The sequence below is a fragment of the Streptomyces sp. NPDC127117 genome, assembly GCF_042677325.1.
Taxonomy (GTDB): Bacteria; Actinomycetota; Actinomycetes; order Streptomycetales; family Streptomycetaceae; genus Streptomyces.
In genome coordinates this window covers 1-54838 of the sequence record NZ_JBHXTM010000051.1, presented here as the reverse complement: position 1 = coordinate 54838, position 54838 = coordinate 1, and the positions used below count along the sequence as shown (strand labels likewise).

60 protein-coding genes and 5 pseudogenes are annotated in these 54838 nt (G+C 67.9%); 40 read left to right on the top strand and 25 right to left on the bottom strand.

What is annotated here, in order from left to right; genetic code table 11:
• The first annotated feature begins 49 nt into the window (after window positions 1-49).
• The 3 genes from ACFVH0_RS32560 (at window position 50) to dacB (ending at window position 3237) form a co-directional block, all read left to right on the top strand.
• Window positions 50-661 (top strand): tetratricopeptide repeat protein, encoded by a 612-nt coding sequence (locus ACFVH0_RS32560; RefSeq protein ID WP_385826120.1) that lies wholly within the window; start codon window positions 50-52, stop codon window positions 659-661.
• 26 nt (window positions 662-687) lie between these two features.
• Entirely contained in the window at window positions 688-1050 is a 363-nt protein-coding gene (locus ACFVH0_RS32555; RefSeq protein ID WP_385826144.1) for a hypothetical protein, read from the top strand.
• A 690-nt stretch (window positions 1051-1740) separates the two neighbouring features.
• Window positions 1741-3237: a D-alanyl-D-alanine carboxypeptidase/D-alanyl-D-alanine-endopeptidase gene (dacB, locus tag ACFVH0_RS32550; protein ID WP_385826118.1), complete on the top strand. Its 1497-nt coding sequence runs from the start codon at window positions 1741-1743 to the stop codon at window positions 3235-3237.
• A gap of 48 nt (window positions 3238-3285) precedes the next feature.
• Here dacB and ACFVH0_RS32545 read toward each other — a convergent pair whose 3' ends face one another.
• Window positions 3286-3789: an NUDIX hydrolase gene (locus ACFVH0_RS32545; protein ID WP_385826117.1), complete on the bottom strand. Its 504-nt coding sequence runs from the start codon at window positions 3787-3789 to the stop codon at window positions 3286-3288.
• A 163-nt stretch (window positions 3790-3952) separates the two neighbouring features.
• Here ACFVH0_RS32545 and ACFVH0_RS32540 point away from each other — a divergent pair, with 163 nt between their 5' ends.
• Together ACFVH0_RS32540 and ACFVH0_RS32535 are read left to right on the top strand one after the other, a co-directional pair.
• The gene (locus ACFVH0_RS32540; RefSeq protein WP_385826142.1) at window positions 3953-5191 is read left to right on the top strand and encodes an IS701 family transposase; all 1239 of its coding nucleotides are present in this window, start codon (window positions 3953-3955) and stop codon (window positions 5189-5191) included.
• A 272-nt stretch (window positions 5192-5463) separates the two neighbouring features.
• On the top strand, window positions 5464-6036 hold the full coding sequence (locus ACFVH0_RS32535; protein WP_385826115.1) for a GNAT family N-acetyltransferase: 573 nt from the start codon (window positions 5464-5466) through the stop codon (window positions 6034-6036).
• 57 nt (window positions 6037-6093) lie between these two features.
• Here the strand turns inward: ACFVH0_RS32535 and ACFVH0_RS32530 are convergent, their stop codons facing one another.
• The 3 genes from ACFVH0_RS32530 to ACFVH0_RS32520 all read right to left on the bottom strand — a co-directional run bounded on the left by ACFVH0_RS32530 (window position 6094) and on the right by ACFVH0_RS32520 (window position 7670).
• The gene (locus tag ACFVH0_RS32530; RefSeq protein WP_385826113.1) at window positions 6094-6411 is read right to left on the bottom strand and encodes a transposase; all 318 of its coding nucleotides are present in this window, start codon (window positions 6409-6411) and stop codon (window positions 6094-6096) included.
• Window positions 6412-6465: 54 nt separating this feature from the next.
• Window positions 6466-6936, bottom strand: a complete 471-nt coding sequence (locus tag ACFVH0_RS32525; RefSeq protein WP_385826112.1) for a hypothetical protein — start codon at window positions 6934-6936, stop codon at window positions 6466-6468.
• 173 nt (window positions 6937-7109) lie between these two features.
• Window positions 7110-7670, bottom strand: a complete 561-nt coding sequence (locus tag ACFVH0_RS32520; protein ID WP_385826141.1) for a TetR/AcrR family transcriptional regulator C-terminal domain-containing protein — start codon at window positions 7668-7670, stop codon at window positions 7110-7112.
• 79 nt (window positions 7671-7749) lie between these two features.
• Here ACFVH0_RS32520 and ACFVH0_RS32515 point away from each other — a divergent pair, with 79 nt between their 5' ends.
• The 3 genes from ACFVH0_RS32515 to ACFVH0_RS32505 all read left to right on the top strand — a co-directional run bounded on the left by ACFVH0_RS32515 (window position 7750) and on the right by ACFVH0_RS32505 (window position 9843).
• Window positions 7750-9000, top strand: a complete 1251-nt coding sequence (locus ACFVH0_RS32515; protein WP_385826110.1) for an FAD-dependent monooxygenase — start codon at window positions 7750-7752, stop codon at window positions 8998-9000.
• 258 nt (window positions 9001-9258) lie between these two features.
• Entirely contained in the window at window positions 9259-9447 is a 189-nt protein-coding gene (locus ACFVH0_RS32510) for a hypothetical protein (RefSeq protein ID WP_385826108.1), read from the top strand.
• A 30-nt stretch (window positions 9448-9477) separates the two neighbouring features.
• Window positions 9478-9843 (top strand): DUF4440 domain-containing protein, encoded by a 366-nt coding sequence (locus ACFVH0_RS32505; RefSeq protein ID WP_376471525.1) that lies wholly within the window; start codon window positions 9478-9480, stop codon window positions 9841-9843.
• A gap of 291 nt (window positions 9844-10134) precedes the next feature.
• Here the strand turns inward: ACFVH0_RS32505 and ACFVH0_RS32500 are convergent, their stop codons facing one another.
• Complete coding sequence (locus ACFVH0_RS32500; protein ID WP_385826106.1) at window positions 10135-10431, bottom strand: hypothetical protein; 297 nt, start codon at window positions 10429-10431, stop codon at window positions 10135-10137.
• A gap of 184 nt (window positions 10432-10615) precedes the next feature.
• Here ACFVH0_RS32500 and ACFVH0_RS32495 point away from each other — a divergent pair, with 184 nt between their 5' ends.
• Complete coding sequence (locus ACFVH0_RS32495) at window positions 10616-10804, top strand: hypothetical protein (RefSeq protein ID WP_385826104.1); 189 nt, start codon at window positions 10616-10618, stop codon at window positions 10802-10804.
• Here the strand turns inward: ACFVH0_RS32495 and ACFVH0_RS32490 are convergent.
• The 4 genes from ACFVH0_RS32490 to ACFVH0_RS32475 form a co-directional block, all read right to left on the bottom strand.
• Window positions 10797-10979, bottom strand: a complete 183-nt coding sequence (locus tag ACFVH0_RS32490) for a hypothetical protein (protein ID WP_385826101.1) — start codon at window positions 10977-10979, stop codon at window positions 10797-10799. The two genes, ACFVH0_RS32495 and ACFVH0_RS32490, sit on opposite strands and share 8 nt — an antisense overlap.
• Window positions 10976-12112: a sigma-70 family RNA polymerase sigma factor gene (locus ACFVH0_RS32485; RefSeq protein ID WP_385826100.1), complete on the bottom strand. Its 1137-nt coding sequence runs from the start codon at window positions 12110-12112 to the stop codon at window positions 10976-10978. Before ACFVH0_RS32485 ends, ACFVH0_RS32490 begins: the two co-directional genes overlap by 4 nt.
• A gap of 3 nt (window positions 12113-12115) precedes the next feature.
• The gene (locus ACFVH0_RS32480; protein WP_385826098.1) at window positions 12116-12463 is read right to left on the bottom strand and encodes a hypothetical protein; all 348 of its coding nucleotides are present in this window, start codon (window positions 12461-12463) and stop codon (window positions 12116-12118) included.
• A gap of 184 nt (window positions 12464-12647) precedes the next feature.
• Window positions 12648-13474 (bottom strand): IS5 family transposase gene (locus ACFVH0_RS32475; RefSeq protein WP_385826139.1). Its coding sequence is split into 2 segments (ribosomal slippage): window positions 12648-13126 and window positions 13126-13474, totalling 828 coding nucleotides; the frame shifts between segments, so codons are not numbered across the junction.
• Window positions 13475-14627: 1153 nt separating this feature from the next.
• Between ACFVH0_RS32475 and ACFVH0_RS32470 the strand changes: the two genes are divergently transcribed.
• Window positions 14628-15713: a PP2C family protein-serine/threonine phosphatase gene (locus ACFVH0_RS32470; RefSeq protein WP_385826096.1), complete on the top strand. Its 1086-nt coding sequence runs from the start codon at window positions 14628-14630 to the stop codon at window positions 15711-15713.
• Between the two features lie 388 nt (window positions 15714-16101).
• Complete coding sequence (locus ACFVH0_RS32465) at window positions 16102-16842, top strand: carbonic anhydrase (protein ID WP_385826094.1); 741 nt, start codon at window positions 16102-16104, stop codon at window positions 16840-16842.
• Between the two features lie 578 nt (window positions 16843-17420).
• Here the strand turns inward: ACFVH0_RS32465 and ACFVH0_RS32460 are convergent.
• The 4 genes from ACFVH0_RS32460 to ACFVH0_RS32445 all read right to left on the bottom strand — a co-directional run bounded on the left by ACFVH0_RS32460 (window position 17421) and on the right by ACFVH0_RS32445 (window position 22271).
• On the bottom strand, window positions 17421-18203 hold the full coding sequence (locus ACFVH0_RS32460) for a GntR family transcriptional regulator (RefSeq protein WP_385826092.1): 783 nt from the start codon (window positions 18201-18203) through the stop codon (window positions 17421-17423).
• 270 nt (window positions 18204-18473) lie between these two features.
• The gene (locus ACFVH0_RS32455; RefSeq protein ID WP_385826090.1) at window positions 18474-19433 is read right to left on the bottom strand and encodes a sulfite exporter TauE/SafE family protein; all 960 of its coding nucleotides are present in this window, start codon (window positions 19431-19433) and stop codon (window positions 18474-18476) included.
• Window positions 19430-20857 (bottom strand): rhodanese-like domain-containing protein, encoded by a 1428-nt coding sequence (locus ACFVH0_RS32450; RefSeq protein WP_385826088.1) that lies wholly within the window; start codon window positions 20855-20857, stop codon window positions 19430-19432. The genes ACFVH0_RS32455 and ACFVH0_RS32450 overlap by 4 nt, the downstream gene beginning before the upstream one ends.
• A 211-nt stretch (window positions 20858-21068) precedes the next feature.
• Window positions 21069-22271, bottom strand: a complete 1203-nt coding sequence (locus ACFVH0_RS32445) for an FAD-dependent oxidoreductase (RefSeq protein ID WP_385826086.1) — start codon at window positions 22269-22271, stop codon at window positions 21069-21071.
• 659 nt (window positions 22272-22930) lie between these two features.
• Here ACFVH0_RS32445 and ACFVH0_RS32440 point away from each other — a divergent pair.
• On the top strand, window positions 22931-23218 hold the full coding sequence (locus ACFVH0_RS32440) for an NUDIX domain-containing protein (protein WP_385826084.1): 288 nt from the start codon (window positions 22931-22933) through the stop codon (window positions 23216-23218).
• 615 nt (window positions 23219-23833) lie between these two features.
• Here the strand turns inward: ACFVH0_RS32440 and ACFVH0_RS32435 are convergent.
• The 4 genes and pseudogenes from ACFVH0_RS32435 to ACFVH0_RS32420 all read right to left on the bottom strand — a co-directional run bounded on the left by ACFVH0_RS32435 (window position 23834) and on the right by ACFVH0_RS32420 (window position 27030).
• Window positions 23834-25033, bottom strand: coding sequence for a damage-control phosphatase ARMT1 family protein (locus tag ACFVH0_RS32435; RefSeq protein ID WP_385826137.1), 1200 nt, complete (start codon window positions 25031-25033; stop codon window positions 23834-23836).
• 317 nt (window positions 25034-25350) lie between these two features.
• Window positions 25351-25728: pseudogene (locus ACFVH0_RS32430) on the bottom strand (FAD-dependent oxidoreductase); the annotation flags it as partial.
• A gap of 4 nt (window positions 25729-25732) precedes the next feature.
• Entirely contained in the window at window positions 25733-26302 is a 570-nt protein-coding gene (locus ACFVH0_RS32425) for an isochorismatase family cysteine hydrolase (protein WP_385826083.1), read from the bottom strand.
• Window positions 26303-26568: 266 nt separating this feature from the next.
• The gene (locus ACFVH0_RS32420; protein ID WP_385826081.1) at window positions 26569-27030 is read right to left on the bottom strand and encodes a hypothetical protein; all 462 of its coding nucleotides are present in this window, start codon (window positions 27028-27030) and stop codon (window positions 26569-26571) included.
• A 135-nt stretch (window positions 27031-27165) separates the two neighbouring features.
• Here ACFVH0_RS32420 and ACFVH0_RS32415 point away from each other — a divergent pair, with 135 nt between their 5' ends.
• The 13 genes and pseudogenes from ACFVH0_RS32415 to ACFVH0_RS32355 all read left to right on the top strand — a co-directional run bounded on the left by ACFVH0_RS32415 (window position 27166) and on the right by ACFVH0_RS32355 (window position 34940).
• Window positions 27166-27495 (top strand): hypothetical protein, encoded by a 330-nt coding sequence (locus ACFVH0_RS32415; protein ID WP_385826079.1) that lies wholly within the window; start codon window positions 27166-27168, stop codon window positions 27493-27495.
• Between the two features lie 255 nt (window positions 27496-27750).
• A pseudogene (locus ACFVH0_RS32410) lies at window positions 27751-27957 on the top strand (Scr1 family TA system antitoxin-like transcriptional regulator); the annotation flags it as partial.
• Window positions 27958-28159: 202 nt separating this feature from the next.
• Window positions 28160-28672: a methylated-DNA--[protein]-cysteine S-methyltransferase gene (locus tag ACFVH0_RS32405; RefSeq protein WP_385826077.1), complete on the top strand. Its 513-nt coding sequence runs from the start codon at window positions 28160-28162 to the stop codon at window positions 28670-28672.
• Window positions 28673-28742: 70 nt separating this feature from the next.
• A complete protein-coding gene (locus ACFVH0_RS32400) occupies window positions 28743-29213 on the top strand; it encodes an RNA polymerase sigma factor (protein WP_385826075.1) in 471 nt (156 codons plus the stop codon).
• 5 nt (window positions 29214-29218) lie between these two features.
• Window positions 29219-29827: a methylated-DNA--[protein]-cysteine S-methyltransferase gene (locus ACFVH0_RS32395; RefSeq protein WP_385826135.1), complete on the top strand. Its 609-nt coding sequence runs from the start codon at window positions 29219-29221 to the stop codon at window positions 29825-29827.
• Entirely contained in the window at window positions 29824-30567 is a 744-nt protein-coding gene (locus ACFVH0_RS32390; protein WP_385826073.1) for a 2OG-Fe(II) oxygenase, read from the top strand. The genes ACFVH0_RS32395 and ACFVH0_RS32390 overlap by 4 nt, the downstream gene beginning before the upstream one ends.
• The gene (locus ACFVH0_RS32385) at window positions 30564-30854 is read left to right on the top strand and encodes an Ada metal-binding domain-containing protein (RefSeq protein ID WP_385826071.1); all 291 of its coding nucleotides are present in this window, start codon (window positions 30564-30566) and stop codon (window positions 30852-30854) included. Before ACFVH0_RS32390 ends, ACFVH0_RS32385 begins: the two co-directional genes overlap by 4 nt.
• Window positions 30842-31366 carry a hypothetical protein gene (locus ACFVH0_RS32380; RefSeq protein WP_385826070.1) on the top strand — a complete coding sequence of 175 codons (525 nt, stop codon included), beginning with the start codon at window positions 30842-30844 and terminating at the stop codon, window positions 31364-31366. Before ACFVH0_RS32385 ends, ACFVH0_RS32380 begins: the two co-directional genes overlap by 13 nt.
• Window positions 31363-32034, top strand: a complete 672-nt coding sequence (locus ACFVH0_RS32375; protein WP_385826068.1) for an alpha-ketoglutarate-dependent dioxygenase AlkB family protein — start codon at window positions 31363-31365, stop codon at window positions 32032-32034. Before ACFVH0_RS32380 ends, ACFVH0_RS32375 begins: the two co-directional genes overlap by 4 nt.
• Window positions 32035-32038: 4 nt before the next feature.
• The gene (locus ACFVH0_RS32370) at window positions 32039-32662 is read left to right on the top strand and encodes a DNA-3-methyladenine glycosylase I (protein ID WP_385826066.1); all 624 of its coding nucleotides are present in this window, start codon (window positions 32039-32041) and stop codon (window positions 32660-32662) included.
• On the top strand, window positions 32659-33543 hold the full coding sequence (locus ACFVH0_RS32365; RefSeq protein ID WP_385826064.1) for a DNA-3-methyladenine glycosylase family protein: 885 nt from the start codon (window positions 32659-32661) through the stop codon (window positions 33541-33543). The genes ACFVH0_RS32370 and ACFVH0_RS32365 overlap by 4 nt, the downstream gene beginning before the upstream one ends.
• Window positions 33544-33708: 165 nt before the next feature.
• Complete coding sequence (locus ACFVH0_RS32360) at window positions 33709-34182, top strand: hypothetical protein (protein ID WP_385826062.1); 474 nt, start codon at window positions 33709-33711, stop codon at window positions 34180-34182.
• A gap of 308 nt (window positions 34183-34490) precedes the next feature.
• Entirely contained in the window at window positions 34491-34940 is a 450-nt protein-coding gene (locus tag ACFVH0_RS32355; protein WP_385826060.1) for an ester cyclase, read from the top strand.
• Window positions 34941-35482: 542 nt separating this feature from the next.
• On the opposite strand, the pseudogene ACFVH0_RS32350 reads toward ACFVH0_RS32355, so the two are convergent.
• Window positions 35483-35650, bottom strand: a pseudogene (locus ACFVH0_RS32350) (RNA-directed DNA polymerase); the annotation flags it as partial.
• A 456-nt stretch (window positions 35651-36106) separates the two neighbouring features.
• On the opposite strand from ACFVH0_RS32350, the gene ACFVH0_RS32345 reads away from it, so the two are divergent.
• The 3 genes from ACFVH0_RS32345 (at window position 36107) to ACFVH0_RS32335 (ending at window position 37339) form a co-directional block, all read left to right on the top strand.
• Window positions 36107-36352: a hypothetical protein gene (locus ACFVH0_RS32345; RefSeq protein ID WP_385826058.1), complete on the top strand. Its 246-nt coding sequence runs from the start codon at window positions 36107-36109 to the stop codon at window positions 36350-36352.
• 629 nt (window positions 36353-36981) lie between these two features.
• The gene (locus ACFVH0_RS32340; RefSeq protein WP_385826056.1) at window positions 36982-37236 is read left to right on the top strand and encodes a reverse transcriptase N-terminal domain-containing protein; all 255 of its coding nucleotides are present in this window, start codon (window positions 36982-36984) and stop codon (window positions 37234-37236) included.
• Window positions 37190-37339 (top strand): HNH endonuclease, encoded by a 150-nt coding sequence (locus tag ACFVH0_RS32335; RefSeq protein WP_385826133.1) that lies wholly within the window; start codon window positions 37190-37192, stop codon window positions 37337-37339. The genes ACFVH0_RS32340 and ACFVH0_RS32335 overlap by 47 nt, the downstream gene beginning before the upstream one ends.
• Before the next feature lie 176 nt (window positions 37340-37515).
• Here the strand turns inward: ACFVH0_RS32335 and ACFVH0_RS32330 are convergent, their stop codons facing one another.
• Complete coding sequence (locus ACFVH0_RS32330) at window positions 37516-37761, bottom strand: hypothetical protein (protein ID WP_385826054.1); 246 nt, start codon at window positions 37759-37761, stop codon at window positions 37516-37518.
• Window positions 37762-38297: 536 nt separating this feature from the next.
• Between ACFVH0_RS32330 and ACFVH0_RS32325 the strand changes: the two genes are divergently transcribed.
• The 4 genes and pseudogenes from ACFVH0_RS32325 to ACFVH0_RS32310 all read left to right on the top strand — a co-directional run bounded on the left by ACFVH0_RS32325 (window position 38298) and on the right by ACFVH0_RS32310 (window position 40584).
• Window positions 38298-39023 (top strand): dienelactone hydrolase family protein, encoded by a 726-nt coding sequence (locus tag ACFVH0_RS32325; protein WP_385826052.1) that lies wholly within the window; start codon window positions 38298-38300, stop codon window positions 39021-39023.
• 52 nt (window positions 39024-39075) lie between these two features.
• Window positions 39076-39201 (top strand): hypothetical protein, encoded by a 126-nt coding sequence (locus tag ACFVH0_RS32320; protein WP_385826050.1) that lies wholly within the window; start codon window positions 39076-39078, stop codon window positions 39199-39201.
• 90 nt (window positions 39202-39291) lie between these two features.
• Window positions 39292-39510, top strand: a pseudogene (locus tag ACFVH0_RS32315) (IS6 family transposase); the annotation flags it as partial.
• Between the two features lie 636 nt (window positions 39511-40146).
• Window positions 40147-40584, top strand: a complete 438-nt coding sequence (locus ACFVH0_RS32310) for a DUF4259 domain-containing protein (RefSeq protein ID WP_385826048.1) — start codon at window positions 40147-40149, stop codon at window positions 40582-40584.
• Between the two features lie 249 nt (window positions 40585-40833).
• On the opposite strand, the gene ACFVH0_RS32305 is transcribed toward ACFVH0_RS32310, so the two are convergent.
• The gene (locus tag ACFVH0_RS32305; RefSeq protein ID WP_385826046.1) at window positions 40834-42240 is read right to left on the bottom strand and encodes an MATE family efflux transporter; all 1407 of its coding nucleotides are present in this window, start codon (window positions 42238-42240) and stop codon (window positions 40834-40836) included.
• Between the two features lie 4 nt (window positions 42241-42244).
• The gene (locus ACFVH0_RS32300; RefSeq protein ID WP_385826044.1) at window positions 42245-42505 is read right to left on the bottom strand and encodes a hypothetical protein; all 261 of its coding nucleotides are present in this window, start codon (window positions 42503-42505) and stop codon (window positions 42245-42247) included.
• Window positions 42506-42757: 252 nt separating this feature from the next.
• Here ACFVH0_RS32300 and ACFVH0_RS32295 point away from each other — a divergent pair, with 252 nt between their 5' ends.
• Genes ACFVH0_RS32295 through ACFVH0_RS32280 form a run of 4 tightly spaced genes read left to right on the top strand, consistent with a single transcriptional unit; the run spans window position 42758 to window position 47683 of the window.
• Window positions 42758-44308: an ABC transporter substrate-binding protein gene (locus ACFVH0_RS32295; protein WP_385826042.1), complete on the top strand. Its 1551-nt coding sequence runs from the start codon at window positions 42758-42760 to the stop codon at window positions 44306-44308.
• A complete protein-coding gene (locus ACFVH0_RS32290; protein WP_385826040.1) occupies window positions 44296-45324 on the top strand; it encodes an ABC transporter permease in 1029 nt (342 codons plus the stop codon). The genes ACFVH0_RS32295 and ACFVH0_RS32290 overlap by 13 nt, the downstream gene beginning before the upstream one ends.
• Window positions 45321-46172 carry an ABC transporter permease gene (locus ACFVH0_RS32285; protein WP_385826038.1) on the top strand — a complete coding sequence of 284 codons (852 nt, stop codon included), beginning with the start codon at window positions 45321-45323 and terminating at the stop codon, window positions 46170-46172. Before ACFVH0_RS32290 ends, ACFVH0_RS32285 begins: the two co-directional genes overlap by 4 nt.
• Window positions 46169-47683, top strand: coding sequence for an ABC transporter ATP-binding protein (locus ACFVH0_RS32280; RefSeq protein WP_385826036.1), 1515 nt, complete (start codon window positions 46169-46171; stop codon window positions 47681-47683). The genes ACFVH0_RS32285 and ACFVH0_RS32280 overlap by 4 nt, the downstream gene beginning before the upstream one ends.
• 180 nt (window positions 47684-47863) lie before the next feature.
• On the opposite strand, the gene ACFVH0_RS32275 is transcribed toward ACFVH0_RS32280, so the two are convergent.
• Window positions 47864-48334, bottom strand: coding sequence for a transposase (locus ACFVH0_RS32275; RefSeq protein WP_385826034.1), 471 nt, complete (start codon window positions 48332-48334; stop codon window positions 47864-47866).
• 324 nt (window positions 48335-48658) lie between these two features.
• Here ACFVH0_RS32275 and ACFVH0_RS32270 point away from each other — a divergent pair, with 324 nt between their 5' ends.
• From ACFVH0_RS32270 to ACFVH0_RS32260, 3 genes are read left to right on the top strand one after another with little or no spacing between them, the layout of a single operon-like run.
• Window positions 48659-50269, top strand: coding sequence for a prenyltransferase/squalene oxidase repeat-containing protein (locus ACFVH0_RS32270; RefSeq protein ID WP_385826032.1), 1611 nt, complete (start codon window positions 48659-48661; stop codon window positions 50267-50269).
• Window positions 50266-51507: a cytochrome P450 gene (locus ACFVH0_RS32265; RefSeq protein WP_385826030.1), complete on the top strand. Its 1242-nt coding sequence runs from the start codon at window positions 50266-50268 to the stop codon at window positions 51505-51507. Before ACFVH0_RS32270 ends, ACFVH0_RS32265 begins: the two co-directional genes overlap by 4 nt.
• Window positions 51508-51535: 28 nt before the next feature.
• Complete coding sequence (locus ACFVH0_RS32260; RefSeq protein ID WP_385826027.1) at window positions 51536-52120, top strand: HAD family hydrolase; 585 nt, start codon at window positions 51536-51538, stop codon at window positions 52118-52120.
• Window positions 52121-52441: 321 nt separating this feature from the next.
• On the opposite strand, the gene ACFVH0_RS32255 is transcribed toward ACFVH0_RS32260, so the two are convergent.
• From ACFVH0_RS32255 to ACFVH0_RS32245, 3 genes and pseudogenes are all read right to left on the bottom strand, one after another.
• Window positions 52442-52654, bottom strand: coding sequence for an EF-hand domain-containing protein (locus ACFVH0_RS32255; protein WP_385826025.1), 213 nt, complete (start codon window positions 52652-52654; stop codon window positions 52442-52444).
• A 321-nt stretch (window positions 52655-52975) separates the two neighbouring features.
• Window positions 52976-53931: pseudogene (locus ACFVH0_RS32250) on the bottom strand (Na+/H+ antiporter NhaA); the annotation flags it as partial.
• Window positions 53932-54062: 131 nt separating this feature from the next.
• On the bottom strand, window positions 54063-54392 hold the full coding sequence (locus tag ACFVH0_RS32245; protein ID WP_385826023.1) for a hypothetical protein: 330 nt from the start codon (window positions 54390-54392) through the stop codon (window positions 54063-54065).
• Between the two features lie 354 nt (window positions 54393-54746).
• Here ACFVH0_RS32245 and ACFVH0_RS32240 point away from each other — a divergent pair.
• The coding region (locus ACFVH0_RS32240; RefSeq protein ID WP_385826131.1) for an NAD-dependent epimerase/dehydratase family protein at window positions 54747-54838 on the top strand (92 nt) is incomplete at its 3' end.

Sequence of the window (54838 nt, the reverse complement as noted above, 5' to 3'; positions counted from 1 at the left end):
GCCTGAGCCGGTGCTGCGCGCAGCAGCGTCACGGGGGGAGGCACGGGCCATGCTCGAACTTGGCGACCTGGGCCTGCTCAAGCGAGACGTACCCCAGGCGCTGTCATGGTGGACGAAGGCCTTGGAGGCGGGCGATGATCTGGCGGCCTACCGCCTTGCCGATCTCCACCAGGTACTCGGTGACACAGAGAAGGCCTCGCTCCACTTCCGGCGCGCCGTCGAGGCCGGAGTGCCCGGAGCCGCCAACGATTACGCCATGTTCCTGATCGGTCAGGGCGACGACGCCGGCCATGGACAACTGCTGTGCGCCGCCGAGGAAGGCGACGCGTTGGCCATGTACAACCTCGCCTACCTGGCGGCTGAACGCGGCGATCTGACCGAGAGCGAGCGATGGAGTCGAGCCAGTGCCGAGGCCGGACACGCCGGCGGAGCATTCTCCCTGGGCCTCCTCTCCTACGAGCGCGGTGACCTGGAGGCTGCGGAGACCTGGTACCGCAAAGCAGCCGGGGCACAGCACTCGGATGCGATGTTCAACCTCGGAAACCTTCTGCGCGAGCGGGGAGACCTCGACGGCGCGGAACACTGGTACGGTCGGGCCGCTGCGGCAGGCGTTGCGGAAGCCGCCGAAAACCTCGTTCTCCTGCGCCGCACTAGCGGCTGATCGCACAGTGTCACCGGGGTCCACGCATGGCCGAGAGCGGCGCGCGGAACCGTTCGAACGACCGCACCCCGGTCATCCTCCGCAGCAAGCCCGTCATGGGCATCGTCCTGATGGCACTGGGAGTGACGCTCCTGGCCATGGGGCTGCCCGAGAACTGGATCGACCTGGCCGCCCTCACCCTCGCCGCCGTGACCGCGGTGCGGTCACTGGCACGCCGTCCCCTCGGCGGCCGGCGCGATGACCGCAGCGCGGCAGGACGAGCTGGACGCGAACGCCACCCCCGCAACTACCTGGCCTTCCTCGGCCTCGCCGCCGCACTCTGCTGCTACAAGCGACTCCTTCGACTCACCACATATGACACGGTCTTAGGTGCGGCAGAATCGCCATGAACTTGGCTGCCAGCACGACTTGTTTCCCTTCCAACCTGCTCATGACAGACCAACACATCAGCGAGGGGAAAGCCACGAGTTAGAGATCTGCACGCCCTTAGTTGGATATGAGGTACGGGGGTTTTCCCTACCATGCTCTCTCCTGCTGCCCGCATTGTTCGGGCGATTCCCTTCGGCCAGACTGGACGAGTCCGATGGTTGTCCGGTTCAGCTGGGTGAGCGCCGCCACTGGCAGTGCAGGGAGTCGCGCGCCCATGGTTTCCACTGATTCCCGAACATTCCTTGGTTATCCCATCAAGGAAGAAAAGGAATTTATCGGTGGCGCGGATCGGCATTACGTTCTTGAAACGTACTCCATGCGGTGGCGCCAGCATATCTCGATTACCCAAAGCACGACCGCCGGCATTCATGGCATCCCCCTCGTTTAACGCTAGAAATTCAAAAGGCATCCTCGCAATGTTTATAAAATTCCATGATCTCATGCGAAATCGCATCCGAAGGGAGCCCAGGGCCGTAGTCCACCGGAGGGCGGGAACCACACGGCGGGAGGCTACTGGATACGGCTCACGCCGGCTGCGTACCCGCGCAGCCGCAGTAGCAGTGGCATCGGCCCTTGCAGCCGTCACGATGTCGGCATGCTCCAATGACTCGAAGGATCATTCGAATTCCGCGTCTCCGAACGCTCCAGGTGTGAGCGCCGAGCTGCAAAAGCTCATGGACGCCTCACCGTGGGCAACAGGCGACTGGGGCGTGCAGGTCGCCGACCTGAAGACAGGAAAAGTCCTCCAGTCGAAGAACGCCGAATCCAAGTTCATGACTGGATCGACAGCCAAGACCTTCGCGGTAGGCGCAGCCCTCGACGATCTCGGCAGCGACCACCGTTTCCGTACGCCAATCGTGCACAGCGGTTCGATATCAGAGGCCGGACGACTCACAGGCAACCTGATCATGGTGGGAAGCGGCGATCTGGCTCTCGGCGGACGGACGACTGCGGCAGGACAACTGGACGTCCCCGACTTCGACCACTACGACGCAAATGCCGTGCCGGGAATGGCAACCATCACCCGGGAAGACCCGCTGGCAGGCATCAATGACCTGGCTCGTCAGGTCGCGGCAAGCGGCATCCGTCAAGTGGACGGCAACGTGATCATCGACAATCGGCTCTGGGATCCGGTGTCGATCGGTGGGACGCCTGTCACGCCAACGGTGGTCAACGACAACCTCATTGACCTGCTCATCACGCCCGGCACGCCCGGCAACCCGGCGCAGGTCGACTGGCGGCCCAAGACGGCAGCCTTCACCGTCGACGCGAACGTCACAACCACGCCCGCCGGCACGAAGCCGGCGGTGAAGACCGAAAGCAACGCCCCCGGGCACATCCGGGTTCGAGGCTCGGTGCCCGCTGACGCCACCGCACCATTCGTGGCGACATTCCAAGTACCCGACCCCGCAGCATTTGCCCGCACCGTACTCATCGAGGCTCTTGAGCGGAATGGTGTCACCGTCAGCGCCCCGACGCTCGGATCCAACCCCGGCTCCGACCTTCCGTCATCGGAGGAGGTGAAGGCCTTGCCTGTCTCGGCGACGTACACGTCGCCGCCCTTCAGGGAATACGCCAAGTTGATCAATAAGGTCAGCCACAATCTCGGCGCCAACCTCTTGCCACCGCTGATGGCAGTCAATCACGGCAAGCACACCTATGCCGACGGAATGCAGATCGAGCGGAACTTTCTCGCCGGCGCAGGTATTGACCCGAATTCGTTCACTCTCGTCGATGCCCAAGGCTTGACCGGGGACAAGGCCACACCAGCCGCACAGACGGAGTTGCTGCGGCATCTTTCCCACAGTCGCGACTTCAGCACCTTCTACGACTCTATGCCGAGCCTGGGTGTCGATGGATCACTCGCGGATGTCATCGCGCACACCGACCCTGCCGCAGGACACATTCGCGCGAAGACCGGCACCCTGGTCGGCGCTTTCAAGAGCAAGCTGGCTCTCACCACCAAGGCGCTTGCAGGATACGTTGACGCGAAGAATGGTCACCGTCTCGTCTTCGCCATCTACGTGAACAACGTCCCCGTCCCCAGCAACAGCGTCAGCGACGCGATCGACCTGGCGCTAAAGGCCAACAAGCAATTGGGATCAATGGCCGCCAACATCTACCAGAACCCCGAAGGGAGCAACTAATACTCCAGCTGTAGATCGTGATCTTCATTTGGTGGCCACTGTCTGGCGTCACCAGCTGGCGACAAGCGTTTCCTCCTTCCCTCGATTGCGGTACAGCCAGGTGGTCCCCGGCGCGATGGCCCCGGTCAGATAGCCGACGATGGGCTCCCGCTGCGTTGCGCTGTCCAGCTCGCCGAGCAGCTTCAGGGCGTCAGGCAGGGGGAAGAAGGCGGCCTGTTTGATGTCGTCGTCCTCTGGTGCGACGTCCCCCGACCACTCGTCGATCTCGAAGGCAGCGGCCAACGCCGAAGGGTGCTGCTCGGAGTCGATGTGCATGAGGAATGCTGTCCGTACCGGGTCGCCCACCAGCAGCCCGGTCTCCTCCTGCAGTTCGCGCCGGAGAGCTTCGTGCATGAGCTCGCCGTCCTCGACTCCGCCGCCGGGGAGGGACCAGAGAATCTCGCCGTCGATGCCGAGGCTCTCTCGCACGAGCAGGATCTCGTTGCCTTGGCGGATGATGCCAATGACCAACTGCACCCGGGGCGCTGGGGCCTTCAATTCCACTGCTGTCATGCCGCAGACCGTATGTGATGGCCAGTTCGCCGGTAGCCCGGGCCGCTGAGGAGACGGGTGCAGCCACCGTTGATCATCGTGAGTTGTGTGGACTTACGAAGAGACGGTGGCCGCGGGTCACAGCATAGATCCTGCCCGTTGGCAGGAGGCGTTCGAGGTGGTCATGGGCCGCATCGCGGGTCGGTTCGTCCGGGTCGAACCCCGGCTGAGGGCCGGGCGGTTGGTGCTGGGGCTGTTGTCGGACATGCCGCGCAAGAACTGCTGGACGATCGCGGAGTGGGCCGGCGAGAAGACCCCGCACGGTATGCAGCATCTGTTGTGCCGGGCGTCCTGGGACGCCGATGCGGTGCGCGATGACGTGCGCGAGTATGTCGTCGAGCATCTCCACGACGAGGCGGCGATACTGGTCGTGGACGAGACCGGCGACGTGAAGAAGGGCACCCGCACCGTCGGGGTCCAGCGCCAGTACACCGGCACCGCCGGCCGGATCGAGAACTCCCAGGTCGCCGTCTACCTCGTCTACGCCGGCGCCCGCGGACACGCGGCGGTGGACCGGGAGTTGTACGTCCCGCGCTCGTGGACTTCGGACCCGGAGCGTTGCCGGGTGGCTGGGCTGGGCGAGGACGCCGTCCTCGCGACCAAGCCGGAGCTGGCCCGCACGATGATCGAACGATTCCTTGACGCCGGGCGCCACGTCGACTGGGTGACCGGCGACGAGGTCTACGGCGGCAACCCGAAACTGCGGGCGGCTCTTGAGGAACGCGGCATGGCCTATGTGTTTGCAGTGGCCTGTTCGGCCGAAGTGACCACCGGTGCGGGAAAGTTCCGCGCCGACGCGCTGGCCAGGAAGCTCCCAAGGCGGGCCTGGCAGAAACTGTCCGCCGGCTGCGGCGCGAAGGGTCACCGCTACTACGACTGGGCCGTCATCGACCTCACCGACCCGGCGCCGGGCCACCGTCAGCTGCTGATCCGGCGCAACCGCAACACCGGCGAACTCGCCTACTACCGCTGCCATTCAACCAGGACGGTCCCGCCGAGCACCCTGGTCAGGACGGCCGGATCAAGGTGGCGGGTGGAGGAGACCTTCCAGACCACGAAGGGCTTGGCCGGACTCGATGAACACCAGGTCCGCCGCTACCCGTCCTGGAGCCGCTGGGTCACCCTCGCCATGCTCGCGCATGCCTTCCTCGCCGTCGTCCGCGCAGACGAGCGCACACGTCGCACCGGACCGGATGACCTGGCCCCGCTGACCTGTAACGAAATCCAGCACCTGTTCCTCGCTGTCACCGTCCGGCCGCTGAACGACCTCGCCCACCGGCTTGGCTGGTCCGACTGGCGACGCCGCCACCAGGCACGATCACAGACCAGCCATTACCGCCGGCAAACCGAAGCCGAGACATGAAGATCACGATCTACAGCTGGAGCACTAACCTCCCTGGCTTCAATCACGAGTCCTGGGTTCTGGCACAGATCCTGGGGAGCGGTCGCGGAGCGTCACCTCGGTGTTCGATTGCGAGGGATGGGGTCGCGTGAGATCACGTATGCCTGGTTGTCCGGTAGGCCAACAAAACCGATTGCCGAGGCGCGGGGCAGTGCGCACAATCTCCGTCGTGATCTCTCAATGCCGTGACCACCGTCGTCCCAACTTCGCCACGCACATTGAGGATCACCGCCTTGAACCACGTCATACGTGAGTACCGCCCTGCCGACGAGGTTTCCTGGCTGCGCTGCCGGGTGCTCTCGTTCTTGGACACCCCCTACTTCGACGACGTCCTAACAGCCAAGCCCGAGACACCCACCCCGGGCTTCGCACTGGTCGCAACGGCAGAGCAGGAAACCGTCACAGGGATCATTGATGTCTCTGTCGACGACGAACTGGCGACCATCGACACCGTCGCTGTCCACCCGGACTACCAGCGCCACGGCCTTGGCCGTACTCTCCTCACCGAGGCACGCGCCCGTGTCAGCGCGCTGGGTGTACCGACGTTGGATGCCTGGACGAGGGACGACCCCGCGACGCTGCGCTGGTATCGGGCGATGGGCTTCACCGAGAGCCAGCACTACCTTCATGTCTACGCCAGCTATTACGCTGACCCCAGCGAGCCGGACAGGGCTACCAGCGAACGCCGGCCGGGGCTGAGGCCGATGGCTTCCTTCCTCCACGCCAGCCTGGAGAACGAACAACTCATGCGCGAGCAGTTCGCCCGCGTGCACGTCTGTCGCCGCTTCGCGATGGGCGTTCTCTGACATGAACGACACCATTTCTCGGATCTGGCGCAGTTCCGGTGCGGTGGTCGTGGTGGGTTACTGAAGCAGGATCATCTTGCGAAGGAGTTCGAATCCGGCTCGCCCGTAGAGCTGCCTCTTGAACTTTTTGATGCGGTTCACAGCGCCTTCGGTGGCTCCAGAGCTCCAGTCCAGAGTGAGTCCGGCGGTCACGGCGTCGAAGTCACGGTGCAGGTGGAGTGCGAAGCCGGTGAGGTCAGGCAGCTGGCTGGTGTCGACGGCGTCGATCCATGTGGGAAGCGTGGTGCCGAGGCGGTCGGTGAGGATCTCGCCGAAGTCGCGGATATGCCCGGCGGCGGTGTCCAGTTCGCGACAGCGGGCCAGGACGTCCTTCAAGCCCGCCCCGGTCCTCCTCCCTGAGGGAGATGGGGTGACGGGTGAGCCAGCCGGTCACCTTCCGCACCGACGGTGGCGGGGGCGGCGCGTCCGGCGGTACACCACGGCGATGTAGGCGCGGACCATGCCGTAGGTGACCCGGGCGCCCTGGGTGACCAGCTCACGGTGGAGCTGGGTGACGCTCGTGCAGCCCTCGGTGAACCAGCGGTCCAGGTGGGGCATATGGGGGTCCAGACGACTGGGGCGGGGCCGGTTGTCGCGGAGGGTGTCCTGCCAGCGCGCGGCGCTGGCGTAGCGCAGCACGGTGTTGAGGCCCCAACCCAGGTGCCGGGCGATCGCCCGGCGGGAGCGGCCTTGGGCGAGGAGTTCCTGGACCAGGGCGTGCGCGGCCTTCTTGCGCTGGGCCCGCAGGCCGGCTGGTTCCGTGCGGAGGGGCGTTGGGGCTGCCTGCGGGATGCTGGGTGGCGGCTCATCCGACATCGAGGGGCGCAGGCACTCGCGGTGGGCGGCGACGCAGGTCTCCACGGCCCGGCCCAGGCCCTGCCACAGGTGGAACCGGTCGGTGACCTGAAGAGCGTCGGGGGCGCCAATGACAGGGCTCGTTGAAAACGGCCACCCTCTGCTCGGGGGTGACCCCACACCTGCTCAGTGGATCTCCGCACCCATCTGGCGCCTGACCCGCGGGACCAGTCGACTCTCTACATCTCGGTACGGTGCACCAGGCCGTTCAGGATGAGGGCGAGGCCCGCCTCGAACGCCGACTCGTGGTCGATCACCGGCACGTCGACCGGTAGATCCGCGCTGTCACCGAGGCCGGTGTCTGCCTGCTCTTCCAGGACGCTGCCCACCGTGAAGCGGCCAGCGGCCAGCATCGCCATCTGCGCATCCTGCTCAAAGACACCGGAAGCCACGAGGAAATCCATCTTGCGGCGGATCCGGTCGAGGTCGCCGGTGGGGGTGCTGCCGGCGTGGAGCCGTGCGCCGTCCCGGCGCATCAGCAGGGTGCGCCTGAAGCTGCGCGTGTTGTCCGCGAACCAGTCGTGCCAATCGTCACCGGGCGTCGGCAGGGGCTCGGTCGCATGGGGTTCCATCGCCGCCTCCGCCATGGCGGCGAGGAGGTCCCTCTTGGTGCGGAAGTACCAGTAGAGCGACGGCTGCTCCACGTTCAGTCGCTTCGCCAGCCGTCTCGTGCTGACGGCGTCCAGCCCGACCTCGTCGAGCAGGCCGAGCGCCTCAGCGATGACGGTCTCGCGGTTCATCTTGGTCACGTTGACAATCTATCGCTGATAGATGACTCTCGAAAGGAATCTTTCACTGATAGATTTTGGAGGGATGGGCATGACGAAGGGACCAGGCAAGCCGCCCCTGCGGGTTCTCGTCGCCGGTGGTGGGATCGCGGGGCAGGCTCTGGCCTTCTGGCTCACCCGCGGCGGCCACCGGGTGACCGTCGTCGAACGCTTTCCGGCGCTGCGGGCCGCCGGGGCCCAGGTCGACCTGAGAGGGCAGGGCATCGAGGCCGTCAGGCGAATGGGGCTTCTCGACGCCGTCCGAGGCAAAATCGTGGACGAGGCGGGCGTCGCCTTCATCGACGCACGTGGCAAGGCCAAGGCGACGATCATGGCCAACACCTCCGGGAAGGGCCGGCAGACCCTCACGTCCGAGTACGAAATCATGCGCGGGGACCTGGTGCGCATCCTGCACGATGCGGCGAGGAACGACACCGAGTACCTTTTCGGCAAGAGCGTGGACGGCTTCGAGCAGGACACCCACAAGGTCATCACGCATTTCTCCGACGGGTCGTCCGGCGAATTCGACCTCCTGATCGGCGCGGACGGCCAGGGATCACGCATCCGGCGAGCGCTTCTACCGGAAGGTCTCGACCCGTACTGGCGGATGGGCATCCACATGGCCTACTGGTTCGTTCCGCGCATCGCGTCCGACAGCAACATCCGGGACACCTACATGGTCCCGGGCGGCCGTCAGATCATGCGCCGCAGCCACAACCCGACCGAGACCCAGGTGTACTTCGTCATACGGGAAGAATCCGAGGAAGCCTCGGAGATCCACCGGGAACCCGTCGAGCGCCAGCAGGAGTTCTGGGCGAACAGGTTCCGCGACGCAGGATGGCAGACCGAACGCTTCATCGAGGGCATGAAGACCAGCCCGTTCTACTACTCCCAGGAGATCGTCCAGGTCCGCACCGACACCTGGTCCAAGGGCCGCGTGGCCCTGGCCGGTGACGCCGCGCACTGCGCCTCCCCCTACAGCGGCATGGGCATCTCCGGCGGCCTGGTCGGCGCCCACGTCCTGGCCGGGGAAATCAACCGACACCCGGACGACCTGCCGACCGCACTGGCGAACTACGACCGCATGCTGCGTCCCTTCGTCAACGAGATCCAAGGCGAAGTCAACCCGCGCCTGCTGCGCCTGGGCATGCCGATGACCCAGCGCGCGATCGACACCTTCCAAGCCGCCACCGCGCTGGCCTGCTTCCTGCACATCCCCGAACTCGCCGCGCGCCTCTCGAAGGAGGACCGCGGCGGCAACTGGCAGCTCCCCGAGAACCCAGCACTGACCAGCACCGCCTGAAAGTGACTGCGCAGTTCGCACCGACGGTCGCCATGACCACGCCCGGCCAGCGGTGCGAACCGCGGCAGGATGAGGCTCCTGACCACAAGCTGATCAGCGGCCGGCCGGCCGACCTCCGGCGTTCGCTCGTGCCCTCCGTTGCCGTACTCCCCGTCCGCGCGTCAGCAGGGCCCAGCACATAGCGCTGCCGCAGGCGCCCTTGACCGGGCAGCACCTCCTGCACACACCACGAGCAGACGACCCCGGCCGACAGCGTGCGTGTCGCTCACCGAAACACCCCATTCTGTTGAACGACGGAGCGAGTGGGGCGGTGGCTTTGTTCACGACAACGGGCAGCACTTCAACACCGGTTTGGGAGGCATCGGTTGCTGTGAACGAATCGGAATGTTCACGAGTTATGACGGCGTGGCCTGGCTGTCGGGGCAGCAGATCAACAATTCACTGTGATCCGCGAAGCGGCGCCCGTAGGGTCGGGGCATGACGGATGAGAACGAGCGGGCCGTGCAAGCAGCTATCGATGGGGAGATGCGCCTGCTCGATCCCGAGGTGCGTGCTTCCTCGTCCCGTGTTCTGGAGCTTCTGGATCCGGAGTTCACCGAGATCGGGGCTTCTGGACGCTGGTGGAACATGGACTCGGTGCTCTCCGTGACTGGTGACGGGTCAGTGACTCCAGAGTCTCCGGTCAAGGTCAGCGAGATGACCGGGGTCGTCCTTGCTCCGGGGCTCGTCCATCTGACGTTCTTCACCGACCACGAGGGCCGTCGGGCTCGGAGGAGCTCGTTGTGGCGCCTGACGGACACGGGCTGGCGGATGTACTTCCATCAGGGCACTTTGGCCGCCTGAGTAGATTGTCCTGCCGCCCATGAGGGCGACAGGACCAGCGGGCTGGAACCGTTGTGTGTCAGCTGGCCTTGGCGGGGCTCGACCTTCGACATCCGCGGCATGACCAGGCCCTTTCACCAGGAACACCTCGATGCTGTCCCTGCAAGGACCCAACTGCCTTCAAAACTCGTGAACATCATCCGACCGTGGAATCAGGCGACTCCCAAACCCGTGTACAACCGCCGTCGCAACTCGTGGACAAAGCCAGGGCGGCGAACATCACTGGTCAATCTCAGAGAACTGACCGCGAAGCTACTTTTGTGGCTGGGGTGTCTGAGCATGGAACAGCGCCTGACGAAGCTGATGGGCGCGCTGCACGAGCCCCTGCCCACCGAGGTCGGGCCGCTCGCCCTCGCCGCGTCGGTCGGCATCCTCCACGCCGGGAAGCAGCCGGACCGCGCGGCCCTGCGCGACCCGCTGGTGGCCGCCGCTATCCGCGGCCATGAGCTCCACCTCGGCGCGGTCATCGGCGTCGCCCGGCTCACCGACTGCCACCCCGACCAGGGGCCCGAGCACTGCACCAGCCCGTGGGCGCAGCGCGACGTCCACCACCTGGTCCTCACAGACGTCCACGAGGCGAGGCCGAGGGCCTCCAGGTCAGCTTCGACACCGCGATGGCCAAGCTCAACAACCTCAAGAACGTCCCCGTGGGGACGGCCGACCGCAACTGATCGACCTCGGCAAGCCCGTCCTCACTGATCCCACACCCCCGCCACGACAGGAGAACCAGACCATGCACCCGATACGCCTGATCTCGTTCGGCTACCTGCACCTCCCCACGGACAAGGACGGCAGGCCGATCCCGCCGGCCGCTGACCACATCGAAGATGCCTGTGAGCGGCTCCGCGACCCGGCCGCCGCCTGCGACATCCTCGACCTCGACGGATCCCGCCTGCGCGTCACGGCCGTCGTTCTCAGCTGAAGAGCCCGGTGATCTCGTCAGCCGCATCCTCGATGGCCGCCTCATAGTCGTCATCATCGAGGATCGTCGTGCGCGAGGTGACGCGGTGCCGGAGCTCGGCCAGGTGGCTGAGTACCTCTTCGTCGGACAAGGTCTGGTCGAACCCGTCAACGTGGAGTTCGGCGTCGTGCTTCATCGCGTTCCTCCCTCACGGAAGTCGTAGCCAAGTGAATCCTTGAGATCCTTGCGGGCCGCGCTGAGCCTGCTCTTTACTGTGCCAGGGGGGATATCCAGCAGCTCGGCGATCTCGTTGACGGGGTACCCGTACACGTAGTGCATGACAAGGCACTCGCGCTTGTCTCGCGTCAGGTTCCCAAGCGCGGTGTACAACGCGATCTTGTCCACCGTCGTTGATGCAAAATCGAGGCCGTCGCACGGCATACCCGTATCCGAGTTGCTCAAGGGGCGCTCGGGGCGGGATGCGAGCTTCTGATACGCCCGATTCAGGATGCGCCGGCCCGTGAAAGCCACCCACGCCACGGGATTGGGATGTTCACTCACTTCCGGCCACTTGCGGTAGGCGATCTCGAAGGCCCGGCCGGCTGCCTCCTGCGTGAGCTCCCAGTCGTTCTGCCGAGCGTTGAGGATGCGGCAGACCTGTAGGAAATGGGCCTTGAAGAAGTCGTCGAAGTTCCTGGCCGGTGAGCGAGGGAACGGGACCGCAGCTCTCAAACCGGCCAGAAGCGCGTTGGCACGCGCCTCCAGGGGCCAGTTGGTGTGCTCGATGAGGATGCGGGGGGCACAGCGATCCCCGAAGAGCACCACCAGATGGTCTCCGTGGTGGAAGCGCGAGGGCCACAGGAGCCCCTGGGCCCAGGGATTGTGCTGGCGTAGTACCGAGGACCAGGCCCGTGCGCGAACGAAGTCTTCGGAGAGAACGAGTTCGGAGGAAGCCCCGACGGCGTGGAGGGACTCCGCCGTTGTCAGATCAATGAGCAGAAGAGGGTCGGTTGTCCGCATTTGGGCAAGTTGACGGTCCACAACCGCCGCCGGTGGAACTACTCGCAACCCATCAGGGTTGAACGTCGTTGCCCTCAGCAGCGTGTCTGCGACGGCCGCCTCGGGAGTCTGAGCAGCATAGAGGTAGGGATACGGATCCTCCGGCGTGCCGTCGAAACGCCCGCCGCCGAAGATGTGCGCCGGGCAGGGGTTGAATGCTGTCGAAGAGATGCGCTTGCGGTGGACCCTGTACAGCCAGGTGTTTTCTGGCAGCTCAGCGCGCCGAGCCGTCAGTGGCCGCGCTGGCGGAGGAGAGATGGGCAGGGACATTGATCACTTCTCCTCAGCCATGGTGAGTGCGTTGTGACGGGCAGGGCGTAGTTCTGAGGGCGCCGATGCAGCGCGATCGCAGCGGACGGACTCACCGACGATGACGTCCGGCCGCTCCGTCGAAGGAACTGTGATTTCCAGGATGCTTCCGTCGGCCCGCTGGTCGTAGATCCTGCCGCCTTGCTGAATTGCCAGTGGCGCCGTGAGCAGAGTCGTACGCCGCTCCCGTTCGAACGTTGCCGCGTTCTTGCCCTCGACCCAGCTCCGGATCGTGTGCCACATGCCGCCTTCCCTTCCTGTCCGGGTACCGCCTGCAAGCGACAGCGCCGCTCGGATCATCTGAACCACCATGCCCGCTCCCTCAGCCTGTCGTGTCTGTCTTCACTCCGGTAAGACCTTCGGCCCACGGACTGGTTCACACGAAGTTTCTGGGAATCCGACGCGGGATCGATGGAACCGTGGTTGGCGCTGAGATCGATCTCGACCGCGAGGCGGGCGGCTCGTGTCTGGAGCACCCCAGCTGACCGGAATTTCCTTAGACCGTGTCCTGCATGGTCAGTTTGAGGAGCCGTTTGTAGCAGCAGAGGGCGGCGGCAAGTCCGAGAAAGGCCAGGTAGTTGCCTGGTTTGCGCTCGTAGCGGTGGTTGAGGCGGTGGTATCCGGTCAGCCAGGACATGGTGCGTTCGATGACCCATCTGCGGCGGCCGAGTCGTTCGCTGGAGTCGATGCCCTTGCGGGCGATGCGGACTCCGATGTGTTTGCCCCAGAGCCATCGTCGCAGGTGGGGGACTTCGTACGCCTTGTCGGCGTGAAGGCGGCGTGGCTTGGGTTCGGTCGCGTGGGATTCGTGTCCCATGTGGAAATGGGACAGCATCGGCTTCAGGGCCTGGCTGTCGTGGGTGTTGGCGGCTGAGAGGCCGACGCGTAGGGGCAGTCCGTTCGCGTCGGACAGGACATGCATCCTGGAACCTGGCTTGCCCCGGTCCACGGGACTCGGACCTGCAAGTTCGCCCCATTTTTGGCGCAGATGTGTGCGAAGTCCAGGACCGCCCGGGACAGGTCGATCAAGTCCTGTTCGTCCAGAAGTCGGAGAATCTTCTGATGCAGCCGGCCCCACACCCCGGCTCTTGACCAGATGACGAAGCGGCGGTGCACGGTCGACTTCGACGCCCCGAAGCACGGCGGCAGAGCCCGCCAGGCACACCCGCTCACCGGCCCGTAGACGATCGCCGCGAAGACCGCCTCATCATCGATGTTCGCGATCCCGCCACCCTGCGGACGCACGCGAGCCGGCGACAGCAACGGCCTCGCTGTCTCCCACAAGCCGTCCGGAACAATCCATCCCCACCGTCCACTCCCCATGACCAGTACAACTGCCGACAGACCATGTAGGACATGGTCTAGAACATCTCTGGAAGCCATCCGTCTGGACCACCTCGCTGAAACCAACGACACCACCCGAGGCCGCTAACCCAACCCCTCTGACCAGACAGAACGCCCCTGACCAGCAAAAAAACACGGACGTGCCATTAGACGCGGACACCCATCTGCGACAACGCCAGGCATTCTCACCGAAGTTGACACCACACCAGGCCAGACCGCCTGATACATCATCTGAAAACACCCCGGACGGTTCTCGCTCAACCTTCAGCACCCCAGCCCAGACCCGCACCCACACCCCAACTCACATCAGGGATTCAATATCTGACGGTCCGTTGCTCAAATCGCTCGGCGCAATCTCCCGACCTTGTCATCGAACCGCGGCACACAACGGCTTCGACCACGACCCCGAGGAATCAGCCCGCGTCCGGATCCGTCTCCTGACAGAGCTGGCGGTGAGCGGCGGACAACTGGTGGCCACTCACCTGCCGTTCCCGTCCATCTGCCACGTGGCGGCCGCCGGCAACGCCTTCCGTTTCGTACCGGTCGTCTGGGACTACTGACCGCACTCCGGGTCGGGGCCGACGCGAAAGCAGCGCGTGAGACGCAGCCCTGATGTGAAGCCCGAGCAGGGTGGAGCGGTGCCCGCCTTCGGTGGCGCCCTCGTGACCGGGACGTCGTTCCGCATCCACTGACCGGCCCCTGAATCACCAGTTGCGTTTCTGGCCCGAGGGCCCGCCGGACCACCGGCAGGCCCTTGGCATGCCGCCCGATGCCATGGACGCCGTCAGCCCGCCTTGACGGATTCGGTGAAGGGGGCCCAGGCGGTGCAGGGCCCCGCGCGAAGGTCCTGACATGCCATTGGCTGGAGCAATGATCGGCCCGAAGCATTACGGGGCAGCAGGATGAACGTCTTGCCCACATCATGTACCAGGAGTCCGGCGTGTACAGGTTGTTTGAGTGGAGCCACCAGGAGCAACATCCGCATGCCGGCCCACACGGCGGCTTCGTCCACCGACTCGGCAGCGTCCGCGCTCGCGCCGCTCGCTCTGCGACGGAGTGAGCAGTGAGGTGGCCGGGCCGCCCCGGGGCGGCGAGTGGCTCGGCAGCGCCGCCCGGCGGTGGAGGCCCGCAGGTGCCGCCCGCGCCCTCGTGGATGCGGTGGCTGCCCGCCTTCTATGTCGCGGGCATCCTGGTGCTCGAACCTCTTACGCCCGTACAGTGGCCGGTGAGCTTCCTGCTCATCGCCCTCCCTGTGATCGCGGCCTTCGCCCACGGCCCCACTGTTGTCGCCGCGGTCACCATGTTCGCGATCGCCTTCGAGGGAGCCCTGGCCGGCACGCCGTGCTGCGCGGGCCGCCCGGTGAGCTACGTCTGGGAGCGCCACTACGTGGCCACCTACCTGAGCACCGCTGTGGTCGGCGTCCTCGGAACAATCCTGGCTGCCCACCGCGTGCGCCGGGAACGCACCCTCGCCACCGTGCGCTTCGTGGCCGAGATCGCGCAGCATGTCCTGCTGAGCCCGGTCCCGCACCGCATCGGCCCACTTCTGGTTGAAACCCTCTACCTGTCCGCCGCTGCGGAAGCACGCATCGGCGGTGACCTGTATGAGGCCGTCCCCACCACGTACGGACTCCGCATTGTCATCGGCGACGTCCGCGGCAAAGGGCTTCCCGCCGTCGAGACGGCCGCCACCCTCCTCGGCGCCTTCCGCGAGGCCGCCCACGACGAACCCGACCTCGCCGCCGTTGCCCGCCGGGCGGAGACGAGCATGAATCGCAGAGCCACCCGCCTGGCCGGAAGCGAGGTGGGCGAGCGCTTCGTCACCGCTGTTTTCGCGGAGATCCCCCGCCGTCACGTGGTCCGCATCGTCAACTGCGGCCACCCCCCACCCCTCCTCATCCGCTCCGACGCGGTCACTGAACTGGAGACGGCCGACCCCGCACCGCCCCTCAACCTGGGCATGCACCTCACAGAGGCCTACCACGTCGATGAGTACCCCTTCGGTCCCGGCGACCAGTTGCTGCTCTACACCGACGGCGTCACCGAAGCACGCGACCGCACCGGGGCCTTCTACCCCCTCCGCCGGCGTGTCCTCTCCTGGGGCCCTCTCCAGCCCCGGGAACTCCTCGACCGCCTCCACCACGATCTCCTCATCCACAGCGACAACCACCTCCACGACGACACTGCGGCCCTCGCCATCTACCACCTGCCCGAATAGAAGTGCTCTGAAGATCTTGAAACAGCGCCCGCCCTACATCGCTTCATACCGGTTGGTCTTCCAGTGATCTGCCGCGAACCTGACAGCGAAAGCAAGATCTTCAGCTGTCTCCGCGGCCTCCCGATCCCGCAGATGACCCGCCGTTGGGGCGATCGCTGTGCACCGGATTTCACCTGCGCGATGCCAGCGGCGCCGCCGCGTGGGCTCACGTTCCGCAGGCCTGGCACGCGCATCAGGCACTCAGCCGCCCGAGCCGGTTCTGTGGGCCGTCGGTGGCACAGCGGGCCTCACCCGCTTGCGCCTGTCGTTGTGCTCCCACACATCGCTGAACAATCGCCCTGGTCGAAATGCACGGTTCCATCTCAGCGGACTGAAGGGAACAGCGCCGATGGGCGGATCAGAACATCCGGATCGCAGAACGCTGCTCGCAGGCGGACTCGTGGTGGCCTCGGTCGCACTCACGGGGTGCTCCTCGACGAGCGCCACACCGCTGGCGGCCAGTACTTCGTCGAACGCGCGGCCGAGCACGCCCACCGAGGCATTCGCGAGACTGATGGACGGCAATGCGCGCTGGGTGAGCGGAGACATTCGGCATCCCGACCGGGATCCGAACCGGCGAGAGTTCGTGGCCCAGAAGCAGGAGCCCTTCGGGGCGATCCTCTCGTGCATCGACTCCCGGGTGCCCCCGGAACTCCTCTTCGACACCGGACTGGGTGATCTCTACGTGATGCGCACAGGAGGGGAGGCGGTCGGTCCGGTGGTCACGGGGTCGGTGGAGTACGGGCCCATGACGAGCGGCACTCCCCTCATCGTGGTCCTCGGGCATCAGCGTTGCGGCGCCGTCGCGGCAGCCTACAAATCCATCCGCGACGGCAAGCCGCTTCCCGGCAATCTGGATGCGATCGCCAGGGCTCTGAGGCCGGCCTACGAGCAGGCAGTCCGGGAGGTCGGCTCCGATCCGGTCGAAACCATGGCCCGCGCGCAGGTCGAGTTGACCGCGGCCGACCTGCGCTCCAACCAGGACCTGGCCCCGCTCGTGGCGAAGGGCACCCTTGCCGTGGTCGGCGCCTACTACTCGCTCGACACAGGAAAGGTGGAAGTCCTGGCCGGCGCGCCTGCCGGGCCGTAGAACCCGCGGACCGGAACGATGCCGACAGCCGAACACCATCTTCACACCGACGGCGCCGCGCTCGAAGCCGCCAACGTCTTCTGTGCTCTCACAGCAGCCAGGCGTGGCTCTCCGGACTGCCCGAACCAGCACGGGTGGCCGCAGACGAGGTCTACGGACGCAATCCGCAGCTGCGGGGCGCTTTGGAAGACCGACGGACCGGCTACGTCCTCGCGGTCGCCTGCGACCACCAGATCGCCACCGGGCGGGGAAGGTGCGGGCCGATGCCCTGGTCAAGAAGCTGCCGAGACGGGCCTGGCAGAAGGTCTCCGCATGCGTCGGCGCCAAGAGGCACCGTTTCTACGGCTGGGCCTGGCCGAGGTGGCGGACGAGGGGCCCTGTCACCGCAGTCTGCTCGTCCGCCGCAACCGCAGCAGCGGCGAACTCGCGAGGGCCCGGTCGGCTACCACGGCACCCTCACCGGCTGATCACCCGCAGCAGCCGGTCGTAGCGGCGTAGGTGCTGCGGTAGTTGACATGCCGCGGCGGAGGACGCCTGGTTCGGCTCGCTCCGTCGGCCCCTTGAAGAGCGATCGCGGGTCAGGGCATAGGGACCGGAGCACCCAGTCGGTAGCCGTCGTCGGTGGAGAACTCGGCGGCGACGGCGAAGCGATCCGCTCGGACGAGCGTCTGCCGCCACTCGACCTGCCGTCGGCTGGTGTCGTGACCGAGTCTGTCGATCGCGAACAGCGCTGTGGACTCCGGGCAGTCGAGCAGGGTGCGTTCTCCGCGGCCGGGCGCGACGGCCCGAATGCGCTCCCAGCCGCCACTGATGCGCGTGCCGCAGTGGCGTTCGAGCTCGTCATAGAGCGAGGTGTGGGTGAAGTCGACATCCAGGAGCGGGCGGGCCACGTCCGCAGGCAGCCACACGCGATCGACGGCGAGCGGGTTCTCGTCGGCGAGACGGAGGCGTTCGAGGTAGACGAGCGGTGTGGATTCCTCAAGTCCCAGACGGGCAGCAATGACACCGTCGGCGCGCTGGTCGAGCACACGAACGACGCTGCGCTGGACTGCGCCGACCTCCTCGACAGACCGGAAAAGGCTGTACGCCTCACCGACCTTCTGCTCCAGCGGGCGGTCGGCAGTGAACCGGGAGACCTTGCCGCGCCGGGCGGTGACGAGGCCGTCCGTACGGAGCTGACGGAGGGCCTCGCGAACTGTGTGCCTGCTCACCTGGTACTCGGCGACGAGGTCGTGCTCGCCGGGGAAGACGTCGCGGAACTCGCCGTCTTCGAGGCGGCGCAGCAGGTCGGCGCGCAGCTGTGCCCACAGCGGTTTGCCCGCGGATCGGGTGAGGGGACGGGAATCGGGTCGGGAGGTCACCGTTGTCCTCCTGGGGCTCGGGGGTCGGACGGATGCTACTGGCACAAGGTGAACGTTCGTACATTTGCAGGGTCGGTGCAAACTCGCGCTCACCGGTTCCCCCGGGGAAAGGTGGTAGACCTGGCCCGCAGGGGTGCCAGCCCGACGTGACCGCGTTGTGTACGCCAGGGCCGCGCGACGGGCTCGGATGCCCGTTGCTCGGGCGGCAGCCGATCAGCGTGGGCCGTCACCCGTCGCAGGGGTGTACCGACTGCGGCCGTGCGCGAAGCCTCAGAGGATCACGTCGATGAGCATGAACACAGCCATCGCGAGCAGCAGGGCGGCGAAAGTCCGTTGCAGGGCGGCGCCGGAGAGCTTGGCTGCCAGCCGCTTGCCGTCCCAGGCGCCGAGGACGGCGGCGCCCACGAACGGACCGAAAATCGCGAGGTCGAGGGACATTCCTCCGGCGGCTGCGCGGCTGGCGAGGGACGCAACCGAGTTGATGAGGACGACCACGAGGCTGGTGCCGACGGCCGTCCGCATCGGCAGGCGGAGCACCGACACCAGGGCGGGTACGGCAAGGAAGCCGCCGCCGACACCCAGCAACCCGGTCACCGCACCCAGGCCGGCTCCGGCCGCTCCGGTGCGCAGGTACCCGGCCCGGGCGACAGTCCTCCCGTGGCTGTCGGCGGTGTCGGCGCCGCCCGCCTCTTCCGGCGTGTGACCGCCCGCGCGCTGTGCGGTCACGCTGGTTCCGCCGGCTGCCTGGACGACGGTCGCATCCGCAGGCCCGGGCGGGCCGGAGAGGGACGCGCCGGACCCCACCGCCGGCTCGGATGCGGTGGCCTGCGAGGCCGCCTCGGACGCAGAGGTCTGGCGGGTGTGCACCGCGCGAAGACCACGCAGCATCACCACGGCGGCGAAAGCGGCCAGGACGGCGAACGCAGTGGTCAGCACGGTCTGCGGGATGCGGTGGGCGAGCATGGACGCCCCGATGGCGGGTACCACGCCAGCCGCGGCGAACAGGACGCCGGTCCGCCAGCGGATGTTGCCGGTGCCGACGTGGCGGACGAGGGCGATGACGGAGGTGACGGTGACGACGACCAGACTGGTGGTCCCCGCGTCGGCGGGTGCGACGCCCAGGAGATACACCAGGGCCGGGACCGCGAGCACACCGCCGCCACCGCCGAGCGCGCCGAGAGCCAGGCCGACCACGGCTCCGCAGAGCAGGGCGAGGATCAGCACGCTCACGCCGGGACGCCACCCGGGGTCGTGTCGGCGGGGTACTCGACCTCACCGCGCCAGGCGGAGAAGCCGCCGCGCAGGTCGGTGGTGTCGAAGCCGCGGGCGCGCAGTACGGACGCGGCCACCGATGAGCGGTTGCCGCTCGCGCAGAACACGGTCAGCGGCTGGTCGGTCGGCAGCTCGCCCAGGCGGCCGACCAGTTCGGGCAGCGGGATGAGACGAGCGCCGGGGATGGTGCCGCTTTCACGTATTTCGCCCAGGCCACGCACGTCCAGCAGCTCGAAGCCGTCCGCGTCCTTGGCGAGCCGGTCATCGAGGCCGGTGGCCTCCGCGCGCACGGCGGCGGTCAGGTATTCGGCGCCGACGGCGTCAACCGGGGTCGTCAAGGCGCCGAGGACGCGGTCGAAGCCGATGCGGGCGAGCCGGTTGCGGGCCTCGCGCGCGGTGGCCGGGTCGCCGCACAGGATGATGCTGTCCTGGGCGTCGAGCACCTCGCCGGCGAGCTCCGCGAAGCGCCCGCCGAGGGGGACGTTGACCGCGCCAGGCAGGTGGGCGGAGGTGAACGACTCCGGATCCCGCATGTCCAGGACGATGGCGCCGCGCGCCCGGGCGTCGAGGAAGGCGGCCGGGTCGAGGGAGACGACGTGGGTGTTTTCGTCCAGGACTGGACGGGCTTGGCGATTGCGCACGGATGTGAACGCGAAGTAGGCGGGCGCGGCGGGCTGGCCTTCGGTCACAACGGAGACGAACTCGCCCTCGGTCATGTCGGCCAGGGCGTAGTTGTTCAGACGCTGGTTGCCGATCGTGCAGCTCAGCTCGGTCGAGAGGTTCTTGCCGCAAGCCGAGCCGGCCCCGTGCGCCGGGTAGACACGTGTGTCGTCGGGGAGAGTGAGCAGGCGCTCCCGGGTGGAGTGGTACAGCGCGCGAGCCATGTCCTCGGCGGACCGGCCGCGGGCGCTGAGCAGGTCGGGACGGCCGACGTCGCCGATGAACAGCGTGTCTCCGGTGAGGACACCGTAGGGGATGGCGTCGTCGGCATGTTCGCGCACGACGACGCAGATCGACTCGGGGGTGTGGCCAGGGGTGTGCAGGATCTCCAGGTCGACCTCGCCGAGGCTGAGGTGCTCGCCATCATCCAGGGGGTCGGTGTCGAAGTCGAGCGTGCCGGCGGAGCCATAGGAGATGCGGGCGCCGGTGCGCTCGGCCAGCTCCAGGTGACCGGAGAGGAAGTCGGCGTGGATGTGGGTCTCGAGGACCCGCTCGATGGTCAGGCCGTGACGCTCGGCGGTGGAGATGTAGTCGTTGACATCGCGTTGCGGATCGACCACGACGGCCCGGCCGGTGGTGCGGTCGCCGACGAGGTACGAGGCGTGGGAGAGGCAGTCGAGGTAGAACTGCACGAAGACCAGCGGTCCGGTGTGGTTCGTCATGACGGGCTCCTGATGATGAGCGGTGACGGTGCGCCGGGGCATCGGGCCGGGGGCGCGGGTGACAGGCGAGCCGTGCGCCGTCTGTGCAGCGCGGCGACGGCAAGGTGGCCAGAAGCAGAGTGGCGATGTACGCCGGGGCCGGGACCGCGGGTGCAACCCCGCTGGTTCTCCGGCCGGTGCAGCGGTCGGATTCCCGCTTTCGGGCGTCGGATCAAGCGAGTCCGCGGAGCATGAGGTTCCAGTAGAGGAACGGCAGGCCACGCCGCTTGAGGTACCACATGTCGGTGCGTTCGCGGATGGTGTTGATCACCGGGATCGACGGGGTGGGCTGACCGCTGTAGTCGAACTCGGCGAGCAGCATCTTGTTGCGGGCCGTGGTCAGCGGGCATGAGGAGTAGCCGTGGTAGGCGGCGGTGGGTTCCCGGCCGTTCATCGAGGCCAGGAGATTCGCGACGACTACGGGCGCCTGCTTGCGCACGGCCGCGCCGGTCTTGGAGTTCGGGGACGATCCGACGTCTCCGAGGGCCCAGACGTTGGGGTACCTGACGTGTCGCATGGTGTGCTTGTCGATCTCGACGTAGCCGGCCGGGTCGTCTGCTCCAGCGAGGGGGCTGCGCTTGATCCATTCCGGGGCGCTCTGCGGTGGGACGAGGTGGGCCATGTCGTACGGCAGAGTCTTCCTGCCTCCGGTGCCCAGCTCGGTGACGACCACCTCACGGGCCTCGGGACGCACCTCGGTGACTTCGCTTCCGTAGTGGACGTTGATGCCGTACCGGCGGACCACGTCATCGAGCACGCGCGCGAACTCCGGAACTCCGAAGATGGCGGCACCGGGTATCACGAGGTGGACGTCGATCTTGCCGAGGACACCCTGTTCCCGCCAGTAGTCGGCGGCGAGGTATGCGACCTTCTGCGGGGCACCGCCGCACTTGATGGCTCCCGTCGGCATGCTGAACACCGCGCTGCCCGAGCGGGTTCCGCGGATGAAGCGCCAGGTCGCGGGAGCAGTGTGCGGCAGGTAATTGCTCGACAGGCCGTCCTTGCCGAGCCCGGCCTCCAGGCCCGGCACCCGATCCCAGTCCAGCTGGATGCCGGGACAGACCACCAGGTGGTCATAGGAGACGGTGCCGGTGTCATCCAGCGTCACCGTCTGGGCTTCGGCGTCGATGGAGACCGCGGAGCGGCGGATCCACCGCACGCCCTTCGGCATCACGGTCTCCTGCGGGCGGACGCTCTCCTTCAGCGGCGCTCGTCCGCCGCCTACCAGCGTCCACAACGGTTGGTAGTAGTGGTGAAGGCTCGGGTCGAGCACTGCGACGTCCTTTTCACCGGCGCGGCGGAGCCGAGCCGCGACCGAGATACCTGCGGTCCCGCCGCCGATGATCACGGTCCGGTGGTGCTGCTTGGTCACCAAGGGAACCCTCCCGATCAAATGTACGTACATTCACGTTAGGTGGCCCGGCGCCGACAAGCAAGCCACCCTTGGAAGAATCACAGAATTTGTACGTACATTTAGATGCGGTCTCAGCTGAGCGCCCCTCCGCCTCACGCGCGGCCGGGCCCCTCTTCTCCCTGGCCCGGGCGGCACGCCCCGCTCTCCAGCAAGGTCTCCGCCGCAATCCGGTGCTCAAGCTTCCCAGCGGGAGACCTTCTCGCCGCCGAAGGCCAGGTGTCCATGGCCGAGCGCGGCAGCCGCTCGGCCACCTCCTTGGCGCAGGTGGCGAGGCTGCGGCCGCTGGAGGTCCGTACGGCCGCGAGCAGGCGCCGGGAGCGCACGCTCGTTGAAATGAACGTAGCGGCAAGGACACGGAGTTGGGCCCCGCCGACCTGCCCGGCGGGCGGGAGGCAACGCCGAGGCAACACCTGTTCCCCTTCCTCTCACGGCCGTCCGGCCGATTCCTTGAGTCGGTGCAGATCGACCGCTTCTGCCGCGTCCTGGACGGCACCCACCCCAACCCCTCCTGACCGGCCGCCCACCTGCCACACGCCGCGTTCCTCGCCGCCGCCTACGCCTCCTGGGCCACCGCCCGCCCCGCCGATCCGAAGGAGTACCTGGTATGAACGACTCCCCGCTTGCCCTGCTCGGCGGCGAACCCGCCCTCAGCCTCCCGGGGCGTCGACGAAGGCGAAAGCCTGACCGAGGCCCTGCGGCGGGAAGTCGCCGAGGAGACCGGCCTGCCGGTTGCCGCCGTGGTCGACTACCTCGGCCACTTCGACCACCGCTCGGGCAGCGGACGCGCCACCCGCCGGTTCAACTTCACCGCCACCGTCACCGAGGCCGACGAGACGGTGAAGCTCACCGGGATGCGGTGTACTGCGAGCCGGCCTGAGCGGCCCGAGCCCACCGTGACCAGCGCCTGACCTGAACACGGGCAGCAAAGGCGGGCCACGCAGCGGCCGGGCGCGGACCTTACGCTGCCGTTCCTCGCCGGTGCTGGGCCTCGTCAGGATCACCGATCGGCATGGTCGGCGAGTCATCCTCACCCCGGTTCCGTCCCTCGACCAGGCTGTCGTACGCCCAGTCCTCACAGCACCTCTCGCACCAAAGCTCCCCAGGCGCGACTTTCACCAGGTCGTCAGGCATTGATAGGCCATGGCACTTCCCGCAGCGTCCGCCCATGGGTTCGACGGTCCGTCACCGTTCCGCCCCTGGGGAGGGGCCAGGTAGGGCGCACAGGCGCTCAAGTCCAGCTCCGGACCATTCTCTGCACCACGCGGCACGCCGGCCACAGACGGTCCAGAGCTGCGCATTACAGGTCGTGCTTGATCGGCAATCATCCTGCGTGGTGCAGCCATGGCCGGCGAGCGTGGGCACCGGTTGTCAGTGCTCCGTGCCACGCTGTCCTCAGCCTGGCGGTGACCTCACCTCGAAGCCGATGCCGCCGCCGGGCAACACCATGTGACGACCAGCGCATATGACCACCTGCCACACCCGCTTTCTCTGCGGACATGAGGTGGCATCAGTCCCTACCCCTTCTACCGTCGCACCTGAATGAGCGCGTGTGTTCCGCTCGTACGCCAGGCAGCCCCGGACCGTTCGAGCGCGTCCAGTACCCCCTGCTCCAAGCCGACGATGACGTCGGACTTCAGAGTCCGGAACGCCGCAACGGACCCCGGGAAGTACGCGGTCAGATCCGCGAAGGGCACCATGGCGTCCCACAGCTGGTCGCCCACCAGGCGACGGTAGTTGAGGTCGCCCTTCAGGATGGTGAGCGTGGCACTCTCGAACTCGTCGCGAAGGTCCTCGGGCATCTCCTCGTACGGTAGCGGAGCGCAGAAGAACGAGTGGGTGCGGACCTCCAGGCTTCCTGCCTCCATGGCCTTCCACAGCCGACCGCCGATCCGGCCGGCTTCGCTGGGCGCCTCGGTGAGGCGACGGAGGCAATCGACGACGTCAGCCGTCATCGCATCGGAGACGTAGTAGGGGTGAGGCTTGACGTGAAGTACGACCTGTTCGGCATGCCGCTGTTCGAGAAGGTGGTCGATGAGGATCAGATCCGGGATGAGCTCACGCCCCGCGTTGTCCGCCACCAGGGCGACGGTGGAGGACGCCCCGACGGGCAGAAGCTGCCAGAGCAAGGCGCTGTCGTCGGCGACCAGCGTGGAGGCAACGGCATCACCGACCGCCGGCTCCCCCGCCAGGACGCGGAAGCCGAGGTCCGCGCGGTTGCCCCAGAGCGAGGCGTGGAGCAGTGCCGCAGCCCGCTCGTCCGCCGGTGCGCTCGCGAGCGCGTCCAGGGCCCGCAGCTCCTCCTCCACAAAGTCGCCTCGCAGTTCAGCCTGCTTGAGCGGCGCGAACGGATCGACTCCCTGCCATGGGCCGGTGCCGAAGTACCCGACCGCACCGAGGAGTCTGCGGTAGAAGTAGCTCTCCGCCCACAGGAACGGGGCGTCGTACCACGAGCGCCCGGAGTGCTCCTGCCCCCAGTCCGCCCAGCGCTCACGGTCGTGCTCCCCAGGGGCGAGCGGTTCGATGACACCGTTGGTGATCTCGTCCAGCAGGGCGTCGAGGGCCTCCTGCTGTCGGCGGCCGTACGGGAAGGCGTCTCGTACCCGCTGAATGAGGGCAGGGTGGCGCTTGGCCAGCACACCCCAGGCGAACGAGCCGGGCTCGTTGCTCAGGATGACCGGCGCGCCAGTCGCATCACCCGAGGTGCGGGAGGTCTTCTCCGTCATGGTGCCCAAGCCCTTCGCATTTCGCTCAGTGTCCGTGATCGTCAAGGACGCGACGTCGGCCGCACTTCCTACCAGCAACGCGCCGGTCGCGGGTTCGAAGGCCGCGCAGTGCAGTGAGGCGTCCCCTCGGACCTTGGCGATCTGCCGATGCTCGGTGAGCGACCACACCCGCACCATGCCGTCCGCCGCAGCCAGCACAAGGCGGTCCTCGTCGCTCATGAAGCCCAGCACGAGGATGCGGCCCGTGTGGCCGGAAGGGTGAGGGGGAACCGGTCCGTCCCCAGGTGGCATACCGCGATGCCGCCGGTTCCCGCCCCGCCGACGCCGGTGGCGACGATGACGTACCGAGCCGTGAGCCGGGCACCGGCGTCGAGCGTGACGGTCACGTGGTCCTTGTAGGCGTGGAGTTCGGTGACCTGTCGGCCGAGTTCGAGGCGGCACAGCTCCGTGCTCTTCAGTTCCGCGACGATGGAGTCGGCCAGTTCGGGGCCGCTGGTGCAGCCGCCGAGGACGTTGTTCAGGGCCGGGATGCGATAGAGGTTGCGGCACAGTGTGTCCGGCTCGATCAGGATCGAGCGCATGCCGACGCTGGCGGCCATACGGGCGGCGGCGCAGCCCGCCGGACCGCCGCCGATGATGATCAAGTCCGCGTCGTGGATGGTGGGTGAACCGGCACGGGGCGGTGTGTCGGCCATGGGGCTATTCCAGCACTGCGGCCCCGGCGTGCGCCGTGAGCTGTCCCACCACATGTTCGCTGGAGACAAGTTGGCCAGTTCCGATCAGCCGGCGGGCGACGACGAGCCCGGCGTCGTGAACGTCGGGGCCGGCGTCGCTGGCGCAGGCATCGGTGGCGATCCAGGGGGCGTAGCCGTGCTCGAAGGCATCGGTGGCGGACTTCAGGACACAGCTCTCGGTGGCGATTCCACAGAAGACCAGGTCGGTCCAACCGGTCTGGCGGATCATTTCGGTGGCCTCGTTCGTGAAGAGCGTGTATCCGGTCTTGTCGATCACCGCGTGGGAGCGGGCGGCCGCTTCGGCGAGCTCGGGGACGAGGTCGGTCTCGGGTGGCTCCTGGAGCCGGTGCCATTGGAAGAAGCGCTCGTAGGGGCTGTCCGGGTAGTTGAAATAGCGGGTGAAGAGCACGGGTCGGCCAGCAGCGGACCATTGGGCGACCAGATCCGAGACAGCTGGCACGGCGTGGCGGCTGTGGTGGTTCACGAAGCCGTTCTGCATGTCGATCACGACCAGTGCGGCGCTGCTGATGTCCATCCGGTGTCTCTCCTGCCCAGGGTTCTCAGCCGACGCTCTCGCGTAGAGCGTCCTGTGCGGCGCGCAGCCGTTCGGCCAGCCCGCTGGTCTTCATGATGGCCTCCCGCATGAGGACGTGTTGTGCGGTCTCCTGGGCGCGGGCGGTGGTGAGCCGGGAGGTGGCGGCGCGCAGGAAGCGCCACCGTACTGCTCGGGCATGGAGGGGTCCTGGCCGTCCTCGATCATCTGCTGGACCTGGTGGGTGAAGCACCACAGGGCCTGGACGGTCAGTTCACAGGTGACCAGCTCATCGATGGTGAGGCCGCGCTCGCGGGAGTGGGAGGCGTAGGCGACGCCGGACCAGCCGGCGTAGGCGGTGGAGACTCCCCGTACGCCGAGGGACACGATGTCCGGGTGGTCGAAGCCCGTCCGAGGAGCGATGCCTCGACCGTGCCGTCCAGGGGCGCGGGCCCGCCCTGGGCGCCGCGGTCTACCAGGACCGAGGGTGTGGACAGCAGGCGCAGGGCGGTGTCGTAGGCGTCTCCGGTCCAGGGAACGGAGGTGAGCCAGTACAGGGAGAGGACGTACTCGGGGTTGGGGATGCGGTGGTGGTCCTCGTCCAGGAGGTCGCGGAACTTGTCCCGCGCCCAGGGCAGGTCGGAGGCGTACGAGCGGTAGCGCCGGACGGCGAGATCGGTGAGCGCGGGAGGCTCGTGCGGTTGGACGAGGTGGAAGACGGCGGCCCGCACGCGAAGACGTGCAGAACGCAGTCCTGCGCTGTGCGTTCCTGATCATTGACGTATCCCGGCGAGAACAGGGCCGAATCCGCCAGCTCGCCGATGTCGGCCATCCCCGAGACCGGACCTTGGCCGCGTGGGACGTGGATGCTTCGGCGGAGGTCTCGGAGTTGTCCGAGGGCCAGGGGCGAGTTCGTCGCGGGCCGTTCGCTGTACGCCCCGGCGTGCGCTCTCGTCGAGGCCGACCGTGCGCGGCCCGGCACGGCCGAGCACCTTGCCGTGTTGCCGGGCATCACCGTTCTGGACCTGGATCTGGCCGCGGCTCTGGCCCTCGCCCGGCAGAACACGTGGGCGGCGGCCCACAGCCAGTACGCGGCGCAGCCCACCCCGGACCGCCCGGACGGAGCGATCATCGCCACCACGGCCCCGAAGCGGTGGGAGGACGAGCCGGTGCGCGTACTGGTTCTCAACGCCTGAACCGGGTCCGTGCCCCGCTCACGAGGGCACGGGGAGAGCTGTGGACGGCTGACGTTCCGGGCCGGTGAGACCGGCCGGCCTCAGTCCCCGCGTCCTTTCGATGTCCGGCTCGCCCAGAGTCAGAAGAAGATCACCACATGGTTCACTTTTGATCCGCCGTCAGAAGGTCAGCGTTCGGTCGTCGTCGAGAGCTCTCCGCGCGAGCGGAGGTGAGCCGGATGACAATCACATCACCTCGAAGTCGACCGGTCCACCGTCATCCATGCGTGGGAGGAGTCGGTCGTCCCCGGCATGCTCCGGACCGCGGACTACGCGCGTGCGATCTTCCTTCGGTACGTAGAGTTGTACGGTTCGGCTCGTGACACCGACGACGCTGTCCGGGCTCGTATGCGTCGCGGAGAGTGGCTTTACGCGGCAGGCCGAAAGCTTCATGCGCTACGTCACTTCGCCGCGGTGGTGTGAGCGTCGTTCGGTTCTCGCGTCGAGGGCGCTGCGCGCGGCGTTGCGGATGTCGGATGTCAAGGACCCCCGCTTTCAGGCCGGCCGGCGTGCCAGAAGCCCATGATCACCGGCCTGGCGTCAATCGTCGTACCGCTGTGCCTCAAAGCCGATCTCACGTTCTGAGGGTGGCGTCCGTCTACGGGGTGAGAGAGGGGAGACGCGGATGATTACTCGACACGTCGTGATCGAGACGTACCTTGGGCCGATCACGATCGTCGCCAAGGGCGAGACGATCAGCGGCCTGTACTTCCGGCACCATGTCCGCCGGCCCGCGCAGGAAGCGTTCGGTCCCGAGGTCGGCTCCGCGACGGACCCGCTGCTGAACGAGGCGGTCCACCAGTTGTGCGACTACCTGGCGGGGCGACGCAGGGCCTTCGACCTTCCGCTCGAAGCCGAGGGCGACGCGTTCCAGCATGCCGTCTGGGACATCGTGAAGAGCATCCAGTGCGGGGACACGACCACCTACGGCCGTATCGCCGAGCAGGTCGGAGGCAGCGGTCTCGCGCAGAAGGTCGGGCAGGCCGTGGGTGCGAACCCGCTGTGCGTCTTTGTCCCGTGCCACCGCGTCGTCGGCTCCACCGGGGCTCTGACGGGGTACGCCGGCGGGCTGAAGCGCAAGCAGGCGCTGCTGGAGCTTGAGGAGCCGCCCGCGGGCGACGCCGGACGGTTGTTCTGACCGGGAATCTCACGTTTGCCGCCGCACGTACGTCTTCAATGGGATGGACATGAAACAACCGTTCGAAAGTGTGGTGGCGCAGCACGGCGCGACCGTGCTGCGCGTCTGCCGGGTCGTTCTCGGCCCGCATGATGCGGACGACGCTTGGTCGGAGACTTTCCTGGCCGCCATGCGCGCCTACCCCGATCTGCCGGAGACGGCGAACGTGGAGGCGTGGCTGGTGACGATCGCGCACCGCAAGGCGATCGACGTGCTGCGTGCCGCGAAAAGGAATCCCCTGCCGGTCGACGAGGTACCGGAACCGCCGGCAAGGCAGAGCGTCGTGGACACCGAGGCCGCCGGCCTGTGGTCCGTGGTGAAGGAACTGCCCAGCAAGCAGCGCCAGGCCATCGCCTACCGGTATGTGGCGGGGCTGGCGTACGCCGAGATCGCGGAGATCCTCGGCGGCACCGTCGAGGCGGCCCGAAGAGCCGCCGCGGACGGGCTGAAGAATCTCAGGAAACATTATCCGGGCGCGATCACGAAAGGAGCATCGTCGTGAGCGACATGCGCAACGATGACGACATGGCCGTCCTGCTGTCGGCACCCGTGGACGCCGGCACTCTCAGCCGCCTCCACCGCCGTCTGGAGCAGGCCGCGGAGCAAGCCGACCTGATCGATGTCGCCTACACGACCATCGACTCGCCCGTCGGCAAACTGCTGCTCGCCGCCACCCCGAAGGGGCTGGTCCGCGTGGCGTACGCCGGCGAGGACCACGACCGGGTCCTGGAAACCCTCGGCCACAAGCTCAGCCCGCGGATCCTGCGCGCCCCGAAGCGGCTGGAGGAGGCAACCCGCGAGATCGACGAGTATTTCGCCCGCCGCCGCCGGGTCTTCGACGTGCCGCTGGACCTGTCCCTGTCGCACGGGTTCCGGCGCCTGGTGCAGACGCATCTGCCCGAGATCGGCTACGGCCAGACCCGCAGCTACCGCGACATGGCCGAGCTCGTCGGCAACCCCAGGGCCGTCCGGGCGGTGGGCACCGCCTGCGCGACCAACCCGCTGCCGATCGTCGTCCCCTGCCACCGCGTGCTGCGCACCGACGGCACCCTCGGCGGCTACATCGGCGGGCTCGCCGCCAAGACCACGCTGCTGGACCTGGAGGCCGCCGCATGAGCACCACGACAGCGACCAGGAAGAAGAAGACGGACCGCTGGCACCAGCGTGTCGAGTCCGGTGACTGGAAGGCAATCACCGCGGAGGTCGACGAGTACGGCGGCGCGCTGCTGCCGCAGCTGCTGACCCCTGAGGAGACCGCGGAGATCAGGGAGCTGTACGAGCAGGACGGCCTGTTCCGCAGCACCGTCGACATGGGCCGGCACCGCTTCGGTGAGGGCCAGTACCGGTACTTCAACACGCCGTACCCGCAACCGGTCGAACGGCTCAAGCAGGCGCTGTACCCGAAGCTGCTGCCCATCGCCCGCGACTGGTGGACCAGGCTGGGCAGGCCCGCGCCGTGGCCGGACTCGTTCGACGAATGGCTGCGGATGTGCCACGACGCCGGCCAGACGAAGTCCACGGCGATCCTGCTGCGCTACCGGGAGAAGGACTGGAACGCCCTGCACCGCGATCTGTACGGCGACCTCGTGTTCCCGCTGCAGGTCGTGATCAACCTCAACGAGCCCGGGGTGGATCACACGGGCGGCGAGTTCCTGCTCCTGGAACAGCGCCCGCGCGCCCAGTCCCGGGGCACGTCCACGCTGCTGCCGCACGGCCACGGATACCTGTTCACCACCCGCGACCGGCCCGTCCGCTCCGCCCGCGGATGGTCCGCCGCACCGGTCCGTCACGGCGTGTCCGCCATCCGGTCCGGCGAACGCCACACCCTGGCCCTCGTCTTCCACGACGCCGCATGAGCGACACGATGGACACCTACACCCTCCTGGGGGCCGACGGCCGGCCCTACCGGTCGCCGGCCAAGGGAAAGTGGGGCGGCCACCAGGGCTCGAAGATCTACGGACGGCTCGATTGCCCCGCCGCACTGCGCGCCATCGCCCGCAGCGGCTACGTGAGGCACCGGGTCTTCTTCGTCGATGAGGCCACCGCCGTCGCCGCCGGGTTCCGGCCCTGCGGCACCTGCTGCAAGGACCGCTACCAGCGGTGGAAGACAGCCCGAGAGAAGGGCCGACCATGGACCCCCTGACCAGCCCCCTGCTGAAGAGGCCGGCGAGCCACGACACGGACCTGAAGGCCACGACCGCCGAGGCCGAGGCCATCGTCCGGCTGGCACACACCCGCCGCGCCCACACCATCATGATCGGTTCGGGCCGCACCCCGCACGCACTGGAGAGCGCGCACCTGATCGAATCGGCCTGGGGCCGTGCGGGAGGCACGACCCTCGCCACGATCACCTGGCCCGAGACCGGGGCCTCCTGGCTGCGCCACGCGTCACGGTTCGCCGCCGCCAACCCCGACCTGTGGGTGATGACCGGCCCGCCGACCGGCTGGGCGCAGATGACCCGGCGGCTGCTGTGGTCGACACCGTGGCGCCCCGAACGCACCCTGGCCACCGCCGCGATCGGCGATCCGCGCACGCTCGCGCTCGTCGGCCTGATCAATCTGAACGGCCTGGCCGGCACAACCGCCCACGGCACCAGCTGGCTTGTCGAGGACGACACCCTCCAGTACCCCGCCCGCACACAGGAGGGGCCATGACAGCGCTGTTCACTCCGCAGCTCCCCGAACGCGGCGCGCAGGAGATCACCCCGGGCGCCACCCACGTCCCGAACTGGCTGCCCCTGGAACAGCAGCAGTGGATCGCACACCGGTTCCACGAATGGGCACAAGGCCCCGTCCCCCTGCGCGCCGCGACGGTCCGAGGACACCAGATGTCCGTGCGCACCGTGTGCCTGGGCTGGCACTGGCAGCCGTACAAGTACACGCGAGACGCCGCCGACGTGAATGGAGCCCGTGTCCTTCCGTTCCCCGACTGGATGATCCGGCTGGGGCGCCGTGCCCTTCAGGCCACCGGACACGACATGGCCACGATCGACTCGTACACGCCCGACACCGCGCTGGTGAACCACTACGACACCAGTGCCCGCCTGGGAATGCACCAGGACAAGGACGAGGAATCCCGCGCCCCGGTCGTGTCGCTGTCCATCGGCGACACCTGCACGTTCCGCTTCGGCAACACCGAAGGCCGGGCAAAACCCTATACGGATCTGCTGCTGGCCTCCGGTGACCTCTTCGTCTTCGGCGGACCCGCCCGCCTCGCCTACCACGGTGTCCCCAGGGTGCATCAGGACACCGCCCCCGCAGGGTGCGGCATCAGCAGCGGCCGGATCAACATCACGATGCGCATGACAGGGCTCGACGGATAACCACATGACACAGGAAACCAGTCCCACCACCGCCGACCCCGGCGTCGTCATCGGAACGGACGGGCTCGCCCGCCCCGCATGGGCAGCCGTCGACCCCCTGCTGCGCGACTACTACGACGGTGAATGGGGCATGCCGGTCACCGACGAACACGGCGTCTACGAGCGCGTCAGCCTCGAAGGCTTCCAGGCGGGCCTGTCCTGGGCGACGATCCTGCGCAAACGACCCGCGTTCCGCGAGGCGTTCAACGACTTCGACCCGGACGTGATCGCCGCCTACACCGAGAGCGACGTCGAACGGCTGATGGCCGACGCCGGCATCGTACGCAACCGGCAGAAGATCCAGGCGGCCGTCACCAACGCCCGCGCCACCATCGAACTGCGCGGTGACATGGGCCTGGCCGACCTGGTGTGGTCCTTCCAGCCCGAAACCACCCCCCGCCCCCGGGCCTTCGCGGAGATCCCCACGAAGTCGGCCGAGTCCATCGCGCTGTCGAAGGAACTGCGACGCCGCGGCTTCGTCTTCGTCGGCCCGACCACCATGTACGCGCTCATGGAAGCGATCGGCATCGTCGACACCCACCTGCTGGACTCGCACCGGCGCGGCAGCTCCGGGATCTGGACCTCGTGACCCTGCTCCGCCTCTTCCCCCAGGGCCCCACCGACTGCGAGACCGCGCTGCGGACGCCGGCCGCCCACGCGATCCCGGGAGCCGAGGAAACGGATGTTCCGGGCCGCGTCCACACCCGGCTCCTGCACCACGCGGGAGCGCCGGTGCGGGTGACGGTGACCTTTGCCGAGGACCAGATCACCGTCGGCCTGCCCGACGAGATCCCCGACCCCGACGGCCTGGCAGCGCCGATCCGCCGCTGGCTGGACCTCGACTCCGACACCGCACGGATCGCCGACGCCCTCGCCACCGACCCGCTGATCCGCCCGCTGGTCGAGCACCGGCCCGGCATCCGGCTCATCGGCTACCCCGCCGAATTCGAAGCGGTCATCACGACAGTCGTCGGCCAGCAGGTCTCGCTCGCCGCGGCCCGCACCTTCATGGGCAGACTCGTCATCGCCTACGGGACGTCGGCAGCCGGGCTGAGGACCCTGCCCGCACCACGGGAACTCGCGGCGATCCCCGGTACCGAACTCCAGACGGCCGTCGGCCTCACTCACTCACGCACCCGCACCCTGCGCACCGTCGCCCAGAGATGGGCGGACGGATTCACCCTCGCGCACCTCACCACCGACGAAGCACGCGGGGCCCTGCTCGAACTCCCCGGCATGGGCCCCTGGACCGCGGACCACCTCACCGTGCGCGCACTGCAGCACCCCGACACCTTCGTCCCGGCGACCTGGTCGCCCGCAGAGCGCTCGGATCCGTCACCACCGACCAGGCACGGTCCATCGCGGAGCGGTGGGCGCCATGGCGCTCCTACGCGCTCATGTACCTGTGGGCGGACGCCGCCTACACACCGCCCGGGAAGAAAAGAACGCGCGTCTGAAGCCAGATCCTGAAGCCAGATCCGGATCTCACACTTCCGAGCGAACCGACGTCTTCCTTGTGCCGGGAGGCAACCTTCCGGCGCCGCTGACTTCTGGTCAGCGCAGCGTGCCCGTGGCCGTCACGCGCCCGACGGCCACGGGCATCGCCGCAACAAGAAACGCGCAGGAGGAAGACGAATGGCCGACCGGCAGAGCAAGACATACGACCTGACCGCCTTCGATTCCCATGAATACGGGCCGCAGAAGCGGCGCGCGACCGCTGCCGAATACTCCTTCCCGAACCTCTCGGAAGAAAGAGCCCGATCGGCCCAGCTCGGCGCGGCGGTCGGAGACCTCCTCCAGTCCGCCATGTTCTTCGGCGGAATCGACGTACTGCCTTTCACGATCCGCGGCGAAAACCTCGTCGTCGTAGCGTGCCGTGCCAGCCAACCGGTCGGCATTTCGGTCATCGACCCGACCGGCGACACCGCCCGCGACGTCGTGACATGGATGGAACCCACCCAGGAGGAATGGGTGGCGCACGTGCTCAAGATCGAACTCCTGCGCAACGCCCGCGCGGCAGGCATCGACCACGTGCTCGTCCGAAGCGGCACAACGGCGGAGACCATCTACGAGGCCCTCGGCCTGCACCCCGTCGAGACAACCCCCTGACCGAAGGCATCAAGTCCTCGCCCTGCGGCATTCGCCTCCGTCCCTCTCACCGCAGGCCCGCCCGCAGAGTCCTGCCGCGGCCGGCCCGCGAAGGCACCGCAGATACCTCGCGGCCGCGATGAGGACCTATTCGGGCACGACCCCGCAGCCAGCGTTCCCTGGGCGGATCCGCACACCCTCACCGCTGGCTCCTCAGTTCGGCCCTATAAATCCTCGCCAATCGATCTCACGTTTCGAATTCGGCGAACGTCTTCGGAATGTCATCACGCCGCAGGCGAACCGATGACAACAACAGAAAGGACAAACCCATGTCGCTCGAAGAGAACAAGGCGATCGTCGGCCGCTGGTTCACCGAGTTCTGGGGCAACCCCTTCAACCCCGGAATCATCGACGAACTCGCCGACCCGGACATCCGGTTCGAGTATTCGCTGCACAAGCCCATGCGCGGCCGGGACGAGGTGCGCGCCTTCGCGACCAACTTCCGCACCGCGTTCCCGGACCTCAACTTCTGGGGCACCTCGGACCTCATCGCCGAAGGCGACTACGTCGTCGGGCAGTGGGAGGGCGGCGGCACCCACACCGGGCCGATCGTCTTCGACGACCTCCCCATCGGCTCCGCCCCCGCGGCGTCCGGCAAGACACTCCGCTTCACCGGCAAGACGGTCCTCAAGGTCCAGAACGGCCTCATCGTCGAGGAACTCGGACTCGACGACGGCGTGAAGGTCCTCCAGCAGCTCGGCATCATCCCGACCGCCTGAACCCGACCGCCGGCATCCAGCAGCAAACCGGAGGGGGCCTGCCCTTGCAGGGCAGGCCCCCTCCGGCAGTTCCAAGACGCCGACCCGACAGTTTCACAGGCGGTGAACCACCACACCACCCGCCTCCAGCCCGTGCCCTCGCTCCGCGCCGCAACCCAGGCCGTGCCCCGGGCAGCCTGACACGAGCCGACGGCACCAACCTCCAGCACCCCACGAAACCCGACGTCCCGAAAGCCGGCCCCCCGCCGAACTTCCCCACCCTGATCGTCGGTCAAGAACTCCACTGGCATGGACCTGACGCCAACGACGCCCGCAGCCACTCAACGATCCTCCGCCGAACCTTCGCGCCAGGCCGGTCGGCCGTGCTAAAAGCCCATGATCACCGGCGTAGCGTCAACCGCCGTACCGCTGTGTCCCAAGGCCGGTTCAGACCGGGGTCGTGACCGGCTCGCCCTGCGCGCTGCGCGGGCCGGGCACCGAGGCCGCCGTGGCGAGGTCGAGGGGGGAGTGCATGTCCGGCTCGAACCGACCGTAGGGGTTCACGTGGGTCCAGAACAGCGGGGACAGGGCCCGCCGGTATTGGCGTAGATTCGCCCGTAGGCCATCAGGAACAACTGCGGGTTGAACAACTGCCGATACAGTCTTTCCAGCGGCAGACCTTGCCTGCCGCGTTCCCGGAGGACGTCCAGCACCGTTGCGGCACTCTGCATTACGCATACCTTCCATCGCCGGACGCCTCAATCATCTGTGCTCCTTCGCCCTGTGACCGGCTTTCCCGACCTCCCTGGCAGGTCGTCCCCCCTGCGACTACTACGAGCACTCCGTCGCCGTAGGGCTCGCGCCCCTTAGCCTCGGGCTTTCACGAGCGGGCTTGTGCGGGTCCTGATCAAATAGGCGGAGAGTGCTGCTGAGCTGCAGCGATGGCACTTGCCAGGGGCTCTGTCGGCTGCAAGGAAAGAAGCACTCTCCAGGTGAACGAGCGCATCGGGCCGTTTCCATCTGTCCGGCCCCTTGTCGGCGGTGGCGCGGGGTCTCGTAGCCACCCGCAAAATAGCTGGTCACGGGAGCGGTCTGTGCAGGACGCTGAGCGTATGCCTCGACGTCTCATGTTCGTGCAGTTGAAGACTGGTTACAACACCGACCGCGGACCCTCGTGGATCGGGTGGGTGGACTTCTCGAAGACCTGGAGCACTGCGTACTTTCACGGGAGGACACTGCGCCGGGCAGGGGGGATGTTCGATGCGAACTTCTACGATGTGCAGACCAACGAGGAGTTCTGGGTCTCCGGACCGAAGCGGGACCGCACAGACACCCGCTACGGCCCCTCCAAACCTGAAATCGAGCCGGAGGCCGTCGAGACCTATCACGCCTTCCTGGAGGGCGCGCCCCTGCCGGGCCGGGTAAACGGCTAACCTCGCGCCCTTGCGAGCGGGCTTGTCCAGGTCTTGATCAGATAAACGGAAAGCGCTTCTGACCTGCAACGATGAGAATTGTCGAAGGTCCTGTCAGCTGCAAGGAAAGAAACACTCTCCAGGTGAACAAGCGCATCGGGCCGTATCCGTCTGTCCGCGTCCCTCTCACCCCTGCTGGCCAACATCGCTCTGTCCACTGCTCGACAACTTCGCCGCCGAGCAGTGGACCAACACGATGGCAACCCGGCGGGACCGCGAACGTCGACGGAAACATGGCCTGGGCACCTGGCGACTCGTCCGCTACGCGGACGACTTCGTCGTCATGGTTCAGTCGGATCTCGACCATGCGGAACGTGAAAACCCCGTCGGGGTCCGGGACTCGTCCCGGTGGGCCGACCGTGAGGGAGGCCCGACTCCCCGGCGGGAGCAGGACGGTCCAAGAAGCCAATGCCGGTACGCCGAAAGGCGACGGGAAACCGGGACACCATGGCCGCACCCTTCGCGGTCGTCCCGCATATCCGGCCGGATACAGGCAGATGCCTGGCCCGAGAAGGGAGCTGACGTGGACCGGGTGAGCCTTTGAGGCACCAAAGCTGAAGTACCGGAACCGAAGGACAAGTTGGACACAGATGACGGCACACGCATTCGCTCTCGCGGTGGCGGCACTCGGAGTGAACGGACCGGAGGACGCGGCACCCGGCTGGGACGCCATCGACCGGCGCACCCACGAGGACCACGTACGGCGACTGAGGCAGAGGATCTTCAAGGCGACGAAGGACGGGGACCTCAAGAAGGTCCGCAACCTGGGCGGACTGGTTCGCAGCGAACTGTCGGACCCTGAACGGGCACCATCTGACCTACCGCTCCGAGGGTGGGACAGATGAGGAGTCCAACCTCCAACTGATCCACGCCGACTGTCACCGGAAGCACCACGCGACCAGTGACCATGGCAAGCAACCACCTGAGCAGTCCCTGAGGCTTGTTTGAGCCGTGTGCGGGGAGACCCGGTTCTGAGGGGGGCCTCACCCTGAGAGGAGTGGGGCCTGCCCGACCGACCTACGCGGACTGCGCGCCGGCGCAGTCCCCCGTCAGCTTGAAGCTCGCACGAGGTAAGCGAATCCCATCAAGATCGTTCTCACCGGGATCTCCTGTACCTCAGCTGCTTACCCGGAGTCTCCCACTGCCCCCCTGGCCACCCCGTCCGTGTCCGGTACGACGGCGCACCAGTCGCCCAGCGCCGCATCGGCCAGCAGGAGAGAGAAACCGTCATCCGTGACCTCGGAGAGCGTGTCGGCTCCACCGGGGTAGTTCCGGTGGGCCAGTTCGCCGTGCGGCAGCGGGGCCACGAAAGCGGTGAAGTTGTCTTGCAGCAGCTCCGCTCTGGGGTTCGGCTCCGGCTCGGTGGCCACGCAAACCAGCGAGCGTGGCCGCAGTAATCGGGGCACTTCGACTGTGCTCTGCGGCGTCACGCGGAACCATCTGCACCCGTGTGCGCCGTACGCCCAGCGCTCGCAGACCAGGGTCAGGCGCTCGGACACCTCCGCCACCCTCGCCCAGAAATCCGTATCCGCGACGGCGTCGGCCACGACACCCGCGCGCTCACCGAGTCTGCCGCCCGATCCTCATACCGCGAGACGTCCACCGGAAGCGGGTGGACCTTCCCCCCTTGAACAGCTTGGTGAACGCCACCGCTTCGCGGACATCAGGCCGGCGTCCGCGTCGAAGTACGCGCTCGCTGAGGCCGTCTACGGCTTCTTCGCCAACGGCGGGACCAAGTGTTACGTCGTCCCGCTCGACCCGGCAGACGATGGCGAGCTCAAGCGGTCGGCGTATCACCGCTGTTCAGGAGGGTGACGCGTCCGGGTGTTGCGGTCGGGACAGACTGCTGTCTGCCATCGGTGAACACCGCCCCGAGCGGGCGCAACGGTCATTACCGTCCAGTCGCATGACAACGATTACGACGCGTACGGTCGAGTATCCGGCCGACGGTTTCACGATGATCGGGCACCTCGCGCTCCCGGCCGGTGTCGACCGCCGGCCCGCGGTGCTGCTCGGACCAGAGGGCACGGGGCTCAGCGACGTCGAGCGCCGCCGGGCCGATGCTCTCGCGGAGCTGGGATATGTAGCGCTGGCCTTCGACCTTCACGGTGGGCGCTATTTGGGGGATCCCGAGGAGATGCTGGCCCGTTGCATGCCGCTGCTCGCCGACCCCGACCGGATGCGGGGCATCGGCCACGCGGCGCTCGACGTGTTGCGCACCGAACCGCGGACCGACCCCGACCGGATCGCCGCCGTCGGCTACGGCACCGGGGGCGCCATCGCGCTGGAACTCGGGCGCGATGGCGTCAACCTGCGCGCGATCGGGACAGTCAACGCACTGACCACGGGCCGACCGGGCGAGGCGGCGCGCATTCGCTGCCCGGTGTGGGCCGGGGTCGGGTCGGAAGACCCGATCATGCCGCCCGCCCAACGGGACGCGTTCACCGCCGAGATGCAGGCCGCGGGCGTCGACTGGCGCCTCGTGGTTTACGGCGGAGCCCTTCACGCCTTCCACCATCCACCGGTCGACCACACCGTGCGTCCCGGCGTCGGCTACCACCCACGGCACGCACAGCGAGCCTGGCGTGACGTCGTCGCTCTGCTCGCCGAGTGCCTGCCCGTCACGGATTGATCCGATCGGCTCCTGATGCTCACTCCTGCCCGCCGTCGTCGTCTTCATCGGCGTGGCAGACGATCAGGTCGAGAACTGGTGGCCGGCCACCTCCACAGCGCCGGAACGTACCGAGGCAGCAAAGGCACTGACGCTGTTCGCCGACTGGGGGCCGGGCGCCTACGACCGTCTGGACTGAACCCGGGCCCACCGCGGCGCCTCGCTCCGGGTACGGGGTCAGGTGGGGTTCAGCGGGCACTGTCACGTTGGCTGACAGGGTGGACGGGGGGTGTCCGTGGGCAGTGCTCCGCCGTCGTACAAGGGGCGCCGGTACCCGGTCGAGGTGATCTCCCGCTGCGTGTGGCTGTACTTCCGCTTCCCGCTGTCATTCCGTGAGGTGGAGGAGCTGATGCTTGAGCGCGGTGTGATCGTCTCGTGCGAGACGATCCGGCGTTGGTGCGCAAAGTTCGGCCGGATCTATGCGAATGAGCTGCGCCGACGGCGGCCACGGCCGGGTGAAGACGTTCACGGGATTCCTCCTGAGGCAATGGGGCGCCGGGCGACCGAACCCGCTGCGGCCTCGCATTACGGGCCTCACCCCGCGGTCATGAACTGCTGGAGGAAGCCCTCGCACCGGACGCCGTCGAACGGCTGCGGAGCGGTACGAGAAGCGTCACGGGTGCACCCACCCCCGCACAACAGACCAAGGCGTCCGGGACAGTCCGGGCTCGTCCGCACAGGTGAAAGGCGGTGCCCGTGGATCGCACTCATGAGATCCGAAGTGGGACAGCCAGGCCCCGGACAGACCCGGACTGTCCAGGCCGCCGCAAGATCCGGCGGGACACTGCTACGCCGGAACGGCTTGCCGCCTGCACGGCCAGAGGAACTGCAGTTGTGAGCCAAGAGGGCCCGGATCCACATCGGACCCGAGCCTGGCTGTTCGCGAAAACGGGCTCTGGCTCAACTTCTGTGATGCATCGACGCCCCATAACTGTTGATCTCCGGAGTTGCTCTCCTCGATCGTCCCGGCAGATGCACGGACGCGCTGGCTTCAGGCCCCTGCTCAAGTGGGTACTGCTTGCCTCCTGACCTCAATGTCGGTGGCCGGTGCGAGGATCCCCGGACAGCTACGCGAGGAGATCCTATGGGCACCTGGGACAACGGCCCCTTCGACAACGACACCGCCGCCGACTTCGCCGACGACCTGGACGAGGCAGCCGTGGAAGAACGCGAGCCCATGATCCGCAGAGTCCTCAAACGCGCTGCCGACCCAGCGGACTGCCTGGACGCCCCCGACGCCGAGCGAGCCGTTGCCGCAGCAGCCCTGGTTGTCGCACAGCACCCTGGCGGCGAGCCCTCGTGTGCGAACTACGGCCCATCGGAACCGCTGCCGGAGTTCCCTGCAGACCTCCGAACGCTCGCCGTCGATGCCCTGGACCAAGTGGTCGCTGAGCCTTCTGAACTCGCAGAGCTGTGGGACGAGGCCGCGAACGGCCCGAAATGGCATCAGGAGATCACCCGCCTCCGCGACGTTCTCGACCCTCCGCTCCCGCCACAAGAGGAAGCCCTCTTCGAGATATGAGCGGTGCCCCACAGTCACGGATCACAGGACTTGAGCCAGAACCACTTCCCGTGATTAGGGCCAGTCGTGACAGTGCGTAGGGCCGGGAAGGGCTTTTCGGGCGGTACCGGGCTCTGCCAGCGCGGCCGAGGAAGCCGGACTGCGCTCTGTACAGGAAGCAGCCCCTGCGGTGCAGCAATGTCGTCTTACCCGACCGTTTCGGCTGGATCTTCCAGGATCGCTCGGCCCGCTCCCGGGCACGCTGCTCCTTCAGGCGGCCACGCCGGTTGTCCGGTTGTCGGCTCGTGCGGTGAGGGAAACGGAGTAGCGGCGGAGGAGCAGGATGGCGGTGGTGGCAAGGCCAGTGAGCAGGCCCAGCCAAAGGCCTACGGTTTCGAGGTGTAGGGCGTAGGCGAGGAGCCATGCTGTGGGTAGTCCGACGGCCCAGTAGCCGATGAGGGTGATATGGAAGCCGCTCTTGGTGTCGTCGAGTCCGCGCAGCAGGCCGACGCCGATGTTCTGGGCGCAGTCGAAGAACTGCAGGAATGCGGTCACGGCCAGCAGGTGGCTGGCGATGGTGAGTGCCTCGTCCGAGCCGGACTCCAGGAAGGGAGCCAGGGCAAGCCGGGGCAGGGCGAGGTAGAGGATGCCGACGATGGTCATGACGGCACCGGCGCAGGCGAGCGCGGTGTTCTTAATGCGTCGGGCGTCGTCGTATCGCCCCAGTGCCAGTTCGCGGCTGACGTTGATGGATGCGGCGTGGGAGAGGCCGACGGCAACTTGGAAGACGATGTAGACGAGTTGATTGACGGCGGTGTGTGCGGCCAGTGCGGCGGGACCGAAGGATCCCGCCATCAGCGCGGTGAGGGAGAAGAAGCCTGCTTCGGATCCGTAGGTGGCGGCGATCGGGATTCCCAGGCGTAGCAGACGTTTCAGGACGGCGGGGTCCGCCTTCATAAGGTCCAGGGAAAGCAGTGGGGCGAGGATGGTGTCCTTCTTCGCCGCTATGCAGAGGGAGACGGAGGTCAGCAGGTAGACGCTGGAGGTGGCGAAGCCGACGCCGGTCAGGCCCATGCGGGGCAGGCCCCAGGTGCCGTGGATGAGAATCCAGTTGAGACCGGCGTTGACCACGACCGAGGCGATGGTGATCTGAAGCAGGGCCTGGGGGCGCCGCATGCCGACGGTGAACTGGCGGATCACTTGGAACCAGAGGCAGGGCAGCAGGCCGGGGGCGAGCGCGAAGATCATGGTCTGCGCGCGGTCGGTGACTGCGGCGTCCTGTCCGAGCCAGGGCAGGGCCTGCCCGATCAGGATCATGAGGACGGCGCCGGCGATGCCCGTGAGGGTGGCCAGCGCCATGCTGGCGCGGACGATGCCCCGCACCTCCTCGCGGCCTTTTTCCTGTCCGGCCCGGTCGGCATCCTGAGCGTCTTGTTCAGCGCGGGCTCCGGCGGCGGCGATCTGGTTGCCGACGGAGGTGACCAGGCCGACGCCCATGGTGCGCAGCTGGTTGAAAATGACGATGGCCAGGCCGCCGGCTGCCAGTTCCTGCGTGCCGAGGATGCCCATCATGACGGTGTCCGTCGTGGTCAGGGCAACCTGTGCGAGCTGGGTAAGGATCAGCGGGACGGCGAGGGCGGCAAGGGCGCGGCTGTCGCGGAGGAGGTTGGTGAGCATCGGGTTACCGGTTCCTGCGGAGCTTGGTGAGAAGTTCGTCGATTTCCCGTTGCGTATCGGGATCGAGGAGGCTGCGGACCTGCATCCGTTCGTCGTTGAACACGGTGTCCATGTGCTGCTCCCCGCCGTCATTGATCAGGGCGACCATAGCCGTCCCAGGTGGTAGCGATGGCAGGCGGGGCAGCACCTCGTGGATCACGCTGTCGGCGGAGTCGCTGCTGGACAGGTGCAGCCGCCGTGCTCTTTTCGAGGAGGTCCGTTCCATGCGGGGATGACAGGTGATGTCGCCGGTGTACAGCGGGCGGCGATTGCTAACTGGCTTTCATGCAGGGCTAATTGGCTCACCTCTGTGGGTTGTACGGCTTCCGGAATGAAACCCGTCCAGGTGGGATCGACCGATGAAATGAGTGCACGATCTCGCGCGCGAGCCACCCTGCCCTCCCCTACGGGAATTATCATCGTTAGGATAGGCAAACCTAAGGAATCTTTCGGTTGCGGAACATGGGCGAGGACGTACGTGGACATCAACAGGCGTCAGGTGTTGTTGGCCGGCGGGGCGATAGGAACGGCCGCGCTGCTGGCGGCGTGCTCCTCGGGCAGCGGTAACACCGCGACCGGCTCCTCCGGCAAGGGCGGCAAGCCCCGAGAAGGCGGCACCCTGCGCATCGGCGCGCTCGGCCGGGCCGGCGCCATCACCCGCGACCCGCATGGCACGCAGGCCAATGAGAGCGACTACCTGATCCTCGCGCTCACCTTCGACACACTCGCTGTCCCGGGCGCCGATTCCAACACCGTGCCCCGGCTGGCCTCGTGGGAGCCTTCGGCAGACCTGAAGACGTGGCACTTCAAGGTGGCCAAGGACGCCGCCTTCCATGACGGCACTCCGGTCACCGCCGACGACGTGGCCTGGTCACTGCGCCGACTGCGCAATACGCCGGCGGGCGCAGCCCGCCTGCCCGGAGTGAAGAACGCCGACAGCATCACGGCCGAGGGCACCGACACGGTGGCGGTCGTCTCCGAGTATGCCAACGCCGACTTCCCTCTCATGACGCGATTTGCCACGTTCATCATGAAGAAGGACACGCCGGACAAGGCGGTGGCGAAGGCGCCCGGAACCGGCCCGTTCAAGCTGGACTGGTATCGCAACGGCAACGCCCGTCTGGTGCGCAACGACAAATGGTACGGCGGCACCGTCTACCTCGACGCGATCGAGGTGACCATGTTCGAGACGCCGCAGGCCATGGCCAACGCCCTGTTCGCCGGGCAGATCGACGTCGCCTCCAACGCCGGTCCGGTCGCCGCACGCACCGCGGAGTCCCGCAAGGACCTCCAGGTCGTCCGCCGCCCCGACGACATGTCGATGCCCATCGTCATGCGTACCGCTGACGGACCGTTCGCCGACCCGCGGGTGCGGGAAGCCATGCGCCTGGTCGTGGACCGCGAGGCAATGGTCAAGCAGGCCCTCTCCGGATACGGAAACGTCGCCAACGACATCATGGGAACCGGCGATCCCGACTACGCCAAGGACATCCCGCAGCGCAAGCGCGACCTGGCCAAGGCCAAGCGGCTCCTCACCGAGGCCAAGTTCGACCTGTCCAAGACCTACGAGCTGTACACCACCGAAGACGTCTCCGGCATCGCCGACTCCGCGACTCTGTTCGCTTCGCAGGCGCGTGAGGCCGGCATCAAGATCAAGGTGGTCAAGCAGGAGTCGGGAACGTTCTACGAGAAGACCTGGCTCAAGGGCGACCTCTACACGAACTACTGGGGCACCAACGACTCGGTGTTGTTCTTCGCGTCCAAGACCCTGCTCAGCGGTGCCGGTCAGAACGAATCGGGCTTCGACGACAAGGAGTTCGACGCCACCTACCGCAAGGCCATCGGCACCACGGACGAACAGGCGCGGGCCAAGGCCCTGCACGAACTGCAGCAGATCGAGTACGACCGCTCCGGCTACCTGCTGTGGGGCATGGCCGACGGTGTCGACCTGGCCGCTGCGAAGGTCCAGGACCTGCCGAAGCTGCCCGGCTACGGCCGCGTCCAGCTGGAGAACGTGTGGCTGAGTTGAGCCACACGCCCAAGTACAGCGCGGTGGCCGATCCTGCCGGCACAGGGGAGGCCACCGCGCGACGCCGCCCGCTGCCGATTCCGCTCCTCGGCCGCCTGGCCGCAGCCGTGGGGCGGCGGGTCCTCATGCTGGTCGTCCTGCTCGCCCTGGTGTTCACCGCCGTCGAGCTGCTTCCCGGAGACGCCGCCACCGCGACTTCCGAACGCGGCGAGAGCGCCGCCGACATCGCGGCCCGCCGCCACCTGCTGGGGCTTGACCGACCGGTGTGGGAACGCTTCTGGGACTGGATGACGGGGCTGTTCACCGGAGACCTCGGTATCAGCGCCCGAGGCGAGAAGGTCACGCAGATGCTGGCCGACCCGTTTCCCAACACGCTGCTGCTCGCGGCCCTTGCCTTCGTCCTGACAGCGGCGGCGTCTCTGGCCCTGGGGTGTTGGGCCGCCGCCCGCCCCGGCAAGCTCACCGACCGGGTCATCGGCCATGCCTCTACCTCGGCATTCGCCATACCCGAATTCGTCGTCTCCGTCGGCCTGCTGATGTTGCTCTCCCTGTGGACCGGCTGGCTTCCCGCGGTGACCGTGGCCGGGGCCGATGGCAGGCCGGCCACGTGGACCATGCTGATCATGCCGGTCCTCGCCCTGGTCATCCCGCAGACCGGATGGAACACCACCGTCGTGCGCGGCGCTCTCGCCGACCAGGCGGCCACGCCGCACGTCGAGGCCGCCCACCTGGATGGCCTGCCGGTGCGCCGCGTCATCTGGCGCCACGCCCTGCCCGGCGCCGTCCCGGCCATCGCCACTGGCCTCGCCACCTCCACCGGCATGCTCTTGGGCGGCACAGTGGTCGTGGAAGCGTTCTTCAACTACCCCGGCATCGGCAGCGTGCTCGCCAGCGCCGTATCCACCCGCGACACCCCGCTCATCGCCGGAGTCGTCGTCTGCGCCGGTGCTGCCATCAGCCTGGTTCTGCTGGCCGCCGACCTAGTCCGCGCCCGAGTTCTGGGGAGTCACGCATGAGCACCGCCCTCACCCCAGCCCGTGCCCCGAGGAGCTCCGCGGGCCGCGGACGGGTGATCCGCCGTCTGGTCCCAGGCGCCCTGCTGGTTCTGCTCGCCCTCACCGGCCCGTTCCTTGCCGCGCACCCCCTCGACAAACCGGTCACCGCTCCCTTCGCCACCGCTGGCGACGGAGCACCACTGGGTGGGGACCAGCTCGGCCGCGACGTCCTCAGCAGGCTCCTCCACGGCGGAACCGCCCTGATCGGCAGCGCCCTCCTGGTCGCCGCCGTCGTCACCGCGCTCGCCGCGCTTGCGGGCTGCTTCGCCGTCCTGCACCCGGCCGTGGGGAGGGCCGTGGAACGCACCGCCGACGTCTTCATCCTGCTCCCGCCGATCCTCGGCATCGCGATCATCGCGCTGGCCTGGCCCGGAGGCGGACGATGGGCCGTCATCAGCGCCGCCATCGTCCTGGGCACCCCTTACGCCGTCCGCGTCGTCACCAGCGCAGCCGCTCCCCTCGCCGGAGCCGGGTACGTCGAAGCCGCCCTCGCCAGCGGGGAATCCCTCACCTACACCGCCACCCGCGAACTCCTGCCGAACCTGCGCGCCACCATCCTTGCGCTGTTCGGCCTGCGCTTCGTCGAAGCCGTCTACGTCATCTCCATGGCCGGATTCCTGCAGATCGGCCCCCAGCCACCTGCCGCGGACTGGGCTTTGATGATCCGGGAGAACTCCTCGGGCATCCTCCTCAACCCATGGGCGGTCGTAGCCCCCAGCCTGGCCATCGCCGCCCTCGCCATCAGCGTAAACCTGGCCGCCACCTCCCTCGCTCCCCACTCCGCACGCAAGGCGGTGACCACCCCGTGAACACCCCCCTGCCCCCGCCCACCACCAACGAGATCCCCGCCCCTGCGTCGGCCGGAAAGGACAGCGAATCCGCGACAGTGGTGACGGTGACCGATCTCAGTATCCGGATCCCCGACGGACCCGTTCTGCTTCAGCCCACCAGCCTGACCGTCCGGGCCGGCGAGATCACCGCCCTGACCGGGGCCTCCGGATCCGGCAAGACCACCCTGCTGCGCACCCTGATCGGCCACCCGCCCGCTCAAGCGACCACCCACTGCACCGCGTTCAACGTCCTGGGCCACCACGTCCCCAGCCTTGACGCGACGGCACTACAGACCATGCGCCGCACCCAGGTCGCCTACGTCGGCCAGGACCCCGGCTCAGCGCTCAACCCCCGGATGAAGATCCGTCATCTCGTCGCAGAAACCGCCCCAACCGCCAACGAGCAGGCCGTGCTGGACCTGCTGCGTGAATGCAAGCTGCCCACGGACGGCGGATTCCCCGACCGCAGACCCACCACGATCTCCGGCGGCCAGCAGCGCCGCGTCGCTCTCGCCCGCGCCCTCTCCCGTACCCCCGAACTACTGCTCCTCGACGAACCGACCGCGGGACTCGACGAAGCCCTGCGCGACGACATCGCCGGCCTGCTGCGCCACCTGGCCACCTCGCGCGGCCTGGCCATCGTCATGGCCTGCCACGACCCCCAACTCGTCGACACCTGCGCCGACCACGTCGTACAGCTCACCACTGCACAACCACGCCTTCCCCGACAACGCACACCACGCCCGCGGCAGAAGGCAGAATCCACGGAAACCGCCACGGACGGGATCACAGCGCGGTCCGTCAGCGTGACCTTCCGCAGCCGAGGCACAGCCCAACCTGCACTCGACAAGGTCGACTTCTTCGCACCCCCTGGCTCGGCGACCGCAATCATCGGACCCTCCGGATCCGGCAAGACCACCCTGCTGCGCGTCCTCGCCGGCCTACAGCGGCCCGACACCGGATCCCTCGTCCTTGACGGCAGCCCGCTGGCCCATACAGCCCGCAAGCGCCGTCGCGAACACCACCGGCGCATCCAGCTGGTCCCGCAGAACCCGCTCGCCGCGCTCAACCCGTCCCGCACCATAGGCGCGGCCCTGACCCGTCCCCTGCGCCGCCACACCCAGCTGACCAAGGCCCAAGCCGCAGACCGGATCACCGAACTCCTCGACCAGGTCAACCTGCCTGCCGACTTCATCCACCGCTACCCTCACGAACTCTCCGGCGGGCAGCGCCAGCGCGTCTCTGTCGCCCGCGCCCTCACCGCCAGCCCCGACTTCCTGCTCTGCGACGAGATCACCTCCGCGCTCGATCCCGACACCGCCATCGCCATCATGGAACTCCTGCAACGCCTGCGGGCCGAACACAACATGGCCATCACACTCGTCAGCCACGAGACACACCTGGTCGCCGCCTACACCGACACCGTGCACATCCTGGAAGCCGGACAGCTCACCGCACACGGCTCCACCACGGCACACGTGCCGACCTGATCACCCGTGATTCCTGCCCGGACACCACAGCGGCAGACACCAAAGCCCGCTGCCACAACTGCCGACAGCTCTAATCGCCGGAGGCATTCCAGGAGTTCGCCGAGGACTACTACGGGATCCCGGTCGACATCGACGCGGTGTGCCACGTGTATGCCCTCCGCCCACTGACTCAGGACACGGTCACGGCTTTGAACGCCAAGGCGTCCCTGGCGGGCGTTGCCGACGCAGCCGCCACGATCGGCTATGCCATCGCGGCCGCCCCGGTTTCCCGACCTGAGCCTGCCTGACAGGCTTCGCGGGCGCGGAGCACACCTGCAACATCCATCGGTGCTGAAATGGGAGGGCGCCGGTGAGCCGCAGCGGCCCGGAATGGTCTGAGTTCGTCTGGAAGATCGCGCGCTCCTCCTCCAGCTCGCGAATCCTCTTTCGCGCGGCCGCCAGCTCCGCCTGAACCGCATCACCACCAGGCCGCGGCGCCGCCACGGGCGTGGAGTGAGCACCGGACCGACGTCCGTCGGCGGCCCTGATCCAGTTCCGCAGCGTCTCGGTGTTCACCCCGAGGTCGGTGGCGACCGACCTGATCGTCGCTGCCGGACGCGACCGGTACAGCGCGACGGCGTCCGCCTTGAACTCGGCGGGGTAGTGCTTCATCCCCCACAGGGACTCCGTTCTCCTGGACCATCGAGATCCAAGTCTCTCCGGTGTCCAGAACCCGGGGTCAGGGCCCCGACCTGGTTGCCCTTCAGTTTGGGCACGTACTTGTAGATCGTGTTCCGGATGACGTCAAGAAGCCGGGCGACCGAGGCGGTGTTCTCCAGGCGGGCGGACAGGTCTCGTCCCGGCGCTCGCATGGCCGTGGCTATGTCCGCGTTGTTCAGGAGAGTCGAGGATCAGAAGGTGCCGAGGGAGGGTACAAGCACCTCGATTGCGCACAGTGTCCTGGCCTACGGGCTCAGGGTGACAAGGAGCGTGAGGGTGACGACGGGCGAGATCGACGCGGGCGGCCTTCGGGGGGACGCCGAGCCGAGGCCAACACCCGCCGGGCTCGCGGCCGCGCGGGCCAGGGTGACCGCACATCTGAGCGCCGCGGTCGACGCCGGTGGTGCGGTGCGGCGGCCGTGCGCGAGCCGGACGCTGGAGTCGGCGCTGCTGGCCGTGCTGCTGCGCCGGCATGGCAGCCATCCGGTGGAGTTGCGGCGCCTCCTTGAGTTCCTGGACGCCCCGCAAGCGCAGGCCACCGCGTTCGACGCGGCGCTCGCGCAGGGGGTCCTGCACGGCCGGACGATCAGCGCCGACGTGGTCGGTGACGAGCTGCTGGCCGACTTCGATCACTTCTCCGTCGCCCGCAAGCGGCTGGTCTTCGACGTCTACCTGGCTGTGGCGGATGCGGTCCGCTTCGAGCCGGCGATGCTGCGTCCGGTCCGGATGACCCCTGGTACGGACAACACGGTCAGCTGGATCGAGATGACCATGCTCAGCGTCCGGGTGCTGGCCGCGCACGGCCTGGGGAAGGCCGCGGAGGTCACCGGCCCGGAACGGGAACATCTGCTGGCCCTGCTGGGTTCCAGCCGCGCGCCGGTGTGGGAGAACCACGTCACCGCGCACCTGCTGGCGCTGCTGGCCGTCCAGCGGTTCGCCGTCGGCCACCCACTGGTTGAGCGCGGTGTCGCGGGGGTGCTGGCGTATCTGAATCCGGACGGCGGTGTACCGGGCATCTCGAACCTGGACGTGTTCAGCACCGCGTGCGCCGGACTGGCACTGGCCCGCGCCAAGGCCGAGCCGGCGCTGCTGAACCGCCTGTGCGACTACCTCATCGCACAGCAGCAGCCTGACGGCGGCTGGGCGTTCGGCGAGAGCATGGAGCACAGCGACGTGGACACCACGGCGTACGCCCTCGCATGCCTGGCCACCGTCGGCCCCGTCCGCCACCACGCCGCACTGGCACACGCCGGCGGGTACCTGCGGGCGATCGTCGGCGAGGACGGCGGGTTCCCCACCTACATGCAGGGCGATCCCTCGGAGGTCGGTATGACCGGCGGCGCGGCCGCCGCACTGGCCTGGGCCGGCAGCGACCACACTGGCCTGCTCAAGCATGCGGCCCGCTGGCTGCTGGACGCCCAGCAACCCGACGGCACGTTCGAGCGCAGCTGGACCCTGAGCGAGGCCAACACGATCTGGCGGGCGATGTGGGCACTGCACTCGCTGCCCAAGCCCGCCCGCACCGCGCTCAAGGCCCGGGTCGCCGACGCGACCACCGCGGCGACGCGGTTTCTCGTCAACGCGCAGAACAACGACGGCGGCTGGGGATACCGCCCCGGTGACCCCAGCGACATCGCCAGCACCTGCTACTCCCTGCTCGCCCTGTCGGCCATGGGCCGGCACGTCGACGAGGACGAAGTCGTGCGTGCGGGCGTTGCGCACCTGCTCTCCCGCCAGGACCCGGACGGCGGGTTCACCGCACTGCCCGACCAGGTCGCCCCACGCCCCCTGCTGTTCGACGCACCCGTCTTCGGCGACATCTGGGCACTGATGGCCCTCACCTGCAGCAACAGCAACAGCGACTGGAACTGGCAGGGCCCACCATGACCACCACCCCCGCACCGACCGGCGCCGACCACGCGCCGATCCCCCTGCCCACCCACCGACCCGACCCACTAGCCCTGCCGACCGACTTCCACTGGCTGCGCACCGACCTGCCGGTAGCGCCGCTCGCGTTCCCCGACGGGCCGCCGGGCTGGCTGGTCACCCGCTACGACGACGTCCGCGCCGGCCTGGCCGACCCCCGGCTCAGCTCCCGCCGCCCGCACCTGAACTCCCACGTACGCGCCAACCTGATCTCCTCCCAGGAAATGGCCACGCTGCGCCCGTCCGACCTGCTCACCAGCGACCCACCCGAACACACCCGGCTGCGCCGCCTGGTGAACGGCCAGTTCACCGCACACCGGATGAACCTGCTGGCCCCGCGCATCCAGGCCATCGTCGACGAGTACCTCGCCTCACTCGCCGCCACCCCCCGCCCCGCCGACCTGATCCGCACCGTCGCACTCCCGGTCCCTTCCCAGGTGATCAGCGAACTGCTCGGCATCCCCTTCAGCGACCGCGACCTGTACAACAGGCTCACCCGCGAACTGCTCTCCCTCGACCGCACCCGGGACCAGCTCCTGGCCAGCAAAGCGGCCATGAAGACCTACCTGCTCGGCCTGGTCCACGCAAAACGCGCGGCACCGACCGACGACGTCCTGGGCGGGCTGGTCCAGGCCCAGGCCGACGGCACACCCCTCACCGACGACGAGATCGCCGCCCTCGGCCAGCTCATGCTCATCGCCGGACACGAGACCACCGCCAACGCCATCGGCCTGGCCACCCTCGCCCTGCTCCGCCCACCCCGTCTCTGGGACACCCTGCGTGAGCACCCCGAACTCGTCGACGGCACCGTCGAGGAGATCCTCCGCTACGCGACCGTGCTGCAGTTCGGACTGCTGCGCGTCGCCCGCGAACCCCTCACCATCGCCGGCCGGCACATCCGGACCGGCGACCGGGTCGTCCTCCACCTGCCCGCCGCCAACCACGACCCCACCCACTTCACCGACCCCGACCACGCGGACCCGCAACGCCCCAACGCGGCCCAGCACCTCAGCTTCGGACACGGCCCCCACCACTGCCTCGGCGACCAACTCGCCCGCCTCGAACTGCGCATCCTCCTCACCACGATGCTGCGCCGCTTCCCCGATCTACGCCTGACCGCCCTCCCCGAGTCCATCCCCGCCCACGACCGGAGGGTCGTATACGGCGTGGCCGAGCTGCCCGTGGACTTCACCCCGTGAGCCGGCACCCGTACGGAAGGCGATATGCATGAGGAACGCCCGAGAGAGCGGGTACGCCGCCTACGCCTTCGACTTCGACGGGACACTGGCCGACACGACCGACCTCAACCACCACGCGGTCCAGGCCTCCCTGGCCTCCCACGGGATCGGCGTTCCCCTCACCTGGGTGGCCGCCCACCCGGCGTTCACCGCCCCCCAGCTACGCCGCCGGCTCGGGCTCGGGCCGGCCGAGCTCCCCGACGACACCTTCGTCGAAGCCGCCCGGAACTACTGGTTCGCCCACACCGACCGGATCCGGCCGATCACCGCCGCGGCGACCGCTGCCCGTACCGCCGCACAGCACGCAGCCGTCGCCGTGGTCACGACCAACTACGGCGACATCGTGCGCCACGGCCTCACCGTCGTCGCGCTCGACGACCTCCCATGGACCATCGTCGCCCGCGAGGACGTCCAGCAGACCAAACCCGCCCCCGACCCCTACCTTTACGCCGCCCGACTCCTGAAGGTCGCCCCCCACGCATGCCTCGCCCACGAGGACACCGACGAGGGCATCACGTCGGCCAGGGCTGCGGGCATGGACGTGATCGACATCCGACAGCGGACCTGGCGTTAGGGGCCGGCGTAACATCCGCCGCGGAAACGACGGATATCGCTGACCTGGAGCGATGCGGCGCCCGCGGCCGGCCGCGCAGGGCGGACAGTCCTGGGGCATCACCGGTGAATACGCGGCACCTCGACATCCGAGCCCACCAGTCCCAAGGCCGTAGAGGCCGAGGGTCTGGTCGGGGCCGCCGGTGGGGTGAAGGCTACGGAGCTGAGGGCGAGGTCTCCGGCGGACGGCTGCCCGGCCCGCCTGAACCCGCGCAGCCAGCGGGCAAGGCCGCTGGTGCTCGGATGCAAAGTAGACGCATCGCCCGCCGACCGGGGTGGCGGGTCAGGCGAAGTACGACTTGAACTCGGTGAGGCTGATCCGCCGGTCGCCATCGGTGTCGGCCGCTCGGACGAAATCGGCGAGCTTCACTCCGTCGAGGGTGCCGTCGTTGGCCAGGCCGTAGTCCCTCAACTCACGCAGTCGGATCTCGCCGCTTCCGTCGGTATCGATGCTCGCGAACACAGCCTCGACCTCGGCCTCGGTCATCTTGCCCATGTGTTCCTCCTACAGTTCGTGTACGGGGGATGTCTTCTCGGCAGGCGACGGAGCCGCTACTCGGCCTCGCTGCCGCTGCACCCCATCTTGGGCACCGCCCAGGGCCCTCTCGTTCCGTCCGTGCCGGTTCCTTCAGCCTCGTTTTCCCCGGACAGAGCTGCCCGGTCCAGAGCGAGGCCGCCGCCGAGCTGCACAAACGATCACCGGGGACACCTGCCCACACGCCAGGCGCTCCGACAGGGGAGCCCCGGCAAATTCACTGCATCGGGGCACCAGGCACGCCCCTTGTGGCGGACAACGTGCAAGAACTGTGGCCGGACGACCCGGAGCTACGCCGAGGGGCTGGCCAGCAGCGGCCCCCAGCGGCTCCGGGCGGGTGAACACCTCGCCCATGGCGGTCAGGGAGATGTTCGTTCCGGCGGCAAACAGGGCGAACAGCGGGACGGCCACCCCTGCGGAGAACAGGCGCAGCAGGTGTGTGGTCCGGTCCCCGGGCGACAGCCCCTCCGGCCCGGCGTCTGAAGCGGTGCGGGGGTCGGGCGTGGCTCACAGGATCAGCCCCTTCGCAACGCCGGCGACGGTGGCGTGGATGCCGCCGTTGTACATCAGCGCCCGGATCGCCACGCCCAGGGGTATGTACCACCACCGGCCGCGGACCCGTTTGCGCTGCAGCACGTAGAACCCTCCCAGGCCGCAGGCGGCGCCGGCGAGTGCGAGAAGGCTGAGGCCGCTGGTGAAGGAAACGGCGGTGATCAGGATCGCGCCGAGGTCGTCGACCACCGCGAGGGTCAGCAGGAACGCGCGCAGCGCCGAGGGAAGGCTGGTGCTGAGGACGGCGAGGAAGGCCAGTGCGAACGCGATATCGGTGGCCATCGGCACCGCCCACCCCGACAGCGAACCGCCGCCCGCCGAAGACACGACCACGTACAGGACGGCCGGGACGGCCATGGCGCAGACCGCGGCCGCCACCGGCAATACCGCCGTCGCCGGGGTTCCGCAGCTCACCGACGACCAGCTCACGCTTCAGCTCGATGCCCGCGACCAGGAAGAAGACTGTCAGCGGACCATCCGAGGCCCAGTGCCCCACCGACAGGTCCAGCCCCCAGGAAGCCGACTCCGAAACGGTCTCACGCACCGATTCGTACGCGCCGTGCCAGTCAGGGAGAGTTCGCCCGGACCAGGGCCACGACCGCCGCGACCAGGAGGATCAGCCCGCCGACCGTCCCGGTTCGCAACGCCTCGCTGACCGCACGGCGCTCGCTCCACGCAGCAACCAGAGAAAAGGGGTGCGTTCGCGCGGGACATCCGGCATGAAACCCCCTGGGGCAGCAGCCAAAATCGGGAGACGCTTGTCCCCTGACCGCCGATCAGACTTCCCGGCACACCGGCGCGCTGCTTGACGCGTTCCTCACGCCCTCTCCAGCACGAACGCCGGAGCACGAGAGCCCGCGACGGCAGTGGCCGGTGCGGCGAAGCCCCCGGAAAGAGGGGCGCTCTCGGTATCGGTCCTGTCCAGCACGTCACCATCGAGCAGACCTGGCTTCTGCGTGCTTGCAGCATCGCCTGTCACAGGCGTGCCGCCGCCGACCCACCCGGGCAGGAAGACGAAGGCCGGGCGCCCTGGCACCGGCACGTACGGGATGTCTGACGAGCACTCGGCGACCGTCACGTCGCGGCACAGCGGAACCTCTTCAACCGCTTCATGGGCATGCTGTTCCACTGCCTCCAAAACGGTCACACCTACGACGAAGCAATCGCCTTTCCACAGCCCTCAGCAGGACTTACCTCAGCGGCAGCTTGACGCATATCCGCGTGGGCTGTCTTGCCCGCGGCGTCCCAGACAGCCCCGGACCGTCGCGGAGGTCCTGTCGCCCCCAGACGACCTCATCCTCTTCTGCGGCCTGTCGGTGGGGTTCGAAGACGTCGCAGCGGGCGACGCCCGCATAGGCCGGGCGCCGCTCGACGAGGCGGTCACGTCGGTCGACGGTCTCTGGCACGCCCCTTCTCCGTCCATGAACGAGCCGTTTCGTGCCGCACCCGTATAGCGGCCCATATGCCATATTGCGCATGTAATCCCAACGAAAGGCATGTCATGAAGTTCGCGGTCATCGGCGGTACCGGGCTGATCGGGTCGCAGGTCGTCAAGAAGCTGAACGCCGCCGGGCACGAGGCGGTACCTCACTC

Excerpts from the sequence above, each read along its gene's own strand:
- ACFVH0_RS32560 (WP_385826120.1), top strand. The coding sequence starts at position 50 with ATGCTCGAACTTGGCGACCTGGGCCTGCTCAAGCGAGACGTACCCCAG.
- ACFVH0_RS32555 (WP_385826144.1), top strand. The coding sequence starts at position 688 with ATGGCCGAGAGCGGCGCGCGGAACCGTTCGAACGACCGCACCCCGGTC.
- ACFVH0_RS32545 (WP_385826117.1), bottom strand. The coding sequence starts at position 3,789 with ATGACAGCAGTGGAATTGAAGGCCCCAGCGCCCCGGGTGCAGTTGGTC.
- ACFVH0_RS32540 (WP_385826142.1), top strand. The coding sequence starts at position 3,953 with ATGGGCCGCATCGCGGGTCGGTTCGTCCGGGTCGAACCCCGGCTGAGG.
- ACFVH0_RS32520 (WP_385826141.1), bottom strand. The coding sequence starts at position 7,670 with ATGAACCGCGAGACCGTCATCGCTGAGGCGCTCGGCCTGCTCGACGAG.
- ACFVH0_RS32515 (WP_385826110.1), top strand. The coding sequence starts at position 7,750 with ATGACGAAGGGACCAGGCAAGCCGCCCCTGCGGGTTCTCGTCGCCGGT.
- ACFVH0_RS32505 (WP_376471525.1), top strand. The coding sequence starts at position 9,478 with ATGACGGATGAGAACGAGCGGGCCGTGCAAGCAGCTATCGATGGGGAG.
- ACFVH0_RS32495 (WP_385826104.1), top strand. The coding sequence starts at position 10,616 with ATGCACCCGATACGCCTGATCTCGTTCGGCTACCTGCACCTCCCCACG.
- ACFVH0_RS32490 (WP_385826101.1), bottom strand. The coding sequence starts at position 10,979 with ATGAAGCACGACGCCGAACTCCACGTTGACGGGTTCGACCAGACCTTG.
- ACFVH0_RS32485 (WP_385826100.1), bottom strand. The coding sequence starts at position 12,112 with ATGTCCCTGCCCATCTCTCCTCCGCCAGCGCGGCCACTGACGGCTCGG.
- ACFVH0_RS32480 (WP_385826098.1), bottom strand. The coding sequence starts at position 12,463 with ATGGTGGTTCAGATGATCCGAGCGGCGCTGTCGCTTGCAGGCGGTACC.
- ACFVH0_RS32465 (WP_385826094.1), top strand. The coding sequence starts at position 16,102 with ATGGGCGGATCAGAACATCCGGATCGCAGAACGCTGCTCGCAGGCGGA.
- ACFVH0_RS32450 (WP_385826088.1), bottom strand. The coding sequence starts at position 20,857 with ATGACGAACCACACCGGACCGCTGGTCTTCGTGCAGTTCTACCTCGAC.
- ACFVH0_RS32435 (WP_385826137.1), bottom strand. The coding sequence starts at position 25,033 with ATGACGGAGAAGACCTCCCGCACCTCGGGTGATGCGACTGGCGCGCCG.
- ACFVH0_RS32425 (WP_385826083.1), bottom strand. The coding sequence starts at position 26,302 with ATGGACATCAGCAGCGCCGCACTGGTCGTGATCGACATGCAGAACGGC.
- ACFVH0_RS32415 (WP_385826079.1), top strand. The coding sequence starts at position 27,166 with ATGCTTCGGCGGAGGTCTCGGAGTTGTCCGAGGGCCAGGGGCGAGTTC.
- ACFVH0_RS32405 (WP_385826077.1), top strand. The coding sequence starts at position 28,160 with ATGATTACTCGACACGTCGTGATCGAGACGTACCTTGGGCCGATCACG.
- ACFVH0_RS32395 (WP_385826135.1), top strand. The coding sequence starts at position 29,219 with ATGCGCAACGATGACGACATGGCCGTCCTGCTGTCGGCACCCGTGGAC.
- ACFVH0_RS32390 (WP_385826073.1), top strand. The coding sequence starts at position 29,824 with ATGAGCACCACGACAGCGACCAGGAAGAAGAAGACGGACCGCTGGCAC.
- ACFVH0_RS32385 (WP_385826071.1), top strand. The coding sequence starts at position 30,564 with ATGAGCGACACGATGGACACCTACACCCTCCTGGGGGCCGACGGCCGG.
- ACFVH0_RS32380 (WP_385826070.1), top strand. The coding sequence starts at position 30,842 with ATGGACCCCCTGACCAGCCCCCTGCTGAAGAGGCCGGCGAGCCACGAC.
- ACFVH0_RS32375 (WP_385826068.1), top strand. The coding sequence starts at position 31,363 with ATGACAGCGCTGTTCACTCCGCAGCTCCCCGAACGCGGCGCGCAGGAG.
- ACFVH0_RS32370 (WP_385826066.1), top strand. The coding sequence starts at position 32,039 with ATGACACAGGAAACCAGTCCCACCACCGCCGACCCCGGCGTCGTCATC.
- ACFVH0_RS32360 (WP_385826062.1), top strand. The coding sequence starts at position 33,709 with ATGGCCGACCGGCAGAGCAAGACATACGACCTGACCGCCTTCGATTCC.
- ACFVH0_RS32355 (WP_385826060.1), top strand. The coding sequence starts at position 34,491 with ATGTCGCTCGAAGAGAACAAGGCGATCGTCGGCCGCTGGTTCACCGAG.
- ACFVH0_RS32340 (WP_385826056.1), top strand. The coding sequence starts at position 36,982 with ATGACGGCACACGCATTCGCTCTCGCGGTGGCGGCACTCGGAGTGAAC.
- ACFVH0_RS32325 (WP_385826052.1), top strand. The coding sequence starts at position 38,298 with ATGACAACGATTACGACGCGTACGGTCGAGTATCCGGCCGACGGTTTC.
- ACFVH0_RS32310 (WP_385826048.1), top strand. The coding sequence starts at position 40,147 with ATGGGCACCTGGGACAACGGCCCCTTCGACAACGACACCGCCGCCGAC.
- ACFVH0_RS32305 (WP_385826046.1), bottom strand. The coding sequence starts at position 42,240 with ATGCTCACCAACCTCCTCCGCGACAGCCGCGCCCTTGCCGCCCTCGCC.
- ACFVH0_RS32300 (WP_385826044.1), bottom strand. The coding sequence starts at position 42,505 with ATGGAACGGACCTCCTCGAAAAGAGCACGGCGGCTGCACCTGTCCAGC.
- ACFVH0_RS32285 (WP_385826038.1), top strand. The coding sequence starts at position 45,321 with ATGAGCACCGCCCTCACCCCAGCCCGTGCCCCGAGGAGCTCCGCGGGC.
- ACFVH0_RS32275 (WP_385826034.1), bottom strand. The coding sequence starts at position 48,334 with ATGAAGCACTACCCCGCCGAGTTCAAGGCGGACGCCGTCGCGCTGTAC.
- ACFVH0_RS32265 (WP_385826030.1), top strand. The coding sequence starts at position 50,266 with ATGACCACCACCCCCGCACCGACCGGCGCCGACCACGCGCCGATCCCC.
- ACFVH0_RS32260 (WP_385826027.1), top strand. The coding sequence starts at position 51,536 with ATGAGGAACGCCCGAGAGAGCGGGTACGCCGCCTACGCCTTCGACTTC.
- ACFVH0_RS32255 (WP_385826025.1), bottom strand. The coding sequence starts at position 52,654 with ATGGGCAAGATGACCGAGGCCGAGGTCGAGGCTGTGTTCGCGAGCATC.